Genomic DNA, 54428 nt, shown 5'->3' on the forward strand with positions numbered 1-54428 from the left:
AAGCGGTGGGCATCGGCCATCTGCTGCACCAGCGCGAGCAGGCGGGTCGTCTCGGCCTGGATCTGAACGCCGACCTCGCGTTTCTCGGCGTCCGGCAGGGGCAGTGTGGTCAGCACCTTGGTCAGGTGCCCGGTGGCGATCAGCGGGGTCTTGAGGTCGTGCACCAACGTGGCGATAAAGGCGTTGCGGCGCGTCTGCTCGACGCCCAGGCGGCCCAGCAGGTCCCCGAAGGCGGATCTCAGCGACAGGATCTCGGCGGGGTCGTCCGGGTGTGGCTGCGCGAAGTCGCCGCGTTCCACCTCGGACTGCAGCAGGCTCAGGGAGCGCAGCAGCGTGCCGCTGAGCAGGTAGCCCACGGCGGCGCACAACCCACCCACCACGACCATCCACCCAATCAAGCTGACGGCGGGCACGCTGGGCTGCGCCATGAAGGTCAGCACCACGTTGGGCAAGAAGGCCAGCATGAAGATCACCAGCGTGAACTGCGCGCGCAGCGTGGCCGGCCGCTTCCGCCGGGCGGCCGTGGTCGGCGCCTCGGTGGGCAGGGGAACGCTGCGCGCACTCATGGGTGCAGCGTACGGGGCGCCCTCTGACAGAACCCTCACGCCCTGCGGGACCGGCCGCGCTTTGTCAAGCCCCACCCCCGGCAGGGTAGATGATGTCGTGGAGCGCGAAAATGACCGCCAGACCAGCGGTGCGGGTGCGTGTGGCACGGTGCTGAGCGCGACCCCCGGTTCCGGCGTCCGCGCGGGCCGGGGAGGCGTGGGGTGGTTGCGGTCAGGTGGGGGTGGCGCGCAGCGTGACCAGCAGGCCCGCCAGGCGGCGTTCCAGGACGTCCACGGTGAAGCCGGCCTCCCGCAGCAGGCGGGGAGTCGGGCGGTTGGCATGACAGCCGACGACGTGCTCGAACAGTGGATCGATGCCGTCTGACAGCAGGCCGAGCCAGGCCTGCGGGGGCCGCACGTGTTCCAGGGCCAGCAGGTGTCCGCCGGGGCGCAGCACCCGCCGCACCTCGCCGAACAGGTGGGCCGGGTCGGGAATGCCGCACAGGCCCAGCGAGGACGTCACCGTGTCGAAGCTCGCCGCCTCGAAGGGCAGGGTCTGGTAGTCGTGCTGGACCAGCCGTACGGGAAACGGCAGGTTCGCTGTTCTGGCCTGCGCCCGCGCCAGCATTTCTCCGCTGATCTCCAGGGCGGTGAGGCTCCGCAGTGTGCCCGGATAGTGGGCGAAGGTCGCGCCGGTGCCCACCCCGAGTTCCAGGACGTCGCCGGACGCGTGCACGAACAGCGCGGCGCGCAGGGCGTCCAGCCGGCGCGAGGCCGTCCGGGCGTCATAGGTGGCTGCCTGGCGGTCGTACAGACGCTGCACGTGCCGGGCGCTCGCCATGTCTACCGTGCTCCCTACTCGTCGGTGCTCAGTACCGCCAGGAAGGCTTCCTGCGGCACCTCCACGGTCCCGATCTGCTTCATGCGGGCGCGGCCCTTCTTCTGCTTTTCCAGCAGCTTCTTCTTGCGGCTGATGTCGCCGCCGTAACACTTGGCGAGCACGTCCTTGCGGTAGGCCTTCACGGTGGCCCGCGCGATGATCTTGCCGCCGATCACGGCCTGCACCGGCACCGGGAACATCTGGCGGGGAATCACCTCGGCCATCTTGTCCACGATCTTGCGGCCCAGCGAGTAGGCCTTGTCCTCGTGCACGATCACGGCCAGGGCGTCCACCACGTCGCCCTGCACCATGATGTCCACCTTGCGCAGCTCGCCCTCGCGGTAGCCGATCTGCTCGTAGTCCATGCTGGCGTAGCCGCGGCTGATGGACTTGAGGCGGTCGTGGAAGTCGTACAGGATCTCCGCGAAGGGCACCTCGTACAGCAACTCCACGCGCTTGCCGAGGTAGTTCATGGTGATCATCGAGCCGCGGCGCTCCTGCAAGAGCTGCATGACCGGCCCCACGTAGTCCTCGGGCAGCATGATCGAGAGCTTGATATACGGCTCCTCGACGAGCTTGATGCGGTCGCGGGTGGGGAACTCGGCCGGGTTCTGCGTCTCGAAGATCTCGCCGTTGGTCAGCGTCACGCGGTACACCACGGCGGGCGCGGTGGCGATCAGGTCGAGGTCGTACTCGCGTTCCAGCCGCTCCTGGATGATCTCAGCGTGCAGCAGGCCCAGGAAGCCGCAGCGGAAGCCGAAGCCCAGCGCTTCACTGGTCTCAGGCTCGAAGGTGAAGGCCGCGTCGTTGAGCTTGAGCTTTTCCAGCGCGTCGCGCAGCTTGCGGTAGTCCTCGGTGTCGGTGGGGTACAGCCCCGAGAACACCACCGGCTGCGCGGGCTTGAAGCCGGGGAAGGGCTCGGCCGTGCGGCGCTCCCTGCCGGTCAGGGTGTCGCCCACCTGCGCGTCGTGGATGTCCTTGATGCCGGCCGCCACCCACCCGACCGCGCCCGCCGACAGTTCCTGCCCCACAACCAGCCCCGGCGAGAAAGTGCCGACCTTGTCCACCTCGAAGGTTCGGTCGGCGTTCATCAGCACGATCTGGTCCTTGGCCTGCACGGTGCCGTCCAGCACGCGCACGAACAGGATCACGCCCTGGTAGGCGTCGTAGAACGAGTCGAAGATCAGCGCCTTGAGCGGCGCGTCCGGGTCGCCCGGCGGTGGCGGAATGCGCTCCACGACCGCTTCCAGGATCTCGGGGATGCCAATCCCGGCCTTGCCGGACGCGAGCACAGCGTCGGACGCCGGAATCCCGATCACGTCCTCCAGTTCCTTCGCGGCGTTCTCGGGGTCGGCGGCGGGCAGGTCGATCTTGTTGATGACCGGCACGATCTCCAGGTTGTTGTCGATGGCGAGGTACGCGTTCACGATGGTCTGGGCCTCGACACCCTGCGAGGCGTCCACCAGCAGCAGCACGCCCTCGCACGCGGCGAGGCTGCGCGAGACCTCGTAATTGAAGTCCACGTGGCCCGGCGTGTCGATCAGGTTGAAGGTGTACTCCTCGCCGTTCTCCCGTGTGTACTGCAGGCGGATGGGTGTGGACTTGATGGTGATGCCGCGCTCGCGCTCGAGTTCCAGCGTGTCGAGCGTCTGGTCGCGCTTGTCGCGCTCGCCCATCGCGCCCAGCCGCTCGAGGATGCGGTCGGCCAGCGTGGACTTGCCGTGGTCCACGTGGGCGATGATGGAGAAGTTCCTGACATGGTCTGGCCGGTGGGTCACGCCCCGCAGTCTAACGGGCACCCGCCGGGCAGGGCGGATGCCGCTGACGTTTGCCCCGGCAGGCCACCCGGCGGATGTCCGCCGCCGGGCGAGCCGTCTACGCTGGCGGCATGACCCGCTCGCTGGCCTACTTCACCGACGTCGCCCTGCGCCGCCACGAGGGCAGCGTCACCACCCGCGAGGGCGACGTGACGGTGGTCCGCTCGCCGCAGAACCCCACGTTCTGGTGGGGCAACTTCCTGCTGATGCCGGCGCCGCCCGTGCCCGGCGACCTGGCGCGCTGGGAGGCGCTGTTCGCCCGCCACCACCCGGGCGCCGCGCACCGCGCGTTCGGCGTGGACACGGGCGGCGCCGACGCGGGCGACGCGGCGCCCTTCGTGGACGCTGGCTATCACGTGCTGCGCGATACCGTCCTCACGGCGGAGCGCACCCATCCGCCCCGGCGCGTGACCACCGACGCCACGTTCCGCCCGCTGCTCTCCGACGCGGACTGGGCCGGCGCCCTGACCCTCCGGATGGCCGTGAACGCCGCCGACCCGGACGGCCACGAGGAGAGCGGGTACGCCGAGTTCTCCCGCCGCAAGCTCGCGTCGTACCGCCGGGCGCAGGAAGCCGGTCACGGCGCGTACTTCGGCGCCTTCGACGACGGCGCGGTGCTGTCGGGCCTGGGCATCTTCGATGCAGGCGAGGGCGTGGCCCGCTACCAGAGCGTCGAGACGCATCCGGACGCGCGCTCGCGGGGGCTGGCGGGCACGCTGGTGCACACGGCCGGCGGGTGGGCGCGCGAGCATCTGGGCGCCCGCACGCTGGTGATCGTGGCGGACCCTGAGTACCACGCGCAGGCGCTGTACGAGCGCGTGGGCTTCACGCCGACCGAGGTGCAGCTCGGATTCCAGAAGCGCCCAGCCACGGACTAGACGCGCCGGAGGGCCTCGTGCGGTTCCGGCGGGAGGACCACGCGGAGGTCGTCGCCGGGCCGCACCTCGCCGCCCGTCACGACCACCGCCATGATGCCGGCCCGCAGCACCGGCTGACCGGCGTCGTCCACGCCCAGCACGGCCCGCAGCAGGCCCGGCCGGAAGGCGTCGATCTGCGCGCAGGGATTGCGCAGGCCCGTGACCTCGACCACCGCGTGCGCCCCCAGGTGCAGCCGGGTGCCGCGCGGCACCGCCAGCAGGTCGATGCCGCGCGTGGTCACGTTCTCGCCCAGATCGGCGGGCGCGACCGCGAAGCCCTGCGCGGCCACCTCGTCCAGCAGTTCCGCGTGGATCAGGTGGAGTTGCCGCAGGTTCGGCTGCGTGGGGTCGGCCCGCACGCGCGAGCGGTGCTGCACGGTCACGCCCGCGTGCGCGTCGCCCTCCACGCCCAGGCCGGCCAGCAGGCGGATCGCGGGCCGGGGCTGCTTGGAAAAGCGGTGCGTGCCGTCCGAGGCCACACCGATCACGGTCGCGCTCATGCGGTCTCCTCCTGTCCAGGCGACGTGGCGAAGAGGGGAGAGGGCGGGTCCAGCCGCGCCCGGATCGGTGCGAACGACCGGCGGTGCACGGCGCTCACGCCCTGGGCGTCCAGCGCCGCGCGGTGCGCCGGGGCACCGTAGCCCTTGTGCGCCGCGAGGCCGTAGCCGGGGTGCGCCGCGTCCAGCTCCAGCATGATCCGGTCGCGTTCGGTCTTGGCGAGCACGCTGGCCGCCGCCACGCTGTAACTCAGGGCGTCGGCCTTCGGCGGAGCGCTGATCGGGACGTCCACGCGCAGCTTCAGGTAGTCCGTGACCAGCGCCTGCGGCCGGGGCTCCAGCCGGGCCAGCGCCCGCAGCGCCGCCGCGTGCGTCGCGCCCAGGATGTTTTTCTCGTCGATCTCGTCCGGCCACGCGTGCTCGACCGCCCACGCGAGCGCCACCCGCCTCACCTCGGCCGCGACGTCCTCCCGCTGCGCCGCCGTGAGCTGCTTGCTGTCCCGGAAGGGGTATTCCAGCGCGGTGCCCGGCAGGATCACCGCCGCGACGGTCACCGGCCCGGCCCACGCGCCGCGGCCCGCCTCGTCCACGCCTGCCACGCGGAAATACCCCCGGCGCCAGTGCTCGCGCTCAAAGGCCCAGTCGGGCGTGACGGCGGGCCGGGTCATGGAGTGACGGTAGCAGAGGCGAGGCCGCCGTGCGCGACGGAGCGGCGCAAAGTAAGCCCCGCCTTACAGCGGGGCGGTGGAACTGGCATCACTCGGCCAGCTGGATTGTGAGACACCCGCAGTATGGGGGGCCGACGTGCGCCCTCCGTGTGAAACGATTTAGATGGTATTGATGGAACGCCGGCCGGGTGATCCCGGCGGTGCCGGCGTGGCCCGGGGCGCGGTGTGATAGACGGTGGGGCATGACGTCCGGGCGCCGCCAGAAGATCAAGCTCACCCGTCCTCCCGCCGCGCGGCGCGGCGCCGACGCGGCGCCGGCCACGGCGGAGCGCTACGCCGAGGTGCGGCCCGCGCAGCTGCCCCCGCACCTGGACGGCCTGCACGCCCTGACCAAGCCGGGCGTGCGCGGCTTTCCCGGCCTGGACGACGCGCAGGCGCTGCTGGCGCAGGTCATGCGCAAGGACCGCGTGCGCGGCGACGTTCTGGACCTCACGGCCATGGGCGGCGTGCTGGGCAGCCTGGCGGGCGTGACCCTGCGGGCGGTGGATGGCTCGGCCGCGGCGCTCACGGCGCTGACGGCGGCCGGCCTGGAGCCGCTGGCGGCCGTGCCGGGCGACGCCCTGACGGACCGCTGGCCGGAGCGGGCGCGGACCGTGGTGCTGGTGCTGGCCGGCGACCGGGGCAACGCCTACGCGCAGGCGCAGGTTGCGTGGGCGCACGCGAACACCCCGCCCGGCGGCACGCTGTACGTCGCGGGCGACCGCGACAAGGGCTTTGACCGCTACGTGCGCGCGGCGGGCGCGGCCTTCGGCACGGGCGAGACCGTGGCCCGCGACGGCGGCATGCGCGTGGCGAAGCTGGTGCGCCGGCCCGGTCCCACACCGCCGTACCCCGAGCCCGAGACCTACGAGACGCACGGCGTGACCGTGGTGGGCCGGCCCGGCGTGTTCAGCGCGGCGAGACTGGACAGGGCGAGCGCGCTGCTGCTGGACACCCTCGACAGCCTGGACGTGAACGGTCGCCGCGTGCTGGACCTGGGCTGCGGGGCGGGCGTGATCGGCGCGTGGGCCGCCCGGCGCGGCGCGCACGCGACGCTGGTGGACGCGGACCTCCAGAGTGTGCGCAGCGCCCAGGCCACGCTAACCGCCAGCGGCGTGGACGGCGAGGTGATCCACTCGGACGTGGACGCCGCTCTGGAGGGGCGCACCTTCGACGTGATCCTCACCAACCCGCCCTTTCACGTGGGACGCGGCGTGGTGCTGGACGTGGCGCGCGAGTTCATCGCGGCGGCCGCCCGGCGCCTGACGCCCGGCGGAACCGTGGTGGTGGTCGCCAACGATCCCCTGCCGTACGAGGCGGCGCTCCAGGCGCTGGGGCCGGTCACGGAACTCGCGCGGGCCGGGGGCTTCAAGGTGCTCCAGGCCACGCGGCGCTGAGGCCCGGCGGCGTCCGGGAACTCCGGGCCGCTGTTCCTCGTATCTTTCTGATCCCCCGGACGGCCCCCGAGTGCCCCGCGCACTGTGCGCCCTATCCGGGCGGAGAGGAGCGCGTTTGCTACACTGACGCGTTCCGGTGCCCGGCGTGTCCCACCGCCGGACGAGACCGCTCCACCACACGCAGTTCATGCCCGACCCAGGAGGCCGCATGGCAGAATCCACGAAACCCCGCTCCAAAGTCGCGGCCACCCCCACGGGCACGGTCGCGGCGGCCGCGTCCGGCGCGAGCAAGAGCGCACCGACGACCGCCACGAAACCCGCCACCAAGGCCGCCGGCGTGACCAGCCGCACCCGTCCGGCCGGCGAGCCGACCGCGAAGGCCAAGGCCGCGCCGAAGCCGGCCGCGAAACCCGCCAAGGCGAAGGCCGACGCAGCAGACGGCGCCGCCGCGCCCGAGGCGCCTGCCAAGGCCCCCCGGGCCGCCGCGAAGCCCGCCAAGGCCGCCGCGCCCGCCCGGGGCGGCGTGGCCGAGAAGCCGTACTACGCGCACCCCAGCATCCAGGACCTGCTCAAGAGCGGGAAGGCCGCCGGCTCACTCGCCAGCGAGGACATTGCCACGGCGCTCGCCACGGCGCTGGAAGCGAACGGTCTGGACCCGGAGAGCCCCGACGCTTTCGAGGACATGCAGCTGTACCTCGCCGCCCAGAACATCGAGGTGCAGGACCTCGATGAGGACGACGAGGAGGACGACGCCGACCTCGACGCCGACAGCCCGGTGCCCACGGCCGCCGCGCAGGAGGACGACGAGGAGAAGTACTTCGACGACATGCCCCGCGCGGTCAGCAACGACCCCGTGCGGCAGTACCTCCACGAGATCGGCCGCGTGCCGCTGCTGACGCTTGAAGAGGAGATCGCGCTGGCGCGCCGCATCGAGGAGGGCGAGGAAGCCCGCAAGGTGCTGGAAGAAGACCTCGACATGGACGACCGCGGGCGCCGGCGCCTGATGCGCCAGACCGAGGACGGCGCCGCCGCCCGCCAGGGCCTGATCGAGGCGAACCTGCGTCTGGTGGTCAGCATCGCCAAGAAGTACACCGGGCGCGGTCTGGGCTTTCTGGACCTGATCCAGGAGGGCAACCAGGGCCTGATCCGCGCGGTGGAGAAGTTCGAGTACCGCCGCCGCTACAAGTTCAGCACCTACGCCACGTGGTGGATCCGGCAGGCCATCAACCGCGCGATCGCCGACCAGGCACGCACCATCCGCATTCCGGTGCACATGGTCGAGACGATCAACAAGCTGACCCGCACCGCGCGGCAGCTCCAGCAGGAACTGTCCCGCGAACCCACCTATGAGGAGATCGCCGAGGCGATGGGCCCCGGCTGGGACGCCACCAAGGTCGAGGAAGTGCAGAAGGTCAGCCAGGAGCCGGTGTCGCTGGAAACACCCATCGGCGACGAGAAGGACTCGTTCTACGGCGACTTCATCCCCGACGAGAACCTCGACTCGCCGGTGGACAACGCCGCCAAGACGCTGCTCAGTGAGGAGCTGGAAAAGGCCCTGTCGAAGCTCACCGAGCGCGAGGCGATGGTCCTGAAGTTCCGCAAGGGGCTGGTGGACGGCCGAGAGCACACCCTGGAAGAGGTCGGGCAGCGCTTCAACGTGACCCGTGAACGCATCCGCCAGATCGAGAACAAGGCGCTGCGCAAGCTCAAGTACCACGAGAGTCGCACCCGCAAGCTCCGCGACTTCCTCGACTGATCGTCACCCGACACCGCCCCGCGCGTTCCAGCCGGGGCGGTGTTCGTGTGGCACACCCCCGAACGCTCACGGGTCCGCCGCCGTATCCTGACCGGCATGACCCCGCCCGGAGCCCTCCCGTGACCGTCCCGGCGGTCCGGGCCGGCCCCGAGACGCCGGACACCGCGGGCTGGCGCGCCTACGGACTGGCCCTGCTGCCCCTGTCGCTCGCGGGGCTGCTGCCGCCGGCGCAGGTGGCGCTGCTGTGCGGCGTGTACGCGCTGGGCGTGCGCTGGCCCGAGTGGGTCCAGGGCCGGCTGCTGCTGGGCGTGTTGGCCGTCGCGGGGGGCGCGCTGCTGGCCGCGCCGGGCGCGCTGTCCGGCCCCTCTGAGGGCGTGATCCGCCTGGCAACGTCCACGCTGCTGGGGCTGCTGGCGGTCTCGCTGCTGCACGTGGGCGCCAGCCGGCTGGAGTCCGGGCACCGCTCGGGGCTGCTGGCGCCGCTGGGGCTGGGGCTGCTCGCGCCGCAGGCGCTGCTGCTCCCCGCCCTGGTGGGCGGCGCGCTCGCCCGCCGGGCCGACGACGACCGCCCGGCCGCGTGGCACGTCGCGCCGGGGCCGGCCGCGTGGCGGTGGCCGCTGGCGGTCGCCGTGGTCCTGACCGCCGTGCTGGCGCTGCTCCCACGCGGGCCGTCGCTGTGGGACACGCTGGTGCGGCCAGGCGCGACGGCGCTCGCGGGCGGCCCGGCCCGGCCCCAGGACCCGCTCCCGCCGTCCCCCGAGCGTCCGCCCACCACCCTGAAAACCGGCGTGACCGGCCCGCCCATCCTCCTGACGCTGAACCGGCCGGTCCTGCCGCTGGAACTCATCCTGATCGCGGGCGTAGTGCTGGGCGCGTCGATCCTGTGGCGCGCCCGGCCGCGTGCCGGCGGCGTGCCCCCCACGCTGGTCGAGCGGCTGATGGCGCTGGGCCTGATCGTGGGCGGAGTGGTGGGCCTCGCGTCGGCCGTGCTGCTGTCCCGGTCGCCGGACGGCGGGGGGGCTGGATCTGCGGCGCGCTCCAGCGAGGAGATGACGGGCGGCCTGCTGACCCGCGCACCCTCCTTCGACGCGCCGGTCCGGACCTTCGATTTCAGCGGCGTGGTGAACGTCGCGGTGGCGCTGAGTGTGCTGCTGCTCGCGGGCCTGACCCTGGCCGCGTTCCTGGCACGCCGGGCCGAGCCCGACCCGGAGCCGCTGGGCCTCGACCACCCGGACGACGACGTGCCCGCCACGCCCGGCGTGCCCGCGCCGCCGCTGCACCGCGTGCGCCGGGCGTGGCGCGCGGCGGAGGCGGCGCTGGACGCCACCGGCCGCCCCCGGCTGCCCGCCGAGTCGCCGCTGGCGTACGCGGCCCGCCTCGGCCGGGACACGCCGCTGCTGAGCGCGCCGCTGGCCGCCCTGGCGCGCGTGTACGCCCCCGTGCGCTACGGTGCGCAGGTCACGGACGCGGGCGCCGGCACCGCCGAACGCGCCCTGACGGAACTGCGCGTGATGATTCCCACCCTGCCCCCACCCCGCCCCCCGGACGCCAGAGGACACCCATGACCACTCCCCGCCCCGAACCGGGCCGCCCGGCCCCGCCCTTCGCCGCCCGCGTGCTGGACAACGTTGCCCGTGTGCTGGTCGGCAAGGAGGACGTGACCCGGCTGTGCCTGGCCGGCGTGCTGGCCGGCGGCCACCTGCTGCTCGAGGACGCGCCCGGGACCGGCAAGACCATGCTGGCCCGCGCGCTGGCGCGCAGCCTGGGCCTGGACTTCGCGCGCGTGCAGTTCACGCCGGACCTGCTGCCCAGCGACGTGACCGGTGTCAGCGTGTACCGGCCCGCCACGGGCGAGTTCGAGTTCGTGCCCGGCCCGATCTTCACCGGCGTGCTGCTGGCCGACGAGATCAACCGCGCCACGCCGCGCACGCAGTCCGCGCTGCTGGAGGCGATGGGCGAGGGGCAGGTCACGGAGTCCGGCGTGACCCGCACCCTGCGCGCGCCGTTCGTGGTAATCGCCACCCAGAACCCCATCGAGCACGAGGGCACGTACCGCCTGCCCGAGGCGCAGCTCGACCGCTTTCTGCTGCGGACCAGCGTGGGCTACCCCACCCCCGAGGAGGAGGTGCGGATGCTCGCGCGGCTGCGCGCGGCCCACCCGATCACCACCCTGGAGGCGGTCGCCACGCCCGCCGAGCTGCTGGACGCCCAGGACCACGTGCGGGACGTGCACGTCGCCAGCGACCTGCAGTGGTATGTGTCGTCGCTGTGCGCCCGCACGCGCCGGCACCCGATGGTGGTGCTGGGCGCCGGGCCGCGCGCCAGCCTAGCCCTGCAGGGCGTCGCGCAGGCGCTGGCGTGGCTGGACGGCCGGACCTTCGTCACGCCGGACGACGTGCAGCTCGCCGCGCCGGCCGTGCTCGCGCACCGCCTGACCCTCAAGATCGAGGCGCGACTCCAGGGCACCCCGCCGGAAACCGTGGTGACCGAGGTGCTGCGCGCCGTGCCGGTGCCGGTCGAGGACGGCGTGGCCGCCGGCACCCCCGGCCCGGCCGGTCCGTGAGCGCGCTGCTGGTCTGGCTGGTCGTCATTGCCCTTCTGACCGCGCTGCTGTGGCTGGCGTACAGCGTGCCGCCCGCCGTGACCCTCAGCCGCGACCTGCCGGACCGCGCGTTCCAGGGGACCCGCACGCCGCTGGGCGTGCGGGTCGAGCTGCACAGCCGGCTGCCGCTGCGCTTCGCGCTGGACGACCCCACGCCGCGCGCGGTCGTGCCGGACGTGCCTGTCACGCTGGTCGGCGCGGGCATGGGCACGGTCGCCGTGGACTTCCACACGACCCTGGACCTGAACCGCCGGGGCGTGCACGCGTGGCCCGGCGCCACGCTGCGCTGGGCCGATCCGCTGGGCCTGTTCTGGCGCGCCGTGCCGGTGCCGGCCCCGCAGGGCCTGCTGGTGTACCCCGGCACGCACGGCCTGGTGCTGCCGGAACTGCTGCGGCCCCTGCTCAGCGAGGGCGGCCTGAGCCGCCGCCTGGGCCTGGACGATCCCCTCAGCCTGCGCGGCGTGCGCGAGTATGTCAGCGGCGATCCGCCGGGCCGGGTGCACTGGAGACTCAGCGCCCGCACGGGCACCCTGACTGTGCGCGACCCCGAGCGGACCGCCGCGAGTTCCGTGGCCATCTACGTGGACACCGGCGCGGGCACCGACGTGTACCTGGAGAGCGCCGTGCGCCTCGCCGCGAGCCTGGTGCAGGAAGCGCTCGGCCTGACGCTGCCGGTGTCGGTCGCGTTGCCCGGGAGCGCGTCTCCGGCCGGCACCACCGGCGAGGCGGTGCAGGGCGCGCTGCGGCTCCTGGCGCGCGCCGCCCTGAATCCCGGCGATCCGGCCGTTCCGCCCACCCGCACCGGCGGCAACCTCTTCATCCTGACCGCCCGGCCCCGCCCCGCTCTGATCGAGCAGGCGATGCGGGCACGGGCGCACGCGAGCCGCGTGGTGATCGTCGCGCTGCCCGAGGGCTTCTACCTGGAGCCTGGCGAGACGCCCCGGCGCCAGTGGTCGGGGCTGCCGGACGTGGTGCGCGACCTGGAGCGCCAGGCGGGGGCGCTGGCCGGGGCGGGCATCCTGGTGTACATCCTGCGCGGCAACCAGAGTGTCCTGAAACTGGGCGCGTGAGTGACATGAAGGAAGCGCCCGCAGACGCGTCGGGAAGCCCCTGGTACCGTGAACCCATGACCCACGACGATGACAAGCGCCCCGCGGCCGATCAGGTCAGCAACGTCGATCTGCAGTTCATGGGCCGCACCGACCAGCAGGGAGAACTCGACGCGACGGTCGAGGCCGAGAGCAAGGCGCCCGGCGAGTTCCAGCAGCGCGGCCTGGACAAGCAGGACGAGGCTGTCGTGGAGACGATGGACGCCAGCGATCCGCCCAGCACGAACATGGGGCAGGACGAGAACCGCTAGCCCGCGCGGGTGACGTCTCGGCCGGCCCGTCCCTCGGTGGCGAGCCGGCCGATCTCTGCCGCGATGACGGGCAGCGCGCCGGCCGGCCCGATCCGCTCCAGACCGGCGCGCGCGGCGCGCGCCCGCCGCCGGGCGTCCGTGAGGAGCGCGTGGACGTGATGCGCCACCGCGGCCGGATCGGCGGCCGTGAGCGTCAGGGCCGCGCCCAGCAGGCGCCCCTGGCGACGCGCGAAGCCCGGCGTGAACTGCGGGCCGCTGGTCGGGAAGGCCACGACCGGCACGCCCAGCCCGGCGAGCTGCTCGTTCGCGGTTCCCGCCGTGCCGACCGCCACGTCCGCCGCGCGGGCGACCGCGCCGAAGGCGCCGCGCAGCAGCCATACGCGCGCTCCATCGCCGTGCGCGCTCGCGGCCACGTTGTCGATCACGTTCAGGTTCCAGTCGCCGGGCAGCGTCACGCGGTCCCACGCGTGAGGCCACGCGACCAGCGCTTGCACGTCCGGCAGCCGGGCCGCCGCGCGCAGCATGACCGGCAGGCTGTCCTGGTGGTCGCCGCGCGAGCCCGGCAGCAGCGCCATCACCGGGCGGCCGTCCAGTTCGGGCAGCGGCCGTTCCGGGCGCGGCAGGACGTCCATCGCAAAGCTCCCGACGAAGCGCGCCGGTACGCTCCGCGCCGCGTAGTAGCGGGCGGTGTGGGCGTCGCGCACGAACACGGCGTCCGCGCGGCGGGCCAGCGCCAGCTCGTACTCCATGGGGCGGTTCGCGCCCAGGGCGTTCAGTTCCCGCAGCGCGCCCCGCACGCCCAGACCGTCCAGGTACTGGGCGCTCAGCAGCGGCTGCACGTGCACCAGCGCCGCGCCCGACCGCCGGGCGGCGAGGGTGCCCACCATCAGCGCGTAGGCGTCGCCCACCACGACGACCGCGCCCGCACCCCGCGCGCCGCGCACGGCGTCCGTCCACTGGCCCAGCGAGTCCCGGATCAGCCCGGCCCGCAGGTCGGCACTCAGGTTGGCCACGCTGCCGAAGGGAAAGCCGCCGCTGGGCAGCTCCAGCACGCGGCCCACACAGCGCGCCCCTGGCACGTCTGTATACGCCCGGCCGTCCCCGACCAGCGGCGAAAATCGCAGATCCCAGCTGTCCCCCAGCAGGCCTGCGAGCCGGGCGCCGATCAGGTCCTCGGCCGTGCCGTTCGAGATCAGCAGGGCGGCGGGCGCGGGCGGGCGGGCGGCACTCACGCGGGCAGCATAGCGGTCACGCCGCGCCGGCCGCATCCGTGGTAGGAATGAAGCCGGCAGGACCACGGACCATGAGCGACTTCGACGAACTCCAGGGCGTCATCCAGCGGCACGCCGAGCGGCGCCAGGCCGAGGTGCGCGCGTGCGAGACCTTTTTGCAGGCGCTGTACCACGCGCTGCGCAGCGCGAGCGGCCCTGGACTGCCGCTGAACAACGTCACGCTGGAATTCACGCCGGACCCCAGCGGACGCCTGCGGCCCACGCCGACCGGCGGTTTCCACGCCGCGTGGCTGCGGCTGGGCCTGTGCGAGGTGCTGGTGCGCGTCCGCCGCCTGGACGGCGCGTTCCAGGGCGAGTACGGCGAGGGCGGCGTGTTCCGGCTGGACAGCACCGGCGAGGACGACCTGCTGCGTCTGGCGCGGCGCATCCTGCGGGACGTGACCGCCACGTACGCCGGCGAGCACCACGACTCATCACTCAGCCGCCTGAACTGAGCGCGCCGCTCGGGCAGCGAACAGGGCCGCCGTTCCAGTGGGACGGCGGCCCTGCGGTGATGGTGGTCCCGGCGCGTCAGCCCTTGACGGCCCCGGCGGTCAGACCGGACACGATGTTGCGCTGGAACACCAGCACCAGGATGATCAGCGGCACCGTCACCACGATGCTCGCCGCCATGATCGGCCCCCACGGCTGGTCGTACTGCGACGCGCCGGAGTAGTTGGCGATCACGACCGGCACGGTGCGGTTGGAACTCGTGAAGGTCAGCGCGAACAGGTACTCGTTCCACGCGTTGATGAACGCCAGCAGACCGGTGGTGACCAGCGCCGGCATCATCACCGGGAACAGCACCAGGAACAGCGTCTGCAGCGGGCTCGCGCCGTCCACCAGCGCCGCCTCCTCCAGTTCACCCGGAATGTCGCGCACGAAGGAGGTCAGCACCCAGACCGTGAACGGAATGGTGAAGATCAGGTACGACACGATCAGGCCGACCGGGTTGTTGAACACGCCGGCCGCGCGGATGAGCGTGAACAGCCCGCCCAGCACCGCGATCTGCGGGAACACGCTGACGGCCAGGATGATGTACATCACGACCTGCTTGCCCGCGAAGCGGAAGCGGCCCAGCGCGTAGGCCGCGAACGACCCGAAGATGATGCTGATCGCCACGGCGCCGACCGCCGCGATCACGCTGAACAGCAGGCCGCGCTGGAAGGCCGGGTTGTTGAACACCTGCGCGTAGTTCTCGAGCGTCTTGGGCGACACCAGGAACGCGCCGGGCGTCAGGAACAGGTTCCCGGCCTTGCTGAAGGACGTGATGACCGCCCACACGAAGGGGAACAGCAGGTACACGGTGATGGCGATCACCAGCACGTAGAACGCGGTGCGCTGGAGGTAGTACAGGGTGGGGTTGGTGCGCTGCAGGTTCATGTCGTCCTCCTCAGTCGAACTTCACGCGGAAGGCGGTGACGTAGATGACGACGATCACCATGATGATCAGGAAGATCGCCACGGCCACGGCACTTCCCATCCCCAGCAGCGAGTTGTCGATCAGGGTCAGGCGGGCGTACCCGGTCATGGAGGTGCTCGATGACGTGACCGGCCCCAGCATCACGTACATCACGTCGAACACGCGCAGCGAGTCCAGCGAGCGGAACACCAGCGCGACCAGCAGCGCGGGGCGCAGCAGCGGCAGGGTCATGCGCCAGAACTGCGTCCACTTGCTCGCGCCGTCCATGTCGGCGGCCTCGTACATGTCCGACGGCAGGCTCTGGAGCCCCGCCAGGATCAGCAGCGCCATGAACGACGTGGTCTTCCACACGTCCACCGCGATCATCGCCCACACGGCCTTATCCGGGTCGGCCAGCAGCGCGATGCCCTTGCCGTCGGCACTGAAGTGCGACAGCAGGCCGTTGCCGATCAGGCCGAAGGTGTCGTTGTACATGTAGGCCCACATCTGCGCCGACACGACCGTGGGGATCGCCCACGGCACCAGCATGGCGGTGCGCAGGAACGCGCGGCCCTTGAAGTTGCTGTTCACGACCAGCGCGATGATCATGCCCAGCACCGTCTCGATGAACACCGACACCACCGTAAAGAGCAGGGTGTTCTTCACGGCCTGCCACCACTTGGGGTCCTGCAGGAAGCCGATTCCGACGCCGTCCTCGGTGGTGAACCAGAAGTTCTGGAAGCCGACGTAGCGCACTTGGTCCGGCGTGGTCAGGTTGGCCTCGTGGAACGCGAAGAAGATCGTGCGCCACAGGGGATACCCGGCCACGAGCGCGATGGCGATCAGGGTCGGCAGCAGCAGCCACAGGGCGGTGCGGGCACGGGCCGCCTCGATCCCCCGGGTCTTGACCACCGTGCGGGTCGGGGTGGTGGCATTCGTGGTCATGGTGGCCTCCTGGACAACCTGAGGGGCGGTGCAACGCGGACGGGCGATGAAGCGGACGCGGCGACAATTGAATGTGGTGTGATGGACAATACCACTGGCGCGTGTGGCGCGCCCGGTCCGGCCACTGTTCGGCGTGCTTGGCCACTCCGGATATCTACCCGATATCTATACGAAAGGCGGGGGACAACCCGTGGTGGGTGCGTCCCCCGCCGTGTTCAGCAGATGGCGTGGCCGTTCAGGTGGCTTACCAGCCAGTGCCCTTGATGCGGGCAAGGTTGGTAGCGAGCTGGGCGACGGCCGCCTGGCCCTTGCTCTTGCCGGTCAGCACGTCGCTCACGGCGGTGCTGAAGGCCTGGGAGACCTGGTTGTACTTGCCCTTGGTGGGGCCGGAGGGGCGCGCGGCGGCGCTGGTGAAGACGCTGTACAGGCTGCCGAAGAAGGGGTTGGCCTTCAGGACGTCCTGATCCTTGTACAGGCTCTGGATGGTGGGGTTGTAGGCCCCTTCGACCGCGCGGATCTTCTGCTCGGCGGGGCCGGCGAGGTAGCGCACGAGCTCGATGGCCGCGGCCTGGTTCTTGGAGTAGGAGCTCACGCCGAGCTGCCAGCCGCCCAGGGTCGCCGCGTTGCGCGCGCCGCCGGAGGGCAGCGGAGCCACGCCGATCTTGCCCTTGACCTTGGAGTCGTCGCTCTGGCCCAGTGCCCACGCATACGGCCAGTTGCGCATGAAGGCCGCGTTGCCGGACTGGAAGATGCCGCGGGCTTCTTCTTCACCGTAGGTGGTGACGCCAGCGGGGCTGATGGTCTTGATCCAGCTGGCGGCGGTGTCGAGCGCCTTGGCCGCGCTGGCGTTGTTCACCGTGACCTTGCCGCTGGAGTCCACGATGGTGCCGCCGCCGAAGGAGACGAGCCATTCCAGCGCGTCGCAGGTCAGGCCCTCGTAGTTCTTGCCCTGGAAGACGAAGCCGGAGAAGGACTTGTTGGCCTTCTGCTCGCCGTCCTGGATCTTCTTGGCCATGGTGGCCATCTCGGCCCAGGTCTTGGGAGCAGCGGTGTAGCCGTACTTCTTCAGCAGGTCCGTGCGGTAGTACAGCAGGCCGGCGTCCGTGAACCACGGCAGCGCGACCAGCTTGTTGTCGACCGTGTTGGCCTCGATGATGCCCTTGAAGTGGGCGTTGATCTCGGCGGCCGGCACCTTGCCCTTGAGGTCCACGAAGTGCTGGGCGAGCAGACCGGGCCACACGACGTCGAGCTGGTACACGTCGATGTCGCTGCTCTTGGCGGCGAGCTGCTGCTGGTACAGCGCGAGGCGGTCGTTGGTCAGGTTGGGCGACTCGAAGACCTTGACGGTGTTGCCGGTCTTGGCGGCCCAGCGGGCGGCGCCCGCCTTGCACAGTTCCAGTTCCTGACCCACGGCGCCGCAGGCGATGGTGAGGGTGACACCGGCGGCGCTGGCATGGCCAGCCGACGCGACGGCAGCAGAGAGGGTCAGGAGCGCGATGGCTTTCTTCATGGATCCTCCTCGTGGGTGCCGGGCTCAGCCCCGGCCCGCTCCGGATTTCGGAAGCGGTTCCACGTTCACACGGGTTTGGTAGTGAAGAGGCTACACCCCGACGTGTGCGGTGTCAACGTGACCACGGCACGTCCGGCAAGAACGGGTGGTCAACACCACTCGACTCCCCGCCGTGTGCGAATCTTCACGCCTGGTTCTAGCGCCCTCAAAGCGGGGATCGCGGACCTCTGCTCGGAGGCTGCGGAACTGGTCGCCAGCCGGGTCCGTGAAGGGCTCCGGACCGTCAGGGGAGACCCCTCCGGAGGTTAGGCCTGCTCGTAGGCCGCGTCGCGGGTGCCCGTACCGAGCTTGCGCAGCAACCCGTCGAGCACCATGCGGCGCAGCACCCGCCACGCCTGCTGCGTGCTCAGGCCGCACGCGTCGCGCAGGTCCACGTTGCGCACCCGTCCTCGCTCGCGGGCCAGTGCCAGCGCAATGGCGCGCACCTCCGCTCCGCTCGGTCCGGACGGGTCGGGCGCCGCCGAGATGGGGCGTGGCTGGGGCACGGTCCGCAGACGCGGGGCCGTGATCCTGCCGCCCCCGTCCACCTGGCGATCCGGTACCGGGTCGTCCGGGCTGCCGGGCGTGGACCGGCCCAGGGCGGCCAGCACCTCGGCGCTGAGGGTGTACGCGATGCCGCGGCCCACCCCGGAGCGGCCGATCAGGCCGTGCTCCTCCATGCTGCGCAGCAGGCGGGGCGTGCGGTCTTCCGGGAGTTGCAGCGCGCGGGCCAGGTCGCCGCGTCTGGCCTCGCCCTCGCGGGCCAGCAGGCTCAGGACGATCAGCATGTCCAGCGAGAGCGTCTGGAGCTGCTCCTGCTTGCGGGCCACGAACCGCACGAAGTCCGCGTCGAAGCCCGGCGAGTGCAGGCTGAGGGTCACGGCGTCCGGGTACGTGGTGTACTCCGGCGGTTCCTTGCCATGCCGCAGCATCAGCGCGTACATGGTGTCCACGCCCACGCCCGCCCGCTCGACCAGGCCCAGCCGGGCCAGCACCTCGGCCAGCAGCGGATTGCGGCGCTTGGGCTGGTGGCGCAGGATGTTCCCCGGCGTGATGCCGCCGGGCAGGCCGCCGGGACTGTGGATCTCCAGCCGGTCCGGGTGGTGGTGCACGTGCACCACGTCCCGCAGGCGGTACTCGCGGTGCGTCAGGGCGTTCAGCAGGGCCTCGCGGTACACCGCCTCGTCCTGGTCCCACACCTCGACGCGGAACAGCCCCACCTGCACCGGCGTGAAGCGGTTTCTGGCCTGGATCAGCTCGGCCAGCCGCGTGAGCAGCGCCGGAATGGGCCGGCGCAGGTCCTCGCGGAAGTGGAAGTCCACGCCGGCGTCCACGTGGTGGTAGTACGACACCTCCGCCTGCGGCACGTGCGCCCGCAGCGCGGCCGGCGTGCCCGCCAGCAGGATCGCCGCCAGCGTGGGCCGCAGCGCGCCGCCGCTGGGCACGAGCAGCCCCAGTTCCTGCAGGAACTCCAGGTCGGGCAGGCCGGTCGCCGGGGTGCGCCGCCCCAGACCGCGCAGCCGGGCGACCTCGGCCGGATCGAGGTCCGCCAACGACGCGTCCGGCGGCACCACCGCCGTGTAGTCCTGGTCCGCCACGGGCTCGGACCCCGGCGCCGTGACCGGCACGAGGTGCGCGCCGTCCCACGCGGTCACGCTGCCGTCCGGCGCGGCCAGGACATACGGCGCCTGCGGCACGAACACCGCGAGCACCTGCGCGCCGCTCGCCAGGCGGTGGTGCTGCACGTTCACGGTGAGTCGCCCGCCGGACAGCTCGAAGATCGCGTGCGTGACCATCAGCGGGTGCAGTTCGCCGGCGCCCGGCCCGGTCCCGTCCTCGCCGGTCAGCCGGTCCACGCCGACCAGCACCGTGCCGCCGCGCGCGTTCGCCAGGCCCACCGCGTAGCGCGCGAGGTCCTGCGGCGTGACCTCCAGCGGCAGGTGCACGCATGTCGGGCCGGGCGGAGGCAACACGCCCACCGGCGAGACCGCTCCTGCACTCCCCTGCGTCACGGCACACCAGTATAGGGGTCGTCCCGGACCGCCCACGCCCGCGTCACGCCCACGTCCCGGTCGAGCCACACCAGGGCCGCGCGGCTGCCCACGCCGAACAGCGCGGCCGCCTGCCCGAAGCGCCGGCCCAATGCCACCGCGTCGCGCAGCCGCGCGGCCGGCAGCAGCAGGGCGTCCTCGGCCCACTCACCCTCGCCATTCACGACAGGTCCGGCCGGCCCGGCCCACGCGCGGGCGAGTTCGCGTGCCGCCGCGATATTCCGGGCGCTCGGCTGCGGCACACCCCCCGGATTCCACGCCGTGACAATTGCCCACGACGCCCCCTGCTTCATCCACGCGGGCGGCTCGCCCGGGGTCGCCCGCAGCCGGAAGCGGCCCTGCGGCGGGCCATAGGCGGCGCCCAGGAAGGCCCGCTGCAGTTCCGCCGGGTCGGGGGGGCTGCTCAGCGCATGACCGGCGCGGTCACGTTCAGGATCAGGCCGCCGCGCAGCCTCAGCACCAGGCTGATCTTCTGCCCGGCCGTGAGGCGCCCGCCCAGCACCACGCGGTACCCGCTGTCGGCGCCGAGTTGCAGACTGCCCTCCACCGGCAGGCTGTCCACCACCACGCAGCGCGGCGAGCACTTCATCAGGCGCCCGCGCCCGATGCTGCTCCACACGCCCACCACGTCGTCGGATTTCGGCACCGTCACGCGCCCCTGCACGATCGCTCCGCCGTGCATGAGTTTGAGGTTCAGGGTGGCGGACAGGCCCTGCGCACCCTGCGCCCGCGCGCTCAGCAGGGCAAGGGGCAGCAGGCACAACACGGCGCGCTTCTTCACTCGGTTCCTCCACTGTCGTCGTCCGCGTCGCCGTCCCCGTCCGGAGCCAGGGTATCGACGTCGGTCTTCATGATCTCCCGCAACACGCTGGTCGCAAAACTGCCGCGCGGCAACGTGAACGCCACGCGGTATCCGTCCGCCTCGTCCGTGACGGCGGCGTCTTCCACGAACACCCGGATCAGCCGGCGGTCGCCGCGCCGCGTGGCGAAGGCCTCCGGTCGCAGGCCGAACGCGGCCAGGGCGTCGTCCTCCAGATCGCCGGCCTCGAAGGTCAGCGGGCGGACCTTGCGGCCGAACAGCGTGCCGGTGGCGCTCACCTCGCCCCGCGCGGCCCGCGGCGTCTCGGCCGCCACGTCCTCGACCTGAAAGACGCCGCCGGTGTCGTGTTTTTTGGCCATGTCCCCGCGCAGCAGCCCCGCGAACACGCCGCGTTCCAGCCGCAGGCTCAGGGCGCGGTTGAAGACCATGCTCTGCACGCTGGACGTCAGGAAGCGCCGCACGCGCGGGTCTTTCAGCCGCGACTCGCCGCGCAGCACCCGCACGCCCTCCTCGGCGTTCACGCCGCCCAGCCCGAAGCGCTGCGGCCCGAAGTAGTTCGGCACGCCCTGCGCCACCAGGGCCGCCATGATCTCCCGCGCCCGGTCGGCCTGTCCCTCCGCTCCCCGCACGCGGATCACGAAGCGGTTGCCGCGCAGGTGCCCCAGGCCCAGCTTGTTGGTGTGCCGGGTCACGCGCACGATCTCCACACCGTCCACGTTCAGGCCGTCCAGCCGCCGCTCGGCCTTGGCGGGCAGACTCAGCCACTGGGTGGTCACCGCGTGCCGGTCCTTCAGGCCCGCGACCCCGATATCCTTCTCGCGCACGCCCAGCTCGGCGGCCAGCACGCGGATCACGTGCGCGGTCGTGTGGCCGGTCTTGCGCACCTCGACGAACGCGAAGTCGCCCTCGCCGGACGGCGCGTAGAGGGGCACTTCCTGCACGACGAAGTCCTCCGGGTCCCGGCGCAGCACTCCGCCGGTTCCGGTTCCGGCGGTCAGGGAGCGCAGGGCGGACCACTCGAACACCAGACTCACGATGCCGACCACCATACGCCCGCCTCCCCCCTCCGGCGTGAGAGTGCCGCTCCACCCCCACCCCGCTGTGAGCTAGTCCTGGCGGGACCCGGCACCCCTCCATCCCGTCCAGAACGGCACAAGCGCGGCGTCGGCCGGGCAGGAGCAGTCACTTCGATACCCCCATCGCCCGCCCGGCGCCACTCGTCTCTCGCGCTGCTCAGTTCAGGACGCGTTCCGCCGCGCGGGCGGCCGGCGTCCAGTCGGCGCGGAACAGCCGCGCCTGGGCGTCCGCGCCGGCCCGGCCGTACCACACGCGCACGCCGCTGTCCCATGCCGACACCGGCAGCAGCGCTTCCTGCCCGGCCCGCAACTCCGCGAGCACCCGGCCGTCCTCGCCGCGCACGCGGTACCACGCGTTCACGCCGGCCGGCGACCAGCCCGCCAGCAGCACCTTGCCGCGCGACACGTTCTTCAGGTGGGCGCCCCGCTCGGTCAGCGTGACGTCCAGTTCCGGCCATTCAGGAACCACGGTGGTGTTCCAGCGGGTCTGGAAGTCCAGCGCCGGGCGGCGCTCGGCGCGCGGGTACAGCGCCGACGCCACCAGCCCCGCCACGCCCGCCAGCAGCAGTGCGAGCGCGAGCACCAGCAGCAGCGGCTGCGGCGGCTGCCCCAGCACGCTCACGGCCAGCGCGCCGCCCGTCACCGCGCCCACCGCCGGCCACGCGAAGGCCGGACGCCCACGCGACGGGCGGTACGCGTGCGGCCAGAACTCCGAGAGCAGCAGCGCCGCCGCGCCCACCCCGAACAGCGCGGGAACGTCCACGATGGCCGCCGCCAGCAGCGCCGCCACGCCCGGCACGCTCCACCACGCCACGGCCGGCCGGAAGCGGGCCCGGGCCTCGCGCCCCACGCGGCCCAGCCAGTACCCGGCGATCAGGGCTGTGCACAGCGCCAGGGCGCCGCTGACCGGTCCGAGCGGCTCCAGCGGCAGCAGCAGCGCACTCACGGCAGGCCCTCTCCCTTCTTGTGGCGTCCCAGGCCGGCGGCCGCGCCGCCCCCGGTGCCCGCGGCCGGAAAGCCGCCCGGCAGCGGCGCGAGCGGCAGGCGCTCCAGGGTCACGCGACCCGGCAGCGTGGGCGCCGCCTCGGCCGGCAGCGCCTCGGTGCCGGTGGGCATCACGCCCGGCTGGCCGTGGCGTTCCAGCTCGAACACCAGATGCGGCAGCTCGTCGCGCAGGATGCCCTCCCACGCGGTCTTCACGGCGTTCAGGCTGCCCGGCATGGCGAACACCGCGGCGCCCCGGCACAGGCCGCCCACCGCTCGCGACAGCATGGCCGCCCCGCCCACCTGCTGGTAACTGAGCATGCGGAACAGCTCCCCGAAGCCCGGAATGGGCTTGGTCAGGATGGACTCCACCACCGGCACCGTCACGTCCCGCCCGGTGATGCCGGTGCCGCCCGACGACAGCACGATCTGCGCCTCGCGCGAGAACTGCACCAGCGCCGCGCGGATCTCCACCGCGTCGTCCTTCACGATGCGGTAGCCGACCAGTTCGTGGCCGGCGGCGCGCAGCTCGGTCATCAGGTACTGCCCGCTGGTGTCCGTCTCCGGGGTGCGCGTGTCGCTGATGGTGACGAGGGCCACCCGCGCCGAGTGGGGCGCCGCGTCACGGTGACTCTGCGCGGACTCACCCGTCCGGGCGTCAGGACCGGGAACCGGGACAGCAGGGAAGAGCGGGACATCGGCCATGCGTCACCATACTCCGCGGCCCGGAACGCCCGCCACGACACGGCCCCCTATCAGGGGTCCAGCGCGGCCACCTACCCGCGCCCGGCGTTCAGGACGTTGCGGGCGTTCTCCGGCAGGTTCACGCGGTCGCGGCGTTGCAGCGCCGAACGCGGCCGGCGCAGGATCAGCGACAGGTAGACGTCCGCCTGCTGCGCCAGGAACTCGCGGTAGCCGTCCTCCTGGCCGCTGCGCACGCATTCCAGCGCCAGCAGATCCAGCTGGCCTTCCAGCAGCCGCAGCGCGAGGTGGCGCGCGGCGTTCGAGCCGCTGTCACCGATCACCTCGGCCACGGCCGGCAACCGCTCGGGGTCGCGCAGCAGGGCGCGGGCCGTGCGCCTCACGTTCGGGTCGGCCAGGGTCAGGGTGCACGCGCGGCACGGCTGCTCCGCGCTGGGTTCCTCGCACACCGGGCACGGCCGCCAGCCCTGCGCCTCGCGCCACTTGCGCGCGCGCGTGATCGCCTCGGCCGCCCGCAGCGCTGCCGGGCGCAGGTCGTCCTGCACCTCACTCACCAGACGCCGGGCACGCGCCTTGTCCGGGGCGGGCAGGGCCGGTGGGGGCGGCGCGGTCACCGCCTCGCGCACCGCCCCGACGCTGAAGCGCAGTTCCGTCACAGAATCGTCGCCCAGCAGCGCCCGCAGGGCTTTCAGGAAGTGGTGGCGCTGCATGGTCAGGTGGTGCGCGGTCGCGGAGTCCCGCACCTCGATGAACAGCACGCTGCCCTGCTGGGTGCGCGGCCGGGTCAGGCGCGCGATCTCCGGGCCGACCGCCTGCGGCCACGCCAGGATCGCCCGCGCCCGGCCCACGCCGCGCGCGAGCTTCGCAGTGCCCAGCGTCGCGCCCATCAGTTCGCCCAGGCCGCGCGGTCCACCCAGGCGGCGCCCGCCGGGCTTGCGGAAGGGACCGCTCACGCGTCGCGCTCCACCAGCGCGTCCGGCGTCAGGTCCAGCGCGTCCGGCAGCTCCCACGGCTCGCCCTCGGGCGTGAAGCGTCCGGCGTGTGCGCGCAGCGTCAGGGCCGCGCCGGGCGCACGCTCGGTGCCGGTCACGACCGCCTGCGGCACGCTGGCCGCCAGGTCGAGCAGGAAGGCCCGGCGCGCCGGGTCGAGTTCGGCCGTGAAGTCGTCGATGAGCAGCACCGGCCGCTCGCCGAAGCGTTCGGCCAGCAGTTCCAGTTCGGCGCGGCGCAGCGCCAGCGCGATGGTGCGGCCCTCGCCGCGGCTGGCGTACTCGGTGGCCGGAAAGCCGCCCAGCGTGAGCAGCAGGTCGTCGCGGTGCGGCCCCGTCACGGTCGAGCCTCGCGCCAGCTCCTCGGCCTGCCGGGCGGCCAGATCGGCGGCGAAGGTCTCGGGCGTGGTCGATTCCACCAGGTCCAGCGTCAGGGTCTTGTGGCTGCCCAGCCCGGTGTTCGCGCTGGCGGCCAGCTCGCTCAGACGGGTCAGGGCGCGGCGGCGCAGCAGCATGATCTCCGGGCCCAGCTTCACCAGCGCGTCGTCCCACACGTGCATGGCCCAGCTCTCGCCGCTGCGCAGGGCCGCGTTGCGCTGCGAGACCGTGCGCTCGTAGCGCGCGAGCTGCTGGGCGTAGCGCGCACTCAGGCGCGACAGCAGCGAGTCCAGGAACGCCCGCCGGCCCGCCGGAGCGCCGAACACCAGCTCCGAGTCCTCCGGGCGGATCCACACGGCGCTGCCGCGTGGCAGGTCGCCGCTGCGCACGCGCACGCCGTCCACCTTGAGCTGCCGCCGCCCACGCCCCAGCCCGACCTCCTGGATGCTGAGCGCTCCGGCGGACTCCAGGTCGGCGCGCACGTACGCTTCCTTCTCGCCCTGCTGCACGAGCTGTTCCAGGCGCGTCACGTCGGTCAGGCCGGTCAGGGCCAGGAAGGCTGCCTCCAGCAGGTTCGTCTTGCCGGCCCCGTTCTCGCCGTACACGCCCGTCACGCCCGCCGGGAACCGCAGCGTGCACGGCGCCAGGTTCCGGTAGTTCAGGGTCGAGAGCGAGTCCAGGCGCACCCGCGCATTCTAGTGGGGCGCGCCCGCCCAGACCGTGGGGCCGGCCGGAGTGGCTGTACGATGAAGGCGTCGCCCGGGGACGTTGCCCCCGCCGCCCACCGGTGCCCCGGCGCGCTCCGGGAGGTCGAGTGACCATATCCAGCCAGGATCAGTCGTTCGTCGGACGTGTGCCGCGCGTGTACGAGGACGTGCTGGTGCCCCTGCTGTTCGCGCCCTACGCGGCGGACCTCGCCGGGCGCGTGGCCCGGCACCGGCCCGGCCGGGTGCTGGAACTCGCCGCCGGCACCGGAGCCCTGACCCGCGCGCTGGCCGCCGTGCTCCCGGATACCGCCGAGGTGCTCGCCACCGACCTCAATCCGCCCATGCTGGAGCAGGCCGCCCGCGCCGGCACCCCCCGCGGCGTGACGTGGCAGCCGGCCGACGCGGCGCACCTGCCGGCGGCGGACGCGGGCCGCGACGTGGTCGTGTGCCAGTTCGGGGTGATGTTCTTTCCGGACAAGCCGGCCGCCCTGGCCGAGGCGCACCGGGTGCTGCGGCCGGGCGGGCACCTGCTGTTCAACGTCTGGGACGCCCTGGCCGGCAACGGGTTCACGCAGGCGGCGCACGACGCCCTGGCCGCACATTATGGAGTGGACGCGCCCAGCTTCTTCGCCCGCGTGCCCTACGCCTACCACGACCCGGCCGTGATCGCCGGTCACCTCGCGGCCGCGGGTTTCACGGCCACGCCCACGGTCACGGTCATGGAGTTGCCCAGCCGTGCGGCCAGCGCCCACGCGGTCGCTCAGGGCCTGTGCCACGGCACCCCGCTGCGCGACGAGATCGAGGCGCTGCACCCCGGCGACCTGTCCGCCGCGACCGACGTGGTCGCCGCCGCCGTGGCCCGGCAGTACGGGGATGGCCCCGTCGAGGGCCGCATGCGGGCACTGGTGATCGAGGTGACCCGCTGACCCCCGCCGCGTGACCGGGGGCGGGGCCGGCGCTCCACTATCCTGCGCGCATGTCCCGCTCCCCGCTGCTGATCGTCACGCCGCATTCCTCCGGTCAGGTGCCCGCCGACGTGCTGCGCGACATGCTGGGCGACGCCGCGCTGGACAAGTCCACGCGCACGGCCTTTCTGCGCCGCCTGTTTCTGGACGGCGACCCGTACACCGACCTGATCTACGCCCTGCCCGGAGCGCGGCACGTGAACGCCGCGTGGAGCCGCTTCGTGGTCGACCTGAACCGCGACCGCGACGACCGGGTGGACAACGGCGTGGTCAAGCTCGTGGACTTCACGCGCACGCCCCTGTACCCGGACGGCTTTGTGCTGAGCGAGGACGCCCGAGAGGCGCGGCTGCGGCTGATCTGGGACTCGTTCGACCGGCAGGTGAGTGCCGAACTGCCCGGCGCGGCGCTGATGATCGTGGGCCACTGCATGGGAACGCACGGCCCGGCTCTGGGCCACGACACGGGCACGCCGCGCCCCGCCATCTGCCTGATGCCCGGTGAGGACGACGCCCCCTCCTTCCCCCGCGACCTCTGGCCTGCCCTGAAGGCCGCGTGCGAGGCCGCCTTCGCGGACGTGATCGCCGCCAGCCCCTACGAGCGCGTGACCATCGGGGAACCGTGGCAGAGCGACACCCTGAGCGTGGCCCACTCGCGGCGCAGCGGCGTGCCCGCCTTCGGCATCGAGCTGAACGCCGGCCTGTACCTGGGCGACGGGGGAGAGCCGGTGGACGACGCGATCCGCGCCCTGAACGCCGCCTTCGCCGTTTTCACGGAGGCGGCCCTGGCCCTGCTGGCCTGACCTACGCGTCGCGCGTGGCGAGGTCGCGCAGCACCGCCAGCAGCTCCCGCGCGGCCTGCGGATCGGCGGCGTCCTGGAAGGCGGTCTCCAGCAGGGTCAGGCCCCGCGCCGCCTGTGCGTGCGCGTAGTCCTGCGCGTCCGCCACGCTTCCCGAGTCCAGCAGCCACGTGCGGATCTCCGCGATCACGGCCGCGTCCTTGGCGGGCCGGTCACGGCGCATCTGTTCCAGGAAGACGCGGCGCTGCTCCTCCGGGGCGTCCTCCAGCCAGCGCAGCACGATCATGGTGCGCTTGCCCTCCAGCAGGTCGCCGCCGATCTCCTTGCCATACTGCGCCGGATCGCCCGCGAGGTTCAGCACGTCGTCCCGGATCTGGAAGGCGGTGCCCAGCGCCAGCCCTGCCTCCGTAAAGGCCATCTCCGGTGCGGTGCCCGCTGCCAGCGCGCCGAGCCGCAGCGGCGAGATCACGGTGTAGTGCGCGGTCTTCAGCTCGACCATCTGCACGTAGTCCGCGGCGTGCAGGGTCCACTCGCCATGCTCCACCCACGACAGGTCGAGGTGCTGGCCCTCGGCCGTGCGGTGGATCATGAACAGGAACTCCTCCATGGCGCCCGGCACGCCCGCACGCAGCACGGCCTCCCACATGGACACGTGCAGCGCGTCGCCGGCGTTGATCGCCAGGGGCACGCCGTGCAGGCGGTGCAGGGCCGGCCGGCCCCGGCGTTCCTCCGAGTCGTCCTCGATGTCGTCGTGGATCAGCACCCAGTTCTGGAACAGTTCCAGCGCCGCCGCCAGCCACAGCGCGCCCTCGTACGCGGGCGTGCCCGGCTGCGCGCCGTGCACCCGCGCGCTGGCGAGCAGCAGCTCCGAGCGGATGCCTTTACCGCCGCGCGTGGGGTAGTCGCGCAGCATGTCCGCGTAGGCCCGCAGTTCCGGACGATCCCCGCCGGTAGGCAGCAGCGACAGCACGCGCGACAGCAGTTCGTCCCTCATCGAGCGGCAGTCTAGCGGCTGAGACGTATTTCGTTCTGGACAGCGGCGGATGTTTCGCCTCCGTACCCAGGCCGATATGACATCCAGCACGCCCTGAAAAGCCCAAGCGTCCCACCGAGCACCTGACCGAACGCCATCACACGTGGCCCCATCCGCTCGGGGGCGGCCCCTCGCTCCTCGTGTTCAGGTGACGCAGGCTCACTCGCTCATGGGCGCGAAGCGCGCGGGCGCTGACGGCGTGCACGCGCGAGGCAAGGACGCGGCCCCACGCTGACGAGACTCCGTGTGAAGCGAGCCTGAAGGATATGGCGACCACCTGCCGAGCGCAGCGCCGCTCCCCCTGACCCGCTGCTGCGCAGCGCTTCGAGTCTCGGGTCGGGGGCTGGAGGCTGGGGAAGCCCGTTGCAGGCGCCCACCTTCACCTTCGCACATGCCACGAACGCCGACGCTCGCAGTCAGTCCGGCCCACTGCTGGACGGTGGCTTCAATAGCGCCTGCCACTCCCGGCGACGGATGGTACCCGGGCGGACAGACGCCCGCGCGCCCGCCCCACACGATCAGGGCATGAAACGCCCGCTGAAACTCGCGCTGCTGGCCGCCGGGGTGCTGGCCGTCCTGGTCGCCTGCGCTCCGGCCCTGAGCCCCGGTCCGGACGGGCAGACCCTGCGCCCGGCGGTGAGTGGCGAGCGGCAGTACCTGACCCTGCCGGGCTTCGGTCGCGTCGCGTACTACGCCGACACGCGCGGCACAGGCCGCCCGCTGATCCTCACGCCGTCTGTGAACGCGGCGGCCAGCGCCTACGAGATGAAACCGCTGTGGGACGCGTACGCCGGGTCCCGTCCCGTGTACGCGCTGGAGTGGCCGGGCTTCGGCAGCAGTGACCGGCCCGACATCCGCTACACCCCGGCGCTGATGACGTCTGCCCTGAGCGCGCTGGTGGCGCAGCTCGGCACGGACGTGGACGTCGTGGCGCTGTCGCTGGGCAGCGAATTCGCGGCGCGCGCGGCACTCTCGGACGCCCACATCTGCACCGTGGCGCTGATCAGTCCCAGCGGTCTGGGCCAGCCGCGTCCCGGCACCCAGCAGGCGAGTGCGGACGACGGCGGCCAGCGGCTCTACCGCATCCTGAACGCCGTCAGCACGCCGCTGTACGGGCTGCTGCGGCTGCGGCCGGTGATCGAGTCGTTCCTCGACCGCTCGTTCCACGGGCCGGTCGATCAGGGCCTGGTGGACTACAGCGTGGACACGACCCGTCAGCCGGGTGCGAAGTACGCCCCGGTGTACTTCATCAGCGGCCAGCTGTTCACGCCGGACGCCTACGCCGAGCTGTACAGCAAGCTGCAGGTGCCCGCGCTGGTGCTCTACGACAAAGACGCCTTCGTGTCCTTCGACCGCCTGCCCCAGTTCGCCGCGCAGCCCGGCGTGCAGGCCGTGCGTATCCCGGACACCGACGGCCTGCCGCACTTCGAGAAGCAGCCGGAGGTGCGCTCGGCGCTGGACGCCTTCTGGGCCGCGCATCTCTGAGGACCAGCGAGGAGGCGGGCGGCGTCCGGGTGGCACCCCCCCCACCCCCGGACGCTGGGCGCTGACTCAAGCCCCGCTCTGCGCCGGACCAACGCGCGATCATCCTGCGATCATGGCCCGGCCGGCACACTGCGGACATGACCCTGCTGCTCGCCCTGGCCGCCATCGCCCTGCCGCTCGTCCTCGCCCCGGTGCTGTATCCCGGCCGCGGGGGCGACGACCGCGTCACCGAACCCTGAGCGGTCCGGCCAGCGCTGGCCCACTAGTGCGCGTTACTCGATGCCCTCGGCGTCTGCGAGGGTATGGACACTGCGGCGGGTGAGGGCGGCGCAGTGGGTGACTCGGAACCACAAGCGGGCGAGGCGCTGCATGTATGAAGGGTCCGCTCCCGACATCACTCCGGCGTGAAATCGCCGGTCCTGGCGGCCTTCCGGAAGCCTTCAGGCTGGCGGCGCGCCGTGGGGGGTGTCCGGGCTGGACGCGGCCATGTCGCGCAGCCGGTGCTCCTGGCGGCGGGCAAGGTCGGCGAGAGTGCCGAGAATGGTGAGCAGCACGATCAGTCCGAGCATACGGGCACCTCCTCCACGGCCAGCCTGCCCTGTACGGGTCAGGGGGCCGTCAGGGGCCAGCATGACGGACACCGCCTGACCGCGGTCTTTCAGCGGGTCGGCGGCGCGTCCGGGGCCGGTCAGTCGTCGCTGTCGTCGGGCAGGTCGGCGTTTGAGTAGACGTTCTGCACGTCGTCGAGTTCTTCCAGCGCGTCGATCACGGTCAGCAGCTTGCGGACGTCGTCGCCGCCCACTGCCACGGTGTTCGTGGCGATCATGGTGACCTGCGCGCTCTCGACCTCGAAGCCCGCGCCGGCCAGGGCGTCCTGCACGGCATACAGGTCGTTCGGGGCGGTGCTGATCTCCAGGCCGTCCTCGGACTCCTGGATGTCCTCGGCGCCGTGCTCGATGGCCGTCTCCTGCGCCCGCTCGCTGGTGTCACGCACCAGCAGCACGCCCTTCTTCTCGAACTGCCACGCCACGCTGCCGCTGTTGCCCAGACTGCCGCCGCGCTTGTTGAACACCGCGCGGATGTCGGCCACCGTGCGGTTCACGTTGTCGGTCAGCGTCTCGATGAAGATGGCCGTGCCGCCCGGGCCGTAACCCTCGTACGTGACTTCCTTGTACTCGGCTGCGCCCTCGGCGGCGCCCACGGCGCGTTTGATGGCGTTCTCGATGTTGTCCGCGGGCACCGTGTCGGTCTTGGCCGCCGCGATGGCGTTTTTCAGGCTCAGGTTCCCGGCCGGATCGCCGCTGCCGCCCGAGCGGACGGCGGCCTGGATGGCCCGGATGTGCTTGGAATACATCGCGCTGCGTTTCTTGTCGTTCGCGCCCTTCTTGCGCTTGATCTGCGCCCACTTGCTGTGACCGGCCATGTTCAGAACACTCCTTGCAGGATGATCGCGCCTGGCCCCCTGCGGGGCGGCGCGTGACGGCGGGCATTCTAGCGTGCTGCTCCTGTCCTGGGCCGCCGGCCGGCTTCAGCCGTCCTCGTCGGTGGGTTCGTCGAGGGGATGCGTGGGCAGCAGCCGCTCCTCCAACTCGGTCGGCGTGGGGGTGCCGCGCTCGGCGTTGCTCGGCCCGGTGTCCAGCCCGCTGATCAGCACCTCGCCCTCCCGCTCGGGGACGCCTTCGATCCGCTGCGCCGGAGTCCGTTCTGGAGGTGTCATGCCGCCCAGCATACGCGCCGCCTGCTCGCTCTTCCGGCTACTGCTGCGCGACGCTGCGGTCCCCGATCACGAGGTGCAGCTCGCCCACGCCGGGCGCCGTAACCGTCGCGTGCCGCCCGATGATCGCCCGCGTGAGGGGCCGTTCCGGGTGCAGGATGCGCGCGAACTCGTCCACCAGGCTGTCCTGCACGGCCGCGCCGTGGATGCGGGCATGAGCGCCCACGCTGACGTTCGGGCCGAGGAGGGAGCCGCGGATACTGGCGTGCGGCCCGATCCACAGCGGCCCGGTCAGCTCGCTGTCCTGCACGCTGGCGCCCGGCTCGATCACGATCAGGCCGCGCAGCTCGCTGCTCAGCACGCGGCCACCCACCCGGCCGGTCTGCTGGGTCAGAAAGTGCGTGTTCGCCACCAGCAGGTCGGCGGGGGTGCCGGCGTCGCTCCAGAAGCCCTGGAATTCTACGGCGCGCACGAGGCCGCCGCGCGCGATCAGGGCCGTGATCGCCTGCGGAAATTCCAGCTCGCCGCGTTCGCTGGGCAGCAGCGCGGCCACGTCGTCGAGCAGCGCCGGGCGGAACGCGAAGACGCCGCATGCGGCCAGGTCGCTCTCCGGCTGCACCGGCTTCTCGACCAGCCGGATCAGCCGGCCGCCCTCGACGACCGCCACGCCGTAGGCCTGCGGGTTCGGCACGCGCTTGACGCCGATCACCGCGTCTGCGCCGCCTTCCAGCGCGGCGCGCAGGGGCGTCAGGGCATCCTGGAAGAGGTTGTCGCCCAGGTACAGCAGCGTGGCGTCGTCCTGCAGGAAGTCGCGCGCGGCCAGCACGGCGTGCCCGGTGCCCAGCGCCTCGCGCTGCCGGATGAAGTGCAGCGGTCCGAGGTGCTGCGTGGCGTCGCGCAGGTCCTGCTCGCTGGCGGGGCTGACGACCACGCCGATGCGGTCCACGCCCGCGCGGCGCAGCGCGTCCACGGCGCGGGCGATGATTGGCACACCGGCCACCGGCACCGCGTGTTTGGGACGCGTGGCGCTGACTGGCAGCAGGCGGCTGCCACGTCCGGCGGCGAGAATGAGCCCATTCATGAAATCGGTTGCACTATACCGGCCGCGCATGAGCACTGTGCGGGTCAGGTGGCCGGGCGGGCCGGAGGACTGACCGCGGGCGGAGAGGCCCTCAGCGGCGCAGGGCGTCCTCCAGGGCTTCCGCGAAGTCGTCCTCGGCGTCCAGCCACGGGTAGTGCCCGGCGTCCAGCACCGTCACGTCGCCGTCCGCCAGGTCCGCGACGTACTCCACCTGCTCGGGGTAGGAACTGCGGTCGTGCACGCCGGCGATCACGTACACCGGGCGGCGCAGCTCGGCCAGGAAGGGCGCGTACTCGAACTCCCACAGGCCCTGGTTCACCAGCGCCTGCTGCACCTCGCCGCCGCCCACCAGCTGGCCCTCGGCGTCCAGGAATTCCAGGCGCAGGCGGCTGGACGCGTCCCGGAAGTGTAGGGCGTTGAGCAGGTCGCGGGCGTTCAGCAGGGAGAACGCCTGCTCGATCCGCGCAGCCCCCACCGCCGGGTGCTGGCCCTCGGGCGTGCCCGCGCGGACCTGCGCGGCCGGGTCGTCCAGCGCCACGCCGCGGCGCGCGCTCGCCTCGGCCAGCAGCGTGAGCGCCAGCGCCGGGAAGTGCACCCACGGATTGACCACGATCACGCGCTCGGTGCGTGTCGGGAGGCGCCGCGCGTACTCCAGCGCCACCAGCGCGCCGAAGCCGTGGCCCAGCGGCACGATGCGCTCGGCGCCCAGGAACTCGCGCAGCGCCTCCACGTCTCCGACCAGGGTATCGAGGTCCAGGGTGTCCGCGCCCTGCTCGGTGTCCTCCAGCGGGCCGCTGCGCCCCGAGCCGCGCTGGTCGAGGTACACCGTGCGGCGCGGCATGCGCTCGCCGAACATCGCCTGGAAGGAGTACGCGTTGTACCCGGGGCCGCCGTGCAGGAACACGACCGGGGCCGCGCCGTCGTCCTCGCCCGTCACCTCGAAATACAGGTCGGCGCCGTTCAGCCGCTCGAACTGCACCTGCGTGTCCGGCCACTCGGAATCCAGCGGCGAGTCCGGGTCGAACGGGGGCAGGGGCTGGTCGGTGTCCGGAGTCATGGCGCCATTCTAGGAGCCTGCTCGCGGTCCGCCTCGCTGGGCACGCGCTACCCTGCCGCCATGTCCAGTTCCGCTCCCGACGCGCCCCAGGGCATCGCGTTCACGCTCGACGGCGTGGACGAGCTGGGCTTCGCGCGCATCCTGAACGACGTGATGCACGACGCCGCGTTCGGCCGCCCCCTGCAGGTGCAGGCACAGGAACCGCGCGCCGGGCAACCCGCCCGCCTGACCCTGGTGTTCCTGCCCGAGCACCGGATGGCCGCCGTGGCCGCCATGCAGCGCCTGAAGACCGTCCTGCTGCGGCACGGCGTGCAGGTGGACTCCATCCGCGTGCCCGGCGACCCCGGCGAGGCGCCGAGCGGTTGAGGGAGCCGGGCTGGTCGTGATCCATCTCGACCCCCGGTGGTGGGCCAACCGCTTCGCCCCGGACCGCTGGCACAGGTTGACGGCTGGCCGCTGACCGGCAGACCTCATGCCAGTGTCCACATTCCGGGCTGTTGACGGCAGCGTGCCGTGTGGGTGAACGGAGGCGCATGGCGACGTCTGAGTCTTCCGGGCACCATCACCGACGCCGACTGGGAGGGTCTGAGTTGCCTCCGTCATCCTCGGCGCCGGCCTGAGACCGGAGTGACTCTCACCTGACTTTCAGGCGAGTTCCAGAGCTGGGCAATATCGGCCTGGTCGCGCTCAATCGCCGCTGAGATGGCGTTTCGCTGTCCAGCACACGCGCATGGGCTCCGGCCTGCTGCTCGATGTCGGCACCATCGGCATCGGCTGTTAAGGGAGCCTAAATCGCGTCCACGGCTGCGTCCGTGGCGCGGCCCCTACCATTGGCGAAACTGATGTTGCGTTGCGGGGTGGAGGGAGCGCGTCGGGACGTCACCAGTCCCAGGCCGCCGGAAAGCCTCAGCCCGGCCCCAAAGGAGACCACGGGCACATATGGAGCAGCGAATCCTACTGATCGAGGACAACCCGGACATCACCCGCGTCGTCCAGTACGAACTGGAACAGGCGGGCTACGCCGTCCTGAGCGCCGCTGACGGCGTGACCGGCCTGACTGCCGCGCGCGAGAGCACGCCGGATCTGGTCATCCTCGACCTGGGACTGCCGGACCTGGACGGCGCCGAGATCGCCCGCCGGCTGCGCAAGACCAGCAGCGTCCCCATCATCATCCTGACGGCCATGGACGCCGTGGACCGCAAGGTGAACCTGCTGGAAGCCGGCGCCGACGACTACATGACCAAACCCTTCCATCCGGAGGAGCTCGTCGCCCGCGTGAAGGTGCAGCTCCGCCACCAGCAGCACGGCGAGGTGATCTCGATCGGGGCGCTGGAAATCCATCCGCAGAAGCGGCTGTGCCACTACAACGGCCACGAGGTGCGGCTGTCGCCCAAGGAGTTCGACCTGCTGACCTTCCTGGCCCGCCAGCCGGGCCGCGTGTACTCCCGCCAGGAGATCGAGCGCGAGGTCTGGAACGGCGAACTGCCCAGCAACAGCAACGTGGTGGACGTGCATATGGCGAACATGCGCGCCAAGCTGCGTGACCTGGACGGCTACGGCATCATCCGCACCGTGCGCGGCATCGGGTACGCCCTCAAGACGCCGTAGGGCTCACATAGAGGGGAGAGCGCCCGCTGGTTCCTACCGGCGGGCGCTTCCTCTGCGCCGTCCGAAGACGAACCACGCCGCGCCCGCCGCGAGCAGCCCGGTCCCGGCGTAGGCCCACACATTTGGGCCGGACGGAGCCTGGGCCACCGCGCTCCCGGTCGTCGCCGGCACGTCGCTCAGGTCGCCCGTGCCGCTGGGGATGACCCGGTTCGGCGTGGCCGCGTCCGCGATGGCGTCCACCGCGAGGAAGATCACCGCGTACCGGAACAGGTCGGCCCCGATGCCGCGGCGCCGGTAGTAGTCCTGTGGGTACGGGTAATACCGGCCGCTCTGCAACTGGTAGGGGTACGCGCTGCTGCGGGTGGCCGAGTACGTCAGGGCCGTGCGCGGCACTCCGGCAGGCAGCGGCGCACTTCGCCACGCGCTGAGCTGCGTGGGCGTGACGGTCGAGGCGGCCGCCCGGTTGGCGGGGCTGGAGCGCACAGCCGCCGCGCTGGGCAGCGCCGCGGACCTCTGGCTGGTGGCCGGCGAGCGGCTGGGTACGCTGGGCACCGGACGGGGCGCGGTGTTCACGCGTGGAACGGTCACGCGCGGCACGCTGCGGCTGCCGCCGAAACTGCCGCCGCTGCGCCGCGCGGCGTCGGTCATGCCTCCCAGCAGGGCCAGGCCGGTCAGGAGGACGGTCAGGGAACGCTTCATCACCTTCCAGTACGTGTTCGGCACGTCCAGAGTTGCATCTGCCCCGGCTGTCCTAGACCACCCCTGCGCACAGGTGCGGCGCGCGCCTACACTCCGGTCATGCCGTCTTCCAGCGCGTTTTTTTATTGGCCCCTGTTCCGCCGGGCCTAGCTTTCGCGCTGATCACGACCCCACCGCCCGGTGAGCCCCGCAAGGCCACCGGGCGCGTCTCTTTCCGCCGTTTCCGGCAAAGGACCCTCCCCGCATGACGCACCCCGATCCGAACGTCCAAGCTGGCCGCACCGAGAACCTCAACGTGTCGGGGTTCACGCCGCTGATCACGCCGCGCGCGCTCAAGGCCCGTCACCCGCTGACCGCCGGCGCTGAGCGCACCGTGCTGGCCGGACGCCGCGCGGCGCAGGACATCCTGCACGGCCGCGACGACCGGCTGCTGGTCGTGGTGGGACCGTGCTCGATCCACGACCACGCGCAGGCGGTCGAGTACGCCCGGAAGCTGGCCGACCTGCGTGAGCGCGTGAACGACCGGCTGGAGGTGCAGATGCGGGTGTACGTGGACAAGCCGCGCACCACGGTCGGCTGGCGCGGCTACCTGCTCGACCCGGACATGACCGGCGCCAACGACATCAACAAGGGCCTGGAACTGACGCGCAGGCTGATGATCGAGGTGAGCGAGCTGGGCCTGCCGGTCGCCACTGAACTGCTTGACCCCTTCGCGCCGCAGTACCTGTTCGACGCCGTGGCGTGGGCGTGCCTGGGCGCCCGCACCACCGAGTCGCAGACGCACCGCGTGATGGCCAGCGCCGTCAGCGCGCCGATGGGCTTCAAGAACGGCACCGGCGGCGGCATCAAGCTCGCGGTGGACGCCATCGTGGCCTCGCGCGCGCCGCACGCCTTCTTCACCGTGGACGACGACGGCCAGGCCTGTATCGTCCACACGCTGGGCAACCCCGACGGCCACGTGATCCTGCGCGGTGGCCGCAGCGGTCCCAACTACGCGCCGCAGTTCGTGAAGGAGGCCGCGGACCTGATGACCGCCGCTGCCGTGAGTCCCGCCGTGATGGTGGACTGCTCGCACGCCAACAGCGGCAGCGACCACACCCGCCAGGGCCTGGTGTGGCGCGACGTGCTGCACCAGCGCGCCGCCGGGCAACGCGCGATCCGGGGCCTGATGATCGAGAGCAACCTCGTGGGCGGCAAGCAGGCCATTCCCGCCGACCTGTCGCGGCTGGTGCCCGGTGTGAGCGTCACCGACGCCTGCGTGGGCTGGGACGAGACCGAGGCGCTGCTGTTCGAGGCGCACGCCGCCCTGTCGCGCGAACCCGTGCGGAGCTGAGCGACCCGGCACGGACTGGCACGGCCCAACCCTGGCCCCGCCTACGGTCTGCCGGCGGGGCCTGCGCCATGGTGGGGCATGGCTCACCACCCATCGCCGCCCGGCCAGGGCCGCCCACCGTCGCAGCGCGACAGCAAGGTCTGCGTGGTGTGCGGGCGACCCTTCACGTGGCGCAAGAAGTGGGAGCGCGACTGGGAGCACGTGAAGTACTGCTCCGACCGCTGCCGGGCCGCGTCCAAGAAGGGCGACGCATGACCACGCCCTCGTGGGGGCTGGTGTGCATGACGGTCGGCCCGGAACTGCGCTTCCGCACCATCACCCGCACGCGCTACGAACAGCTGGACCCGGCCGGGCGCGAGGCGGCGCTGCGGGACATCTATGCGCACAACATCGCGCGCACCGGCTCGGCGGCGGCGTTCTGCGCCGCGCGCGGCATCGGCATGTACCGCCTGAGTTCTGCCCTGTTCCCGATGCTCGACCTTGGCGGCGACGACACCGGCGCGGCCGTGCTGGACAGCCTGGCGCCGGAACTGCGCGCGGCCGGGCAGGCCTTCCTGGACGCCGACATCCGCGTGCTGATGCACCCGGACCAGTTCATCGTCCTGAACTCCGACAGCCCCGACGTGCGGGCCCGCAGCGTGCAGGCCATCGGCGCCCACGCCCGCGTGATGGACGGCCTGGGCCTGGAGCGCAGCGTGTGGAACCTGCTGCTGCTGCACGGCGGCAAGGGCGGCCGGGCAGCCGAACTCCAGGCCGTGATCCCGGACCTGCCGGACGGCGTGAGACTCCGCCTTGCGCTGGAAAACGACGAGCGCGCGTACAGCCCGGCCGAGCTGCTGCCCGTGTGCGAGGCGACCGGCGTGCCCTTGGTGTTCGACGCGCACCACCACGTCGTCCACGACCGCCTGCCTGACCAGGAGCACCCCAGCGTGCGGCAGTGGGTGCTGGCGGCCCGCGCCACGTGGTCGCCGCCGCAGTGGCAGGTCGTGCACCTGAGCACCGGCATCGACGGCCCGCAGGACCGCCGCCACAGCCACCTGATCTCGGCGGTGCCCAGCGCCTACGCGGACGTGCCGTGGATCGAGGTGGAGGCCAAGGGCAAGGAGGAGGCGATCGCCGCGCTGATGGCCGGCCCCCCGGCGTGACCGGGGCCTAGCCGTCGGCCAGCCGCAGCAGCAGCACGCCCAGCACCACCACCATCGCGCCCACGAGCTTGAGCCACGACTGCGGCTCGCCCAGCGCCAGCACGCCCAGCGCGTAGGCCGTGACCGCCTCCAGCCCCAGCACGATGATGTACGTGCTGCTCATGGACGCGCCGCGCATGGCGAGTGCCTGGAGCGCCGCGCCCAGCACGAAGCACGCGAACACTGCCGCAGACGGCCCCAGCACCGTCAGGCCCTGCGAGAGCTTCATGAAGTACCCGCCGGCGCTGAACACCAGCGCGGCGCCGATCAGCAGGGCCAGAGAGGGCACGGTCACGGCGCTCCTTGTACCACGCCGGACGCCGCCCGGCGCGCTACCCTGGAGCGCGTGGATGTCGTCGTGTTCGATCTGGAGACCACGGGCCTGTCGCCCGAGCGTGACGGCATCGTCGAGATCGGCGCGCTGCGCGTGGTGGACGGCCGGATTGACGAGTCGCAGCGCTTCGAGACGCTGGTGCGCCCCACCACCGCCACGGGCGAGACGATGCTGATTCCGTGGCACGCCCAGCGGGTGCACGGCATCAGCAACGACATGGTGAGCCGCGCGCCCACCATTGCCGAGGTGCTGCCCGAGTTCCTCGACTTCGTGGGTGCCTCGGGCGTCGTGGCGCACAACATCGGGTTCGACGGCGGGTTCATGCGCGCCAACGCCGCGCGCCTGGGCCTGTCGTGGCGCCCGGCGGCCGAGCACTGCACCGTGCAGCTCTCGCGCCGCGCCTTCCCGAAGGAGCGGGCGCACAACCTGACGGTGCTGGCCGAGCGGCTGGGCCTGAGTTTCGCGCCGGGCGGCCGCCACCGCTCCTTCGGAGACGTGCAGGTGACCGCGCAGGCGTACGTGCGGCTGCTGGACCTGCTCGGGCAGGCCGCCGTCACTCCAGCAGCGAGTAGATGACGGTCTGGGCACCGTCCAGCGGCACGTGCCCATCTGTCACGGTCGTGCGCAGGGGGCCGCCCAGGCCGGCCGCCGCGTCCAGCAGCGGGCCGGCAGCCCCGGCGTCCAGCGTGCCCCACAGGTGGGCCGCGCCGCCCGGCGCCGAGGCCCGCCACAGCAGCGCTCCGACCGGCGTGCCGGCGCGGTAGGCGAGCAGCAGCGCCGCGTCCCGGTCGCCCTCCAGCCGCGGCGCGAGGTGCCGCGCGAGGGCGTCGGCCCAGCCCGGCGTGCCGTACGCCCGCGCGAGCACGTCCGCCCACGCCGCCAGGTGCAGGCGCGACACCTGCTCGACGGCCACCCCGGTCTCCGGCACGCCGCCGGTGAAGCGGCCGACCTGCACGCGGGCCACCTCCCGGGCTCCAGGCACCGCGCGCGTGGACGCGACCAGCACGGGCACGCCCTGGCCTTCGTGCCACTCGCGGACGGCGTCCAGATCCACGCCGGAGGGGTCGTCCGGCAGGAACGTCGCGTTCAGCGCCAGCACGTTCACGCCGGGGGTGAGCAGCGTCACGGCGCCGCCCTGCTCGCGCTGAATCACCGACAGGGGCGTGTGGTACGCGACAACGTCGGCCAGTTCGGGCGCGAGCACGCCGGGGCCTACAGGGCGCGGCGCACGGTGCAGATCGCGCCGTCCGTGGCGTCGCCGGCCGCCACGCGCAGCAGCGCCAGCGGCGACAGTTTCGGCCGGGCCGCCAGCGTCGCCTGCCACTGCCTGCCCAGACGGTTCAGGGCTGTGCCCAGGTCGGCGGTGGGCACGGTCAGGGTCAGGCCGCTGTGCAGGGGCGGCCGGCCCGTTCCGAACGCGCACAGGCGCACCCGCCTGGGCGTGCCGGTCAGCGGCGTGAGCGCCGTGACGGTCAGCGTGCCGTCCCGGCCGTTCATCACGGCGACCATGCTGAAGGCCTTGTCGTCGCCCACCAGGCCGAAGCTGGTCATGGTGCCCGCCGACTGCTCCACGCTCACGACCGTGAAGGTGGCGCGGTTGACGCTCAGGCCGGTCCCGGCCTCGCGGAAGTCCAGGGTCCAGCGGCTGTTCAGTGTGAAGGGTGAAGGAGCAGGAGAAGTCGCCGCGCCTGCCATCGACACCATCATCATCGCCAGCAGGACCGCCACTCGCCTCATCCCGGGCAGCGTAGCGGTTTTGCCCGCCCACGGCGTGAGGACGCGGCTCGACAGGACACGCACTACCCCCGGTTCCTTCAGGAAAACGGAACCGGGGGTGAGAGGACGGGCCGGGCTCAGTTCCAGCGGCCGCCGCGCTGCTGCCGGGTCTCGGGCTCGGGGGCGGCGTACAGTTCCTCGGCACGCGACAGCTTCTTGCGGCCGTACAGGCCTTCCAGGATGAACTCGGCGGCCGACACGCGCACGTCGTCGCTGCCCGACGCGGCGACCTCGGCGGCGAGGTCCGTCAGGCCCGGCACCTCGCGCGTGGCCTTCACGGCCGCCGCCGCGTTGCCCGACTGCGGGAAGCGGAAGACGTTGCCGTTCTCGAACCACTTCTCCAGCTCGCGCGTGTCCGCGCTGCCCAGCAGACGGGCGTACACTGCGCCGGCTGCCTTGCGGATCACGTCCTTGGCGACGCTGTCGGCACCCTTGAGTTCGCCCTCGTACTCCAGTTCCATCTTGCCGGTGATCGCGGGCAGGCCGGCGTACACGTCGCTCACGCGCACCACGGCCTCGCCGTCACCGATCAGGGCGCGGCGCTCGGCGTTGGCGGCGGCGACCTCCAGCAGCGAGATCGGCAGGCGCTGCGACACGCCGCTCATCTTGTCCACCCGGCCGTCCTCGCGCGCCTGGAAGGCGATCTCCTCGATCAGCTCCGCGATGAATGGCGGCACGACCACGTGCTCGGCCCGCACGGACTCCTGCGCGGTGATGTCCATGCCGAGCTTCACGTCGGTCGGGTAGTGCGTGCGGATTTCGGAGCCGATGCGGTCTTTGAGCGGCGTGACGATCTTGCCGCGCGCCGTGTAGTCCTCGGGGTTGGCGCTGAAGACCAGCATGACGTCCAGTTCCAGGCGGATGGGGTAGCCCTTGATCTGCACGTCCCCCTCCTGAAGGATGTTGAACAGCGCCACCTGCACCTTGGGCGCCAGGTCGGCCAGCTCGTTCACGGCGAAGATGCCGCGGTTGGCGCGCGGCAGCAGCCCGAAGTGCATGGAGCGCGTGTCGCCCAGGCTGGTACCCAGCCGCGCGGCCTTGATGGGATCAACGTCCCCGATCAGGTCGGCCACCGTCACGTCGGGCGTGGCGAGTTTCTCCACGTAGCGCTCGGCGCGCGGCAGCCAGCGGATCGGCAGCTCCAGGCCGTGCGCCTCGAGCAGGTGCCGACCCTCGGCGCCCACCGGGTTGAGGGGATCGTCCGGCATGTCCACGCCGTCGATCACCGGCACCTCCTCGTCGAGGAGCCCCGTGATCGCGCGCAGGATGCGGCTTTTCGCCTGCCCGCGCAGGCCCAGCAGGATGAAGTTCTGGCGCGCCAGCAGCGCGTTCACGAGTTGCGGGATCACGGTGTCGTCGTAGCCGACCACGCCGGGGAACAGCTCCTCGCCGCTGCGGAGCTTGCGCGTCAGGTTCTCGCGTACCTCGTCCTGCACCAGCCGGATCTTGCCGTCGAAGGGAGTGCGCCCAGCGTATCCGGGCGTCGAAAGGAGGTCACCGAGCGTTCTGGCCCTTGCAGTCACTGTCATCTTGCGCGGACGCTACCACGCACCTGTGCAGGGGAATGTGCGGGTGGTGGCGGAATGCCGGAGCCGGTGTGGTCTCCGGACTCAACTCGGGCTGTGTGACGCCGCCGCCGCGTCCGACGCCTGCTCGTCCTCCAGCGCCTTGTACGCGCACACCGCGGCCAGGGCGCCCAGCAAAGGCGGCACGCCCCCCAGCTCCAGCTGCACGTCCTTGCCGTCCACCACGCCGCCGATCCGGCCGTGCAGGTGCCCGCCATCGACCGTCAGGCGCACGTCCTTGCCGTCGATGCGGCCCGAGTAGCGCCCCTCGATGCGGTTCCCGTGGAGGCCCAGGTGCACGTCGTCGCCGTCGATACGCCCACCCAGGCGCACGTCCACCCGCTCCGGCGTCACGTCGCCGTCCGCGTCGAAGCCCGCGAAGGTGCCGCCGACGCGGCCGTCCACGTCGCCGGCGCGCAGCGTCAGGTGGATGTCCTTGCCCTCGAAGCGCCCGCCGATGCGGCCCGACAGGCGCTCGCCGTTCCAGTCCGCGTGCACGTCGTAGCCCTGGGTGATTCCGCCAATGCGTCCGTTCAGGTTCGCCATGTCACGAGGTACGCGCCAGAGCCGGCGATGGTTGCGGCGCGGCCGCCAGCGCCACGCCAGCCACGCACAGCGCCAGGCCCGCCAGCGAGGCCGCGCTCAGGCGCTCGCCGTACAGCAGCCACGTCTCCAGCACGGCCAGCGGCGGCACCAGGTAGAACAGGCTGCCCACCCGCGCGGCCGGCAGGTCGCGGAGCAGCGTCATCAGCAGCAGGATCGCCCCGACCGACAGCACCAGCACCAGCCACGTCAGCGACACCACGAACTCCGTGGTCCAGTGGACCTCGCCGCCGCCGCGCGCCAGCGTCACGAGGCCCAGCGCGGCGGCGCTCGCCACGTACTGCGCGGTGGTGCCGCCCAGCAGCGGCATGTCGGCCCCCACCCGGCGCTGGTACAGCGTGCCCGCCGTGGTGCACGCCAGCGCGACCAGCGCCGCCACGACGGCCCCGGTGCCCACGCTGCCCCCGGCGCCCACCCGGCCCTCCACGACCAGCAGCACGCCCACGAAGCCCAGGGCCAGCCCCGCCCACTGCCGCGACGTGACCCGCTCGCCCAGCACCGGCCACGACAACCCCGCGGTCAGCAGCGGCTGCACGCCCACCAGCACGCTGGTGATGCCGGCGGGCAGGCCCAGCCAGATCGCGGTGGTCACGCCGCCCAGGTACCCGGCGTGCAGCAGCAGGCCCGTCACGGCGGCGCGGCCCGCCTGCCCGCGCGTGGGCCACGGAGCGCGCAGCAGCGCGGTCAGCAGCCCCATCAGCCCGGCGGCGATGGTGAAGCGCAGCGCCAGGAATGCAAAAGGATCGGCGTTGCGCGCCGCACCCTTCGTGCCGATGAAGCCCGTGCTCCACAGCACCACGAACAGCAGCGGCGCGGCGGCCAGGGCAGCGGACTTCACGCGGGACATACGGCAGGCTAGTGCAGCGTGCACCGGCCCGCGTTCACGTCGTCCAGGATCGCTGGCACAGCACCAGCCGGTAGCCGTCCGGGTCGGCCACGGTCACGCCCCAGCGCTCCCAGTACGGATTCAGCGCCGTGACCCGCCGCCCGCCGTGCGCCACCATCCGCTCGACCAGCGCGGGCGGCACCGGCGCGTCCAGATACAGCACCAGCAGGTCCTCCGGCGTGGGCGTCGGCCGGACGTCGTGGTGCCGCGCCCGCGTGAGTTCCAGGTGCCAGAGCGCGCCCGGCACGCCCAGCATCAGCAACTCGGCGAAGTCGTCGGCATCGCTGCGCCACAGCACGCTCAGGCCCACGCCGTCCACGTAGAACGCCTCGGCGGCGCGCAGATCCGCACTCGGCCGCGCGATGCGGATGGGCGTGGCGGCCGTGACGGTGGGCGGCGTCATCCGGGGGCTCCGGCGACCACCGTGTCCTCCGCCGTGAGGGTGCGGCCCCCGTCCCACGCGAGCGTGAAGGGTGCGGGCACGGCGGGCCGTCCATCCGGCATCCACCCGCGTCCGGCGGGCACCACGATCAGCATGCCGTCGTGGCTGCCCACGGCGGTGAAGGTGTCGCTCTGGCCGTTGAAGGGGAAGATGCCGCGCTCCTCGCCCAGCCGGCGCACGGCGGCGGGGACGTCCCGCACCACCACGCCGTACTCGCTGAGGTGCAGGACATGCTGCGGCCCGAAGAAGCCCGCATGGTCGTGCGGCCGGTCATGCCGGGCGATGAATTCCACGATGTTCCCGGCCGGGTCGTCGAAGTACACGTTGGTGGTGTTCCAGCGGGCGTTCGGCCCGAAACAGGTGCGGCCGTCCGCGTCGGCCAGCAGGAGCACGCGCGCTCCCAGCCACGCCTGCGCGCCGTCCACCAGCGTGCGGGGAATGTCGAGGGCGAAGTGCGAGAACGCCGCGTGGGCCGGGTCATGCACGAAGGTCACGCGGCTGGCACCGACCTGCACGGTCACATGCTGCGGCGTGTCCTCCAGGAGGTTCAGGCCGAGGGTGCCGGCGTAGAAGTCGCGCTGGGCACCGAGGTCGCGGGCGTGCAGGGTCAGGTGGTCGAGGTGCATGGGCGCTCCAGTGGGGGAGAGGGGCCGGTGGTCACGGGCGGACGGTGAGGGCGCGGAGAAACGGCGGCGCGGTCATGTCCCTATCGTGAAACCTCACGTACACTTGAGGTCAAGTGCCGCCCGAGCCCTCCTTTGTCCTGACGCCCGCCCAGGTGGCCGAGCGCTCCGGCCTGAGCGTGCCCACGCTGCACCACTACGAACGCGAGGGCCTGATCCGCAGCGCCCGCACCACCGGCAACCAGCGCCGCTACGCCCGCGAGACGCTGCGCCGCCTTGCGTTCATCCGCGCGGCCGTGCGGGTCGGGGTGCCGCTGGCGGAGATCCGCGCCGCGCTGAACACCCTGCCGGAGGGCCGCACGCCCACCCGCGCGGACTGGGCGGCCCTGTCCGCGCGCTGGCGGACGCAGCTCGATGGGCGCATCGCGGCGCTGATCCGGCTGCGCGACGACCTGAGCGGCTGTATCGCGTGCGGGTGCCTGTCGCTGGAGACCTGCGCGCTGCATAACCCCCGCGACGAGGCCAGCCGCCGCCACCCGGGCCGCAGCCGGCTCAGCTGAGGCGCTGTGCCCGGGCTGCGGGCGCCGGCCGCTCGGGGACGAAACTCAGGGCGATCAGCGCCAGGCCCGCCCACTGCCCGCCGCTGAGGGTATGGCCCCGCAGCAGGTCGATCAGCAGCGCCGTCGCCGGGCTCAGCCGGGTTAGCAGCGAGACCTGTACGGCCGAGGAGTGCTGGATGCCCCGGAACCACAGCGCGTACGCCAGCGCGGTGGTCACCACGACCATGTACGCCAGCCACGGCCACTGCCCGGCCGTGGGCAGCGCCGGAACGCCCTCCAGCAGCAGCGCGAGCGGCACCAGCAGCACGCCGCCCCACGTGAGCTGCCACGCCGTGACCGACAGCATGGCGGTGCCCGGCGGCGTGCCCCACGCGCTGCTCAGCAGGTAGCCGCCGGACGCGGCGACCACGCTGACCACGCCGGCCACGACACCCCAGGGGTCCAGCCGCGCGCCCGGCCCCAGCACCAGCAGCGCCACACCCACCAGCCCGAGCAGCGCCGCGCCCAGCGTGTGCCGCGTGGGCGCCTGGCGCCACGCCACCAGATTGAAGGCGATGATCAGCAGCGGCCCGAGGGCGCCGAGTGTGGCCGCCACGCCCCCGCTGAGGCGGCTGGCACTGATGAACAGCGTCCCGAAGAACAGCCCGAAGTTCAGCGCGCCGAGCAGCAGGCTCCTGCCCCACCACATGCCGCGCGGCAACTCGCGCACCACCAGCAGGAGCAGCACGCCGGCCAGCAGCGCGCGCAGGGCGGCGACCGTGAGCGGCCCCAGCGGACGCAGCTCGTCCAGCACGAGGTAGCTCGTGCCCCAGCTGAGCGGGGCCAGGGCTGCCATGGTCAGGGGCGAGAAGAGCTTCATCTCTAAAAACTTTAGTACTAAAATATTTGGAAAGCAAGCACCCCGCCCGCTACACTCCGCGCATGACCACCGTGGCCCTGCTCGACCGTATTCGGCACGACTGGCACGCGCGGGAGCCGGAGCTGGACACCGCGCCCATGCTGACCTTCATCACCCTGAGCCGCGCGCAGTCGCTGCTGGGCACAGCGGTGCGCTCGACTGCGGCCCGGGCGGGGCTTACCTCCGGCACCCGCGACGTGCTGTTCACGCTGTACCGCTCCGAGCCGCCCCAGGGCCTGCCGCCGGGCGAACTCGCCGCGCTGCTGGCCGTGTCGCCCGCCACCATCACGGGGTGCGCCGACACGCTGGAGGAGCGCGGCCTGCTCACCCGCACCCTCGACCCGGACGACCGGCGGTCGTGGCGCATCGCCCTCACGGACGCCGGCCGCGACCTCGTCCGCACGCACCTGCCCGAGCACCTCGCGTTCGAGCGTCAGCTCCTGGCTGCGCTGACGCCGGACGAGACCGCGGCGCTGGAGGCGCTGCTGCGCAAGCTCATCGCTCACGCCGAGGCGAACGCCCTGGTCTGATCCGGCACGGGCAGCGTGACCGTGAATTCCGCGCCGCCCTCCGGGTGGTTTCGGGCCTCCAGGGTGCCGCCCTGCGCCTCGGTCAGCGCCCGCGCGATCGCCAGGCCCAGTCCCGAACTCGCCCGGCCCTGTGGATCGCGGGTGCGGCTGGCGTCCGCGCGGTAGAAGCGCTCGAAGGCCCGCGACAGCGCGTCCGGCGCGAAGCCCGGCCCGTGGTCGCGCACCGTCAGCTGCACCACCGGGCCGGCGGCGCGGGCGCTCAGTTCCACGGCGCCGGGCGCAGCGTAGCGCAGGGCGTTGTCCAGCACGTTCTGGAGGGTCTGCCGCAGCCGGTCGGGGTCCGCCTGCACGGCCACGCCCGGCTCGGTGTGCAGCGTCAGGGTGACGCCCGCCTCGCCGGCCCGGCGCGCGTAGGTGTCCGCGAGCGCGCCCAGCAGCGCCCCGGCGTCCACGGGTTGCAGGGTCAGGCTCAGGGCGCCGCCCTCCGCGAGCGACAGCAGGCGCAGGTCCGTGACCAGCCGCGCCAGCAGCAGCACCTCGCCGTGCAGCCGTGACAGCGCGGCGTCATCGGCGGGCTGAACGCCGTCCTGCATCGCCTCGATCTCGGAGCGCAGCACCGACAGCGGCGTGCGCAGATCGTGCGCAATGTCCGCGACCAGCCCGCGCCGCCACGCCTCCTGCCGCGCCAGGCTGGCCGTGAGGTCGTTGAACGCGAGGGTCAGGGCACGCAGCTCGTCGTGGCGGGGCGGCACCGGCAGGGTCACGCCGCGCTCGCCGGATTGCAACCGGCCCGCGCCGTCGGCCAGCCGCAGCAGCGGCAACGTGAGCTGCCGCGTGATCAGCGCCGCCACCACCGTCGAGAGCAGCGTGTTGATCACGGCCGCGCGGACTGCGCCCCCCATGATCGTGCGCCCCGCCTGCCGCACCAGCGCGTCCCAGTCGGCCGCCGACAGCGTCACGCTGGTCTCAGGCCGGAACTGCGCGAGCACCTGCATGGTCGTGCCCACCGTCATCCCGGTGGTCAGGATCACGGCCAGCAGCGCCGTGAGCATGAACGCGCGTCCCAGCCGCGAGCGCAGCCCCCAGCGGCGCCGGCCGTGCGGACGGCCCGGCCAGCGTTTCAGGTGCCGGAGCTGCTCCCGGCGCCGGTCCTGGAGGTGCCCGCGCGGCTCCGTCACGCCGCGCCCACCCGCAGGCGGTAGCCCACGCCGCGCACGGTGTCCAGCAGCGCGGCGTCCTCACCGAACTTGCGGCGCAGGTTCTTCACGTGCGCGTCCACCGTCCGCTCGTCCGTGCCGCGCTCCAGGCCGCCCAGGGCCGCCAGCAGCTCCGCGCGGGTGCGCACCACGCCCGGGTCGCGCGCCAGCAGGGCCAGCAGCCGCACCTCGGCCACCGTCACGTCCAGCGCCGCGCCGCGCAACGTGACCGTGAAGGCCGCCGGGTCCACCACCAGCGGCCCGGCGTGCAGCGCGCCCACGATCTCCGGCCCGCCGCCCGCCCGGCGCAGCACCGCCTTCACGCGCGCCACCACCTCGCGCGGGCTGTACGGCTTGACCACGTAATCGTCCGCACCGATGCCCAGACCCAGCAGGCGGTCGATCTCCTCGTCGCGCGCGGTCAGCATGATGATCGGTACACCCGACTCGGCCCGCACCCGCCGCGCGACCTCCAGGCCGTCCAGTTCCGGCAGCATCAGGTCGAGCAGGATCAGGGCCGGCCGGGCCGCGCGCCACAGTTCCAGCGCGCGCCGCCCGTCGCCGGCCCGCTCGGTGTGGAAGCCCTCCCGGCGCAGGTACACCTCCAGGATGTCCGCCAGCCGGGGTTCGTCTTCCACGATCAGGATGGTGCTCATCGGATTCCATTCTCCACGCTGTGGGGCGGTGGGATCTGACGCCCACCGCCCCTGGACGTTCAGAGCTTCAGGCCACCGTCGCGGCCGGCGGGCTGGTCTGCGCTGGGCCGGTCCGGGCGGAGTTCGCCGCTCAGGGTGCGGCGCAGGGCCTCGTATTCGTCCGCGTTGATCTCGCCCTTCGCGTAGCGCTCGCGGGCGATGTGCAGCGCGGAGTCGTTCACGAAGCGGTCGCGGTGACGCCGCCACTTGTCGCGCATCTCGGCGGCCATGTCCGCGTTGGCGGTCATGGCGCCCGCGTCGCCCGCCATGAAGCGCCGGGCCATGAAGCGGCGGCGCCGGAACAGCACGAACGCGCCGATCAGCAGCAGCGGCAACAGGAAACCGGGGCCGTGGGGATGCGGGTACGGACCGTACGCTGCGGGGCCGTAGCCGTACGGCGTGGCCTGGAGGGGCGCGTAGCCCTGGGCGGGCAGCGGGGTCTGGTACGTGGCGGCGGGCGGGTTGTTGATGATGACGTCCATGTTCACTGTCTCCTCGGACCTTCTGGGTTCGTGCAGGGGCCGTCCCTGCCTGCACGAACCCTACGTCCGGCCCCGTGAAGGGCGGGGGGAGGGAGTGTGAATCCACTGTGAACGCCAGGGCGCAACGTGGGCGCCCGGCCGCAGCGGCAGAACCGCGGGCCGGGCACGCAGAGGGGACTGGATTACTTCTGGCAGCCCAGGCGCACGCGGAAGCTGGGCGTGGGCGTGCTGTACGCCGCCTTCACGCCGGTGGCGCGCAACACGGCTGGGTCGATCTCCACGAGGAGCTTGTCCGCCGGGGTCAGGTTCGCGGACGCTGCCGAGTCGGCGTAGAACGCCAGCGTGAAGGTGCTGCCGGCCCCCTGCGCGAGCTTGCGGAACTGGAGGTCCTGCACGGTCTCGCTCTCCAGTGCACTGCCGTCCTGGAGGATCAGCTGGAGGCCCTTGACGCCGGTGTTCTGCCCGTCGGTGGTGACCGCGCTGCCGTTTTTCCACTCCAGGGTCACGGCGTAGCCCCTCTGCTGCCCACCGTAGCGCTGGGCCGGCTTGACGCTGCGGACGGTCAGGCGCCACACGCCGTTGAACAGGGTCTCGCCCACGCAGCCCTCCAGCGACGCGCGCTGGTTCGCGCCGCCGGGCGTGGCGCTGCCCAGCGTGACGGTGCGGCCGCTCACGCTGCTCGGAATGCCCAGGGTCGTCAGGGCAGACAGCGGCACGTAGGTCTGCCCGTTCACGGTGACAGCCGGGGTGGGGGAGGCCTGGCCGTTCACGACCAGCGAGTAGGACTGCGCGGCGGCCACCGGCGCGGCGGCCAGGGCGAAGGAACACAGGACTGTACGAATGGAATTCATGGCGACTCCTCGGAGGTCGGCTCGCACCTGGGCCCTGCCCCGGACCCGGCGGAGCGGCCGCCTTCCCGTCCGTCCGGCCTTCCTCCTGCACCCATCATGGGCGCCGCCGGGTCAGGCCCTGGTGAGGCGGAACGGCCCCCGCGCCGCAGGGCGGGTGGGACCGGGCGCTCCCAGACGCTCCGGTCACGCCGCGCTTCGTCGTGCCGGACGGCAGTGCCGGGCCGCAGCCCTAGCTCTCGCACCTCCTCCGGTTCACCGGCGGCGCTATCCTGCCCCCCATGTCGTACCAGGCCGTCATCGGGCTCGAAGTCCACCTGCAACTGAAGACGCGCAGCAAGATCTTCAGCGCGTGCCCGCAGGAGTACCACGGCGCGGAGCCGAACACCTTCACGGACCCCTTCACGCTGGGCCTGCCTGGAACGCTTCCCACCCTCAACCGCGAGGCGGTCGAACTCGCCATGATGTTCGGCCTGGGCCTGAACTGCGACGTGTCGGGCTTCACGCAGTTCCACCGCAAGAACTACTTCTACCCCGACGCCCCCAAGAATTTCCAGCTGTCGCAGTACGACCGGCCCATCGCGCGCGACGGCCACCTGGACGTGACCCTGGAGGGCGGGGACGTGCACCGCATCCGCATCAAGCGCGCCCACCTGGAGGACGACGCGGGCAAGCTGACGCATCCCGCGTACGCGCCGTACTCGCTGCTCGACCTGAACCGGGCGGGCTCGTCCCTGCTGGAGATGGTCACGGAGGCCGACCTGCGCACGGCCGAGCAGGCCCGCGCGTTTCTGGAGAGCGTGCAGGCCATCGCGCAGGCGCTCGGCGTGTCGGACGCCACGCCCGAGGAAGGCAAGATGCGCTGCGACGTGAACCTCAGCGTGCACCGCCCCGGCGAGCCGTGGGGCACCAAGTGCGAGGTCAAGAACCTCAACTCCTTCCGCTCGGTGGCGCGCGCCATCGAGTTCGAGACGGCGCGGCAGTCGCGCGTGCTGGACGCGGGCGGGCGCATCACGCAGGACACGCTGGGCTGGGACGAGGGCGGCCAGAAGACCTTCCTGATGCGCACCAAGGAGGGCGAGGCCGACTACCGCTACTTCCCCGAACCCGACCTGCCGCCGCTGGACATCACGCCCGAGTGGATCGCGCGCGTGCAGGCGCGCATGCCGGAACTGCCGGTCCAGAAGCGCGGGCGCTACGTCGCGGCAGGCGTGCGCGACTCGGACGCGCGGGCGCTGAGCCTCAGCGTGCCGCTGTCGCGCTTCTACGACGACGCCCTGCGCGCGGGTCCGGACGCCCGGCCGGTCGATGCCCAAAAGCTCGCCAACTGGCTGCTGGGCGACGTGTCCGGATGGCTGGCCGCGCGCGAGCAGGCCCTCGCGGACGCGGCCGTGCAGCCCGCGCACCTGGCCGCGCTGGTCGGCCTGATCGATGCCGGCACCATCAGCGGGCGGGTCGCCAAGGACCTGCTGCCGGACGTGATGGCGGGCCATGATCCCGCCGCGCTGGTGCGCGAACGTGGCCTGAGCGTGGTCACCGACACCGGCGCCATCGACGCCGCCATCGACGCTGCCATGGTCGCCGACCCCGCCACGGTCGAGAAGGTGCGCGGCGGCAACGCCAAGGCCATGAACGCCCTGTTCGGCCCGGTCATGAAGGCCCTGGGCGGTCAGGCCAAGCCGGAAGTCGTGCGCGAACGCCTGACGCACAAGCTCGGGCTGTGACCCCGGCGGCGTGGCGCTCCGCGGCGCTGGGCGCGCTGTGGGCGCTGGTCGTGGCGACCTTCGGGCTGGCCGCGTTCACCCTGTGGCGCTCGCCGGTGCTGGATGTGGTCGCGGTGCTCGAGGCCCTGCGCTCCGTGCTGGCGGCCCTGGTGCTGCTGTGGTGGACACAGGTCTTCACGCGCTATGTCGCGGCCGAGGCGGTGCCGGACACCGACGGGGTGCTGCGCTCCGTGCGCGCGCTGCTGCCGTGGCTGACCTCGCTGCGGATCGCCATGTGGCTGCTGCTGCTGCTCTCGCTGGCCGGCGGCGTCGCCGAGACGGCCAGCCCGGTCGCGGTCACGGCGCTGGTCACGATCAGCGGGGCGTTCATCTTTGCGAAGAACGCCGTGTTCGGCACGCTGGCCCGCTGGGCGCCCACCCCGAACGAGGCGCTGGGCCGCGTGCGCCTGGGCCAGTGGCTGAACGCCGCCGCCGCCCTGAGCCTCGCGCTGGGCGTGGTGAATGTGGTGCCTATCGCCGGGCTGCCCGGCAGCGACACCCCGGACGTGGCCGCCATGATCGTGTACGGCACGCACGCGCTGCTCGACACAGCCGCCATGCTGCTGGCCCTGAAGGCCGTGCCGCCCCCGATGGCGCCGTAGCGCTACTTCGTCCAGCCGTGCTCGTAGCAGTACGCCCAGTCCTCGCCCGGCTCGGCGGACCGGATGATGGGGTGGCGCTGCGCGTGCGCGTGTCGGGTGGCGTGCCGGTTCTTGCTGGAATCGCAGCAGCCCACGTGCCCGCAGGTCATGCACACGCGCAGGTGCACCCACGTGTCGCCCAGCGCCACGCATTCCAGGCACACGTCAGCCTCCGGCGTGACCGGCCCGGCATTGTGCTCGGCGTGCTCGCACTGCGCGCGCTGCGTGGCGCTCAGCGTGATCGGCGGGTGCTCCGCGAGGTGGCGCAGGATGTGGGCGCGCGTGACCTCCGGCGGGGTGATCAGGTCCAGGATGCCCGCCACCACTTCCTTCCGGGGGCTGATGATGTGCTGCGCGCCGAGCGCCTGGAGGCCGTGGAAGCCCTCGCTGGTCGTCGCCTGCGTGATGATCGTGAGGTCCGGCGCGACCGTACGCGCCACGCTCACGGCGCGCTCGGTCATCTCCGGGTCGTCGTCCGCGATCACCAGGGCACTGGCCGAGGCGATGTCCAGCTCGCGCAGCAGCCCCGCACGGGTGTAGTCCGCGATCAGCACCGGAGCGCCGCGGCCCTGGAGTTCGCTGGCACCGTCCGGACTGCGCGTGATCACCGAATACGGCTTGCCCGCCCGGCTCAGCGCCCGCGCCGCGATGCGGGCGTACGGGCCGTACCCGGCGAAGATCACCCGGTCGCGCACCGGCAGGCCGTGGGCTCCCCCTTCACCCGACGCTCCGGGCGAACCGTTGTCCCCAGGTCCGCCGGATAGCGCAGGGGCGGTCAGGCGGGCCGTCAGGACGCCCGCCAGGGCGCTCAGCGCGGGCGTGAACGCCATCAGCAGTACCGTCGCCGCGATAAACACCCCGCTGCCGCGCTCGCCCATGCCCGCGAAGCTCAGGCCCAGCGCCGCGCCCGTCGTGGCCAGCACGAACGAGAATTCCCCGACCTGCGCGAGCCCCAGCGCCACCGGCAGGGCCGTGCGCGTGGGCTCGCCCAGCAGCCGCACGCTGACGAAGGCCACGGCCGCCTTCAGCAGCGCGATCAGCGCGGCCGCGCCCAGCACCAGCCCCAGGTTGCGCACCAGGAACCCCAGGTCGAGCTGCACGCCGACCGACAGGAAAAACGCCGCGCTGAACAGGATCTGCAGCGGCAGGATCTCACCCAGCGCCTGCGCGCCGTAGCGGCTCTCGCTGACCAGCAGGCCCGCCAGGAACGCGCCCAGCGCGAGGCTGACCCCGGCCAGGGCGGTCAGGGCGGCCGTGCCGAAACACAGCGCCACCACCGTCAGCAGGAAGATCTCGCTGCTGCAGGTCCTGGCCACCACCTCCATCACCGGCGGCACGATGCGCCGCGCGGCGACCAGCACGAACGCGATGATGCCCCCCGCCTTCGCCAGGGCGAGGAGCACTCCGCCCGCGCCGCCGCCCTGCCCGGCCAGCATGGGAATCAGCAGCACCATCAGCACCACCGCGAGGTCCTGGAAGATCAGGATGCCCAGGCTCACCTGACCGGTGCGGGCGTTGGTCTCGCCGCGCTCGCCCAGCACGCGCATCACGATCGCGGTGCTTGACAGGGCGATCAGGCATCCGGTGAACACGGCGCTCTGGGCGCCGACCCCGAATGCCAGCAGGGCGCCCGTCACCGCCACGATCGTCAGGCCCACCTGCAGGCCGCCGCCCAGGAAGATCAGCCGCGCGATCCGCGACAGCCGCTCCAGGCTGAACTCGATCCCGATGGTGAACAGCAGCAGCATCACCCCCACCTCGGACGCCGACGAGATCAGCGCCGGATCGCGGATCAGGCCCAGCGCGCCCGGCCCGGCCAGCACCCCCGCCACCAGAAACCCGATGATTGGGATCAGGCGCAGCCGGAACGACGAGTACGCCGCCAGCGCTGACACCGCCAGCAGCAGCGTCAGTTGCAGCAGGAATTCCGGCGGGCCGGCGTGCGCGGCCCCGTCCGGGGCGGCGGCGAGGGCCGGGCCGGTCAGCAGGATCGCCACCGCCGGCAGCAGTCGGCCAATCGACACAGGAACGAGGGACATACCTCAGCATGCCGCACGCCGCGCCGGGCGCACAGGTCGCCCTGCGTCATCTGGGACCGGGACGCCGGGTATCTGGGCCTGGGGCGGCAGTGCTGATCAGTGGCCCGAACATTCTCCATCGCCCTGTAGACATTCACAGTGGCTCGGCGTTCCCTCAACGGAAGCTGGCGGCCGGATACAGGGCTTCCGCTCCCCCTGCCGGGGTCTGTCCTCAGCCCTCGCTGCGCCACTCCTCGGCG

The 54428-nt window shown here is 72.5% G+C and carries 60 protein-coding genes (2 of these 60 running past the window's edge); 21 read left to right on the forward strand and 39 right to left on the reverse strand.

Going from position 1 to position 54428, the window contains the following annotated elements; genetic code table 11:
* The 3 genes from HNQ07_RS00565 to lepA form a co-directional block, all read right to left on the reverse strand.
* A protein-coding gene (locus HNQ07_RS00565) for a sensor histidine kinase (protein WP_184108810.1) crosses the window boundary here: on the reverse strand, positions 1-566 show its 5' portion. 517 nt of this gene lie to the left of the window's left edge; the window shows 566 of its 1083 coding nt (coding positions 1-566); it begins with the start codon at positions 564-566; its stop codon lies beyond the left edge, outside the window.
* A 211-nt stretch (positions 567-777) separates the two neighbouring features.
* Positions 778-1386, reverse strand: a complete 609-nt coding sequence (locus HNQ07_RS00570; RefSeq protein ID WP_184108812.1) for a class I SAM-dependent methyltransferase — start codon at positions 1384-1386, stop codon at positions 778-780.
* Between the two features lie 14 nt (positions 1387-1400).
* Positions 1401-3212 carry a translation elongation factor 4 gene (gene lepA / locus HNQ07_RS00575; protein ID WP_184109796.1) on the reverse strand — a complete coding sequence of 604 codons (1812 nt, stop codon included), beginning with the start codon at positions 3210-3212 and terminating at the stop codon, positions 1401-1403.
* Between the two features lie 101 nt (positions 3213-3313).
* On the opposite strand from lepA, the gene HNQ07_RS00580 reads away from it, so the two are divergent.
* Positions 3314-4120, forward strand: a complete 807-nt coding sequence (locus HNQ07_RS00580; RefSeq protein ID WP_184108814.1) for a GNAT family N-acetyltransferase — start codon at positions 3314-3316, stop codon at positions 4118-4120.
* Here HNQ07_RS00580 and HNQ07_RS00585 read toward each other — a convergent pair.
* Together HNQ07_RS00585 and rnhB are read right to left on the reverse strand one after the other, a co-directional pair.
* Positions 4117-4659 (reverse strand): MOSC domain-containing protein, encoded by a 543-nt coding sequence (locus tag HNQ07_RS00585; protein WP_184108816.1) that lies wholly within the window; start codon positions 4657-4659, stop codon positions 4117-4119. The two genes, HNQ07_RS00580 and HNQ07_RS00585, sit on opposite strands and share 4 nt — an antisense overlap.
* A complete protein-coding gene (gene rnhB, locus HNQ07_RS00590) occupies positions 4656-5324 on the reverse strand; it encodes a ribonuclease HII (protein ID WP_184108818.1) in 669 nt (222 codons plus the stop codon). Before rnhB ends, HNQ07_RS00585 begins: the two co-directional genes overlap by 4 nt.
* Before the next feature lie 242 nt (positions 5325-5566).
* On the opposite strand from rnhB, the gene HNQ07_RS00595 reads away from it, so the two are divergent.
* From HNQ07_RS00595 to HNQ07_RS00620, 6 genes are all read left to right on the forward strand, one after another.
* Entirely contained in the window at positions 5567-6760 is a 1194-nt protein-coding gene (locus HNQ07_RS00595; RefSeq protein ID WP_184108820.1) for a methyltransferase, read from the forward strand.
* A gap of 208 nt (positions 6761-6968) precedes the next feature.
* Positions 6969-8516 carry an RNA polymerase sigma factor RpoD gene (rpoD, locus tag HNQ07_RS00600; RefSeq protein WP_184108822.1) on the forward strand — a complete coding sequence of 516 codons (1548 nt, stop codon included), beginning with the start codon at positions 6969-6971 and terminating at the stop codon, positions 8514-8516.
* A gap of 119 nt (positions 8517-8635) precedes the next feature.
* On the forward strand, positions 8636-10081 hold the full coding sequence (locus tag HNQ07_RS24325) for a DUF4129 domain-containing protein (RefSeq protein ID WP_184108824.1): 1446 nt from the start codon (positions 8636-8638) through the stop codon (positions 10079-10081).
* Entirely contained in the window at positions 10078-11079 is a 1002-nt protein-coding gene (locus HNQ07_RS00610) for an AAA family ATPase (protein ID WP_184108826.1), read from the forward strand. Before HNQ07_RS24325 ends, HNQ07_RS00610 begins: the two co-directional genes overlap by 4 nt.
* Positions 11076-12188: a DUF58 domain-containing protein gene (locus HNQ07_RS00615; protein WP_184108827.1), complete on the forward strand. Its 1113-nt coding sequence runs from the start codon at positions 11076-11078 to the stop codon at positions 12186-12188. The genes HNQ07_RS00610 and HNQ07_RS00615 overlap by 4 nt, the downstream gene beginning before the upstream one ends.
* A 56-nt stretch (positions 12189-12244) precedes the next feature.
* The gene (locus tag HNQ07_RS00620; protein WP_184108829.1) at positions 12245-12478 is read left to right on the forward strand and encodes an M-like protein; all 234 of its coding nucleotides are present in this window, start codon (positions 12245-12247) and stop codon (positions 12476-12478) included.
* Here the strand turns inward: HNQ07_RS00620 and HNQ07_RS00625 are convergent.
* A complete protein-coding gene (locus HNQ07_RS00625) occupies positions 12475-13710 on the reverse strand; it encodes a lipid-A-disaccharide synthase-related protein (RefSeq protein ID WP_229831809.1) in 1236 nt (411 codons plus the stop codon). The two genes, HNQ07_RS00620 and HNQ07_RS00625, sit on opposite strands and share 4 nt — an antisense overlap.
* Before the next feature lie 71 nt (positions 13711-13781).
* On the opposite strand from HNQ07_RS00625, the gene HNQ07_RS00630 reads away from it, so the two are divergent.
* Positions 13782-14204 (forward strand): hypothetical protein, encoded by a 423-nt coding sequence (locus HNQ07_RS00630; RefSeq protein ID WP_184108833.1) that lies wholly within the window; start codon positions 13782-13784, stop codon positions 14202-14204.
* 76 nt (positions 14205-14280) lie between these two features.
* Here HNQ07_RS00630 and HNQ07_RS00635 read toward each other — a convergent pair whose 3' ends face one another.
* The 11 genes from HNQ07_RS00635 to recF all read right to left on the reverse strand — a co-directional run bounded on the left by HNQ07_RS00635 (position 14281) and on the right by recF (position 25331).
* Positions 14281-15132 (reverse strand): carbohydrate ABC transporter permease, encoded by an 852-nt coding sequence (locus HNQ07_RS00635; protein ID WP_184108835.1) that lies wholly within the window; start codon positions 15130-15132, stop codon positions 14281-14283.
* Positions 15133-15142: 10 nt separating this feature from the next.
* Positions 15143-16096: a carbohydrate ABC transporter permease gene (locus tag HNQ07_RS00640; RefSeq protein WP_184108837.1), complete on the reverse strand. Its 954-nt coding sequence runs from the start codon at positions 16094-16096 to the stop codon at positions 15143-15145.
* A 244-nt stretch (positions 16097-16340) separates the two neighbouring features.
* Positions 16341-17606, reverse strand: a complete 1266-nt coding sequence (locus HNQ07_RS00645; protein ID WP_184108839.1) for an ABC transporter substrate-binding protein — start codon at positions 17604-17606, stop codon at positions 16341-16343.
* A gap of 305 nt (positions 17607-17911) precedes the next feature.
* Positions 17912-19657, reverse strand: coding sequence for an AlbA family DNA-binding domain-containing protein (locus HNQ07_RS00650; protein ID WP_184108841.1), 1746 nt, complete (start codon positions 19655-19657; stop codon positions 17912-17914).
* Positions 19654-19989 carry a DUF3293 domain-containing protein gene (locus HNQ07_RS00655; protein ID WP_260322694.1) on the reverse strand — a complete coding sequence of 112 codons (336 nt, stop codon included), beginning with the start codon at positions 19987-19989 and terminating at the stop codon, positions 19654-19656. Before HNQ07_RS00655 ends, HNQ07_RS00650 begins: the two co-directional genes overlap by 4 nt.
* 110 nt (positions 19990-20099) lie before the next feature.
* Entirely contained in the window at positions 20100-20477 is a 378-nt protein-coding gene (locus HNQ07_RS00660) for a hypothetical protein (RefSeq protein WP_184108842.1), read from the reverse strand.
* Positions 20474-21565, reverse strand: coding sequence for a tRNA pseudouridine(13) synthase TruD (gene truD / locus HNQ07_RS00665; protein WP_184108844.1), 1092 nt, complete (start codon positions 21563-21565; stop codon positions 20474-20476). Before truD ends, HNQ07_RS00660 begins: the two co-directional genes overlap by 4 nt.
* A 184-nt stretch (positions 21566-21749) precedes the next feature.
* Positions 21750-22538, reverse strand: coding sequence for a hypothetical protein (locus HNQ07_RS00670; RefSeq protein WP_229831807.1), 789 nt, complete (start codon positions 22536-22538; stop codon positions 21750-21752).
* Positions 22535-23176, reverse strand: coding sequence for a MogA/MoaB family molybdenum cofactor biosynthesis protein (locus HNQ07_RS00675; RefSeq protein ID WP_229831806.1), 642 nt, complete (start codon positions 23174-23176; stop codon positions 22535-22537). Before HNQ07_RS00675 ends, HNQ07_RS00670 begins: the two co-directional genes overlap by 4 nt.
* 176 nt (positions 23177-23352) lie before the next feature.
* Positions 23353-24165 (reverse strand): DciA family protein, encoded by an 813-nt coding sequence (locus HNQ07_RS00680; protein ID WP_184109799.1) that lies wholly within the window; start codon positions 24163-24165, stop codon positions 23353-23355.
* A gap of 62 nt (positions 24166-24227) precedes the next feature.
* Entirely contained in the window at positions 24228-25331 is a 1104-nt protein-coding gene (gene recF, locus HNQ07_RS00685; RefSeq protein ID WP_184108849.1) for a DNA replication/repair protein RecF, read from the reverse strand.
* Positions 25332-25459: 128 nt separating this feature from the next.
* Here recF and HNQ07_RS00690 point away from each other — a divergent pair, with 128 nt between their 5' ends.
* Together HNQ07_RS00690 and HNQ07_RS00695 are read left to right on the forward strand one after the other, a co-directional pair.
* Positions 25460-26278, forward strand: coding sequence for a class I SAM-dependent methyltransferase (locus tag HNQ07_RS00690; RefSeq protein WP_184108851.1), 819 nt, complete (start codon positions 25460-25462; stop codon positions 26276-26278).
* A gap of 50 nt (positions 26279-26328) precedes the next feature.
* Entirely contained in the window at positions 26329-27117 is a 789-nt protein-coding gene (locus tag HNQ07_RS00695; RefSeq protein WP_184108853.1) for an N-formylglutamate amidohydrolase, read from the forward strand.
* A gap of 1 nt (position 27118) precedes the next feature.
* On the opposite strand, the gene HNQ07_RS00700 is transcribed toward HNQ07_RS00695, so the two are convergent.
* Entirely contained in the window at positions 27119-28108 is a 990-nt protein-coding gene (locus tag HNQ07_RS00700) for a polyprenyl synthetase family protein (RefSeq protein WP_184108854.1), read from the reverse strand.
* Between the two features lie 564 nt (positions 28109-28672).
* On the opposite strand from HNQ07_RS00700, the gene HNQ07_RS00705 reads away from it, so the two are divergent.
* Positions 28673-29632, forward strand: coding sequence for an alpha/beta fold hydrolase (locus tag HNQ07_RS00705; RefSeq protein ID WP_184108856.1), 960 nt, complete (start codon positions 28673-28675; stop codon positions 29630-29632).
* A 440-nt stretch (positions 29633-30072) separates the two neighbouring features.
* Here HNQ07_RS00705 and HNQ07_RS23900 read toward each other — a convergent pair whose 3' ends face one another.
* The 5 genes from HNQ07_RS23900 to HNQ07_RS00725 form a co-directional block, all read right to left on the reverse strand.
* On the reverse strand, positions 30073-30201 hold the full coding sequence (locus tag HNQ07_RS23900; protein WP_260322695.1) for a hypothetical protein: 129 nt from the start codon (positions 30199-30201) through the stop codon (positions 30073-30075).
* A 119-nt stretch (positions 30202-30320) separates the two neighbouring features.
* Positions 30321-31055, reverse strand: coding sequence for a YebC/PmpR family DNA-binding transcriptional regulator (locus HNQ07_RS00710; protein WP_184108858.1), 735 nt, complete (start codon positions 31053-31055; stop codon positions 30321-30323).
* A 105-nt stretch (positions 31056-31160) separates the two neighbouring features.
* Positions 31161-31349 (reverse strand): hypothetical protein, encoded by a 189-nt coding sequence (locus HNQ07_RS00715; RefSeq protein ID WP_184108860.1) that lies wholly within the window; start codon positions 31347-31349, stop codon positions 31161-31163.
* Positions 31350-31386: 37 nt separating this feature from the next.
* Positions 31387-32427, reverse strand: coding sequence for a sugar phosphate nucleotidyltransferase (locus tag HNQ07_RS00720; protein WP_184108862.1), 1041 nt, complete (start codon positions 32425-32427; stop codon positions 31387-31389).
* A gap of 91 nt (positions 32428-32518) precedes the next feature.
* Positions 32519-33484: an alpha/beta fold hydrolase gene (locus HNQ07_RS00725; RefSeq protein WP_184108864.1), complete on the reverse strand. Its 966-nt coding sequence runs from the start codon at positions 33482-33484 to the stop codon at positions 32519-32521.
* Between the two features lie 60 nt (positions 33485-33544).
* Here HNQ07_RS00725 and HNQ07_RS00730 point away from each other — a divergent pair, with 60 nt between their 5' ends.
* Entirely contained in the window at positions 33545-33850 is a 306-nt protein-coding gene (locus HNQ07_RS00730) for a hypothetical protein (protein ID WP_184108866.1), read from the forward strand.
* Positions 33851-34423: 573 nt separating this feature from the next.
* Entirely contained in the window at positions 34424-35092 is a 669-nt protein-coding gene (locus HNQ07_RS00735) for a response regulator transcription factor (protein WP_184108868.1), read from the forward strand.
* Positions 35093-35125: 33 nt separating this feature from the next.
* On the opposite strand, the gene HNQ07_RS00740 is transcribed toward HNQ07_RS00735, so the two are convergent.
* A complete protein-coding gene (locus tag HNQ07_RS00740; protein ID WP_184108870.1) occupies positions 35126-35791 on the reverse strand; it encodes a hypothetical protein in 666 nt (221 codons plus the stop codon).
* Between the two features lie 244 nt (positions 35792-36035).
* Between HNQ07_RS00740 and HNQ07_RS00745 the strand changes: the two genes are divergently transcribed.
* The 3 genes from HNQ07_RS00745 to uvsE all read left to right on the forward strand — a co-directional run bounded on the left by HNQ07_RS00745 (position 36036) and on the right by uvsE (position 38269).
* A complete protein-coding gene (locus tag HNQ07_RS00745; protein ID WP_184108872.1) occupies positions 36036-37124 on the forward strand; it encodes a 3-deoxy-7-phosphoheptulonate synthase in 1089 nt (362 codons plus the stop codon).
* Positions 37125-37202: 78 nt separating this feature from the next.
* Positions 37203-37379, forward strand: coding sequence for a DUF2256 domain-containing protein (locus HNQ07_RS00750; protein WP_184108874.1), 177 nt, complete (start codon positions 37203-37205; stop codon positions 37377-37379).
* Positions 37376-38269: a UV DNA damage repair endonuclease UvsE gene (uvsE, locus tag HNQ07_RS00755; protein WP_184108876.1), complete on the forward strand. Its 894-nt coding sequence runs from the start codon at positions 37376-37378 to the stop codon at positions 38267-38269. Before HNQ07_RS00750 ends, uvsE begins: the two co-directional genes overlap by 4 nt.
* Before the next feature lie 7 nt (positions 38270-38276).
* Here the strand turns inward: uvsE and HNQ07_RS00760 are convergent, their stop codons facing one another.
* Entirely contained in the window at positions 38277-38603 is a 327-nt protein-coding gene (locus tag HNQ07_RS00760; protein ID WP_221274662.1) for an SMR family transporter, read from the reverse strand.
* A gap of 51 nt (positions 38604-38654) precedes the next feature.
* Here HNQ07_RS00760 and HNQ07_RS00765 point away from each other — a divergent pair, with 51 nt between their 5' ends.
* Positions 38655-39218: a 3'-5' exonuclease gene (locus HNQ07_RS00765; protein ID WP_184108878.1), complete on the forward strand. Its 564-nt coding sequence runs from the start codon at positions 38655-38657 to the stop codon at positions 39216-39218.
* On the opposite strand, the gene HNQ07_RS00770 is transcribed toward HNQ07_RS00765, so the two are convergent.
* The 7 genes from HNQ07_RS00770 to HNQ07_RS00800 form a co-directional block, all read right to left on the reverse strand.
* Entirely contained in the window at positions 39196-39846 is a 651-nt protein-coding gene (locus HNQ07_RS00770) for a GNAT family N-acetyltransferase (RefSeq protein WP_184108880.1), read from the reverse strand. The genes HNQ07_RS00765 and HNQ07_RS00770 overlap by 23 nt on opposite strands.
* Before the next feature lie 8 nt (positions 39847-39854).
* On the reverse strand, positions 39855-40379 hold the full coding sequence (locus tag HNQ07_RS00775; protein WP_184108882.1) for a hypothetical protein: 525 nt from the start codon (positions 40377-40379) through the stop codon (positions 39855-39857).
* A 116-nt stretch (positions 40380-40495) separates the two neighbouring features.
* Positions 40496-41947 carry a sigma 54-interacting transcriptional regulator gene (locus tag HNQ07_RS00780; protein ID WP_184108884.1) on the reverse strand — a complete coding sequence of 484 codons (1452 nt, stop codon included), beginning with the start codon at positions 41945-41947 and terminating at the stop codon, positions 40496-40498.
* Positions 41948-42028: 81 nt separating this feature from the next.
* Positions 42029-42529, reverse strand: coding sequence for a hypothetical protein (locus HNQ07_RS00785; protein ID WP_184108886.1), 501 nt, complete (start codon positions 42527-42529; stop codon positions 42029-42031).
* Position 42530: 1 nt separating this feature from the next.
* Positions 42531-43433 (reverse strand): DMT family transporter, encoded by a 903-nt coding sequence (locus HNQ07_RS00790; protein ID WP_184108888.1) that lies wholly within the window; start codon positions 43431-43433, stop codon positions 42531-42533.
* Between the two features lie 34 nt (positions 43434-43467).
* The gene (locus tag HNQ07_RS00795) at positions 43468-43875 is read right to left on the reverse strand and encodes a VOC family protein (RefSeq protein ID WP_184108890.1); all 408 of its coding nucleotides are present in this window, start codon (positions 43873-43875) and stop codon (positions 43468-43470) included.
* A complete protein-coding gene (locus tag HNQ07_RS00800) occupies positions 43872-44540 on the reverse strand; it encodes a VOC family protein (RefSeq protein ID WP_184108892.1) in 669 nt (222 codons plus the stop codon). The genes HNQ07_RS00795 and HNQ07_RS00800 overlap by 4 nt, the downstream gene beginning before the upstream one ends.
* A gap of 113 nt (positions 44541-44653) precedes the next feature.
* Between HNQ07_RS00800 and soxR the strand changes: the two genes are divergently transcribed.
* Complete coding sequence (soxR, locus tag HNQ07_RS00805) at positions 44654-45097, forward strand: redox-sensitive transcriptional activator SoxR (RefSeq protein WP_229831805.1); 444 nt, start codon at positions 44654-44656, stop codon at positions 45095-45097.
* On the opposite strand, the gene HNQ07_RS00810 is transcribed toward soxR, so the two are convergent.
* Positions 45090-45956, reverse strand: coding sequence for an EamA family transporter (locus HNQ07_RS00810; RefSeq protein ID WP_184108894.1), 867 nt, complete (start codon positions 45954-45956; stop codon positions 45090-45092). The two genes, soxR and HNQ07_RS00810, sit on opposite strands and share 8 nt — an antisense overlap.
* Positions 45957-46018: 62 nt before the next feature.
* On the opposite strand from HNQ07_RS00810, the gene HNQ07_RS00815 reads away from it, so the two are divergent.
* Positions 46019-46525, forward strand: a complete 507-nt coding sequence (locus HNQ07_RS00815) for a MarR family winged helix-turn-helix transcriptional regulator (RefSeq protein ID WP_184108896.1) — start codon at positions 46019-46021, stop codon at positions 46523-46525.
* Here HNQ07_RS00815 and HNQ07_RS00820 read toward each other — a convergent pair.
* The 4 genes from HNQ07_RS00820 to HNQ07_RS00835 all read right to left on the reverse strand — a co-directional run bounded on the left by HNQ07_RS00820 (position 46498) and on the right by HNQ07_RS00835 (position 49749).
* Positions 46498-47703 (reverse strand): sensor histidine kinase, encoded by a 1206-nt coding sequence (locus HNQ07_RS00820; RefSeq protein WP_229831804.1) that lies wholly within the window; start codon positions 47701-47703, stop codon positions 46498-46500. The two genes, HNQ07_RS00815 and HNQ07_RS00820, sit on opposite strands and share 28 nt — an antisense overlap.
* On the reverse strand, positions 47700-48377 hold the full coding sequence (locus tag HNQ07_RS00825; protein ID WP_184108898.1) for a response regulator: 678 nt from the start codon (positions 48375-48377) through the stop codon (positions 47700-47702). The genes HNQ07_RS00820 and HNQ07_RS00825 overlap by 4 nt, the downstream gene beginning before the upstream one ends.
* 59 nt (positions 48378-48436) lie before the next feature.
* The gene (locus tag HNQ07_RS23805) at positions 48437-48898 is read right to left on the reverse strand and encodes an SHOCT domain-containing protein (protein ID WP_221274663.1); all 462 of its coding nucleotides are present in this window, start codon (positions 48896-48898) and stop codon (positions 48437-48439) included.
* A gap of 182 nt (positions 48899-49080) precedes the next feature.
* Entirely contained in the window at positions 49081-49749 is a 669-nt protein-coding gene (locus tag HNQ07_RS00835) for a hypothetical protein (RefSeq protein ID WP_184108900.1), read from the reverse strand.
* A gap of 278 nt (positions 49750-50027) precedes the next feature.
* Between HNQ07_RS00835 and gatB the strand changes: the two genes are divergently transcribed.
* The gene (gatB, locus tag HNQ07_RS00840) at positions 50028-51470 is read left to right on the forward strand and encodes an Asp-tRNA(Asn)/Glu-tRNA(Gln) amidotransferase subunit GatB (protein ID WP_184108901.1); all 1443 of its coding nucleotides are present in this window, start codon (positions 50028-50030) and stop codon (positions 51468-51470) included.
* Positions 51467-52111: a hypothetical protein gene (locus HNQ07_RS00845; RefSeq protein WP_184108903.1), complete on the forward strand. Its 645-nt coding sequence runs from the start codon at positions 51467-51469 to the stop codon at positions 52109-52111. Before gatB ends, HNQ07_RS00845 begins: the two co-directional genes overlap by 4 nt.
* A gap of 2 nt (positions 52112-52113) precedes the next feature.
* Here the strand turns inward: HNQ07_RS00845 and HNQ07_RS00850 are convergent, their stop codons facing one another.
* Together HNQ07_RS00850 and HNQ07_RS23905 are read right to left on the reverse strand one after the other, a co-directional pair.
* A complete protein-coding gene (locus tag HNQ07_RS00850; protein ID WP_184108906.1) occupies positions 52114-54189 on the reverse strand; it encodes a cation:proton antiporter domain-containing protein in 2076 nt (691 codons plus the stop codon).
* 211 nt (positions 54190-54400) lie between these two features.
* Positions 54401-54428 carry the 3' end of a sensor histidine kinase gene (locus HNQ07_RS23905; RefSeq protein WP_229831803.1) on the reverse strand. It continues 2009 nt past the right edge of the window, so 28 of the gene's 2037 nt are visible here — the last part of the coding sequence; the start codon falls outside the window, past its right edge; it ends in the stop codon at positions 54401-54403.

This window comes from Deinococcus metalli (assembly GCF_014201805.1).
Taxonomy (GTDB): domain Bacteria; phylum Deinococcota; class Deinococci; order Deinococcales; family Deinococcaceae; genus Deinococcus; species Deinococcus metalli.

Excerpts from the sequence above, each read along its gene's own strand:
- HNQ07_RS00635 (WP_184108835.1), bottom strand. The coding sequence starts at position 15,132 with ATGAACCTGCAGCGCACCAACCCCACCCTGTACTACCTCCAGCGCACC.
- HNQ07_RS00775 (WP_184108882.1), bottom strand. The coding sequence starts at position 40,379 with ATGAGGCGAGTGGCGGTCCTGCTGGCGATGATGATGGTGTCGATGGCA.
- HNQ07_RS00610 (WP_184108826.1), top strand. The coding sequence starts at position 10,078 with ATGACCACTCCCCGCCCCGAACCGGGCCGCCCGGCCCCGCCCTTCGCC.
- gatB (WP_184108901.1), top strand. The coding sequence starts at position 50,028 with ATGTCGTACCAGGCCGTCATCGGGCTCGAAGTCCACCTGCAACTGAAG.
- HNQ07_RS23805 (WP_221274663.1), bottom strand. The coding sequence starts at position 48,898 with ATGGACGTCATCATCAACAACCCGCCCGCCGCCACGTACCAGACCCCG.
- HNQ07_RS00810 (WP_184108894.1), bottom strand. The coding sequence starts at position 45,956 with ATGAAGCTCTTCTCGCCCCTGACCATGGCAGCCCTGGCCCCGCTCAGC.
- HNQ07_RS00745 (WP_184108872.1), top strand. The coding sequence starts at position 36,036 with ATGACGCACCCCGATCCGAACGTCCAAGCTGGCCGCACCGAGAACCTC.
- HNQ07_RS00640 (WP_184108837.1), bottom strand. The coding sequence starts at position 16,096 with ATGACCACGAATGCCACCACCCCGACCCGCACGGTGGTCAAGACCCGG.
- HNQ07_RS00835 (WP_184108900.1), bottom strand. The coding sequence starts at position 49,749 with ATGAATTCCATTCGTACAGTCCTGTGTTCCTTCGCCCTGGCCGCCGCG.
- HNQ07_RS00740 (WP_184108870.1), bottom strand. The coding sequence starts at position 35,791 with ATGAAGCGTTCCCTGACCGTCCTCCTGACCGGCCTGGCCCTGCTGGGA.
- HNQ07_RS00585 (WP_184108816.1), bottom strand. The coding sequence starts at position 4,659 with ATGAGCGCGACCGTGATCGGTGTGGCCTCGGACGGCACGCACCGCTTT.
- uvsE (WP_184108876.1), top strand. The coding sequence starts at position 37,376 with ATGACCACGCCCTCGTGGGGGCTGGTGTGCATGACGGTCGGCCCGGAA.
- HNQ07_RS00785 (WP_184108886.1), bottom strand. The coding sequence starts at position 42,529 with ATGGCGAACCTGAACGGACGCATTGGCGGAATCACCCAGGGCTACGAC.
- HNQ07_RS00825 (WP_184108898.1), bottom strand. The coding sequence starts at position 48,377 with ATGAGCACCATCCTGATCGTGGAAGACGAACCCCGGCTGGCGGACATC.
- HNQ07_RS00570 (WP_184108812.1), bottom strand. The coding sequence starts at position 1,386 with ATGGCGAGCGCCCGGCACGTGCAGCGTCTGTACGACCGCCAGGCAGCC.
- HNQ07_RS00795 (WP_184108890.1), bottom strand. The coding sequence starts at position 43,875 with ATGACGCCGCCCACCGTCACGGCCGCCACGCCCATCCGCATCGCGCGG.
- HNQ07_RS00725 (WP_184108864.1), bottom strand. The coding sequence starts at position 33,484 with ATGACTCCGGACACCGACCAGCCCCTGCCCCCGTTCGACCCGGACTCG.
- HNQ07_RS00580 (WP_184108814.1), top strand. The coding sequence starts at position 3,314 with ATGACCCGCTCGCTGGCCTACTTCACCGACGTCGCCCTGCGCCGCCAC.
- HNQ07_RS00620 (WP_184108829.1), top strand. The coding sequence starts at position 12,245 with ATGACCCACGACGATGACAAGCGCCCCGCGGCCGATCAGGTCAGCAAC.
- HNQ07_RS00815 (WP_184108896.1), top strand. The coding sequence starts at position 46,019 with ATGACCACCGTGGCCCTGCTCGACCGTATTCGGCACGACTGGCACGCG.
- HNQ07_RS00645 (WP_184108839.1), bottom strand. The coding sequence starts at position 17,606 with ATGAAGAAAGCCATCGCGCTCCTGACCCTCTCTGCTGCCGTCGCGTCG.
- HNQ07_RS00655 (WP_260322694.1), bottom strand. The coding sequence starts at position 19,989 with ATGAAGCAGGGGGCGTCGTGGGCAATTGTCACGGCGTGGAATCCGGGG.
- HNQ07_RS00750 (WP_184108874.1), top strand. The coding sequence starts at position 37,203 with ATGGCTCACCACCCATCGCCGCCCGGCCAGGGCCGCCCACCGTCGCAG.
- rpoD (WP_184108822.1), top strand. The coding sequence starts at position 6,969 with ATGGCAGAATCCACGAAACCCCGCTCCAAAGTCGCGGCCACCCCCACG.
- HNQ07_RS00720 (WP_184108862.1), bottom strand. The coding sequence starts at position 32,427 with ATGAATGGGCTCATTCTCGCCGCCGGACGTGGCAGCCGCCTGCTGCCA.
- HNQ07_RS00680 (WP_184109799.1), bottom strand. The coding sequence starts at position 24,165 with ATGGGCGCGACGCTGGGCACTGCGAAGCTCGCGCGCGGCGTGGGCCGG.
- HNQ07_RS00695 (WP_184108853.1), top strand. The coding sequence starts at position 26,329 with ATGTCCCGCTCCCCGCTGCTGATCGTCACGCCGCATTCCTCCGGTCAG.
- truD (WP_184108844.1), bottom strand. The coding sequence starts at position 21,565 with ATGGTGGTCGGCATCGTGAGTCTGGTGTTCGAGTGGTCCGCCCTGCGC.
- HNQ07_RS00780 (WP_184108884.1), bottom strand. The coding sequence starts at position 41,947 with ATGACAGTGACTGCAAGGGCCAGAACGCTCGGTGACCTCCTTTCGACG.
- HNQ07_RS00800 (WP_184108892.1), bottom strand. The coding sequence starts at position 44,540 with ATGCACCTCGACCACCTGACCCTGCACGCCCGCGACCTCGGTGCCCAG.
- HNQ07_RS23900 (WP_260322695.1), bottom strand. The coding sequence starts at position 30,201 with ATGCTCGGACTGATCGTGCTGCTCACCATTCTCGGCACTCTCGCCGAC.
- HNQ07_RS00715 (WP_184108860.1), bottom strand. The coding sequence starts at position 31,349 with ATGACACCTCCAGAACGGACTCCGGCGCAGCGGATCGAAGGCGTCCCC.
- HNQ07_RS00790 (WP_184108888.1), bottom strand. The coding sequence starts at position 43,433 with ATGTCCCGCGTGAAGTCCGCTGCCCTGGCCGCCGCGCCGCTGCTGTTC.
- HNQ07_RS00705 (WP_184108856.1), top strand. The coding sequence starts at position 28,673 with ATGAAACGCCCGCTGAAACTCGCGCTGCTGGCCGCCGGGGTGCTGGCC.
- HNQ07_RS00735 (WP_184108868.1), top strand. The coding sequence starts at position 34,424 with ATGGAGCAGCGAATCCTACTGATCGAGGACAACCCGGACATCACCCGC.
- HNQ07_RS00700 (WP_184108854.1), bottom strand. The coding sequence starts at position 28,108 with ATGAGGGACGAACTGCTGTCGCGCGTGCTGTCGCTGCTGCCTACCGGC.
- HNQ07_RS00730 (WP_184108866.1), top strand. The coding sequence starts at position 33,545 with ATGTCCAGTTCCGCTCCCGACGCGCCCCAGGGCATCGCGTTCACGCTC.
- rnhB (WP_184108818.1), bottom strand. The coding sequence starts at position 5,324 with ATGACCCGGCCCGCCGTCACGCCCGACTGGGCCTTTGAGCGCGAGCAC.
- HNQ07_RS00630 (WP_184108833.1), top strand. The coding sequence starts at position 13,782 with ATGAGCGACTTCGACGAACTCCAGGGCGTCATCCAGCGGCACGCCGAG.
- HNQ07_RS00850 (WP_184108906.1), bottom strand. The coding sequence starts at position 54,189 with ATGTCCCTCGTTCCTGTGTCGATTGGCCGACTGCTGCCGGCGGTGGCG.
- HNQ07_RS00595 (WP_184108820.1), top strand. The coding sequence starts at position 5,567 with ATGACGTCCGGGCGCCGCCAGAAGATCAAGCTCACCCGTCCTCCCGCC.
- HNQ07_RS00710 (WP_184108858.1), bottom strand. The coding sequence starts at position 31,055 with ATGGCCGGTCACAGCAAGTGGGCGCAGATCAAGCGCAAGAAGGGCGCG.